Annotated in this window: 56 protein-coding genes (1 of these 56 cut by a window edge); 31 read left to right on the forward strand and 25 right to left on the reverse strand. The window is 66.0% G+C overall.

Annotated elements, in window-relative coordinates:
* A protein-coding gene (locus CXZ10_RS17445) for a cupin domain-containing protein (protein WP_101290646.1) crosses the window boundary here: on the forward strand, positions 1-222 show its 3' portion. 135 nt of this gene lie to the left of the window's left edge; the window shows 222 of its 357 coding nt (coding positions 136-357); the start codon falls outside the window, past its left edge; the stop codon is at positions 220-222.
* Between the two features lie 250 nt (positions 223-472).
* Here the strand turns inward: CXZ10_RS17445 and CXZ10_RS17450 are convergent, their stop codons facing one another.
* The 3 genes from CXZ10_RS17450 to bla form a co-directional block, all read right to left on the reverse strand.
* Positions 473-1918: an EF-hand domain-containing protein gene (locus CXZ10_RS17450; protein WP_101290647.1), complete on the reverse strand. Its 1446-nt coding sequence runs from the start codon at positions 1916-1918 to the stop codon at positions 473-475.
* Positions 1919-2376: 458 nt separating this feature from the next.
* A complete protein-coding gene (locus tag CXZ10_RS17455) occupies positions 2377-2811 on the reverse strand; it encodes a CBS domain-containing protein (protein WP_101290648.1) in 435 nt (144 codons plus the stop codon).
* A 289-nt stretch (positions 2812-3100) separates the two neighbouring features.
* Positions 3101-3979, reverse strand: coding sequence for a class A beta-lactamase (gene bla / locus CXZ10_RS17460; RefSeq protein WP_101290649.1), 879 nt, complete (start codon positions 3977-3979; stop codon positions 3101-3103).
* A gap of 401 nt (positions 3980-4380) precedes the next feature.
* Here bla and CXZ10_RS17465 point away from each other — a divergent pair, with 401 nt between their 5' ends.
* A complete protein-coding gene (locus tag CXZ10_RS17465) occupies positions 4381-4950 on the forward strand; it encodes a putative glycolipid-binding domain-containing protein (protein ID WP_101290650.1) in 570 nt (189 codons plus the stop codon).
* The gene (locus CXZ10_RS17470) at positions 4947-5873 is read left to right on the forward strand and encodes an agmatinase (protein WP_101290651.1); all 927 of its coding nucleotides are present in this window, start codon (positions 4947-4949) and stop codon (positions 5871-5873) included. The genes CXZ10_RS17465 and CXZ10_RS17470 overlap by 4 nt, the downstream gene beginning before the upstream one ends.
* 245 nt (positions 5874-6118) lie before the next feature.
* On the opposite strand, the gene CXZ10_RS17475 is transcribed toward CXZ10_RS17470, so the two are convergent.
* Complete coding sequence (locus CXZ10_RS17475; protein WP_101290652.1) at positions 6119-7885, reverse strand: chloride channel protein; 1767 nt, start codon at positions 7883-7885, stop codon at positions 6119-6121.
* 637 nt (positions 7886-8522) lie between these two features.
* Positions 8523-8957 carry a MerR family transcriptional regulator gene (locus CXZ10_RS17480; RefSeq protein ID WP_101290653.1) on the reverse strand — a complete coding sequence of 145 codons (435 nt, stop codon included), beginning with the start codon at positions 8955-8957 and terminating at the stop codon, positions 8523-8525.
* 71 nt (positions 8958-9028) lie between these two features.
* Between CXZ10_RS17480 and CXZ10_RS17485 the strand changes: the two genes are divergently transcribed.
* The gene (locus CXZ10_RS17485) at positions 9029-10075 is read left to right on the forward strand and encodes an SDR family oxidoreductase (RefSeq protein ID WP_101290654.1); all 1047 of its coding nucleotides are present in this window, start codon (positions 9029-9031) and stop codon (positions 10073-10075) included.
* A gap of 67 nt (positions 10076-10142) precedes the next feature.
* Here the strand turns inward: CXZ10_RS17485 and CXZ10_RS17490 are convergent, their stop codons facing one another.
* Positions 10143-10901 carry a hypothetical protein gene (locus tag CXZ10_RS17490; RefSeq protein WP_143741558.1) on the reverse strand — a complete coding sequence of 253 codons (759 nt, stop codon included), beginning with the start codon at positions 10899-10901 and terminating at the stop codon, positions 10143-10145.
* 219 nt (positions 10902-11120) lie between these two features.
* Positions 11121-11483: a GatB/YqeY domain-containing protein gene (locus CXZ10_RS17495; protein WP_101290656.1), complete on the reverse strand. Its 363-nt coding sequence runs from the start codon at positions 11481-11483 to the stop codon at positions 11121-11123.
* Between the two features lie 63 nt (positions 11484-11546).
* Between CXZ10_RS17495 and CXZ10_RS17500 the strand changes: the two genes are divergently transcribed.
* The 4 genes from CXZ10_RS17500 to CXZ10_RS17515 all read left to right on the forward strand — a co-directional run bounded on the left by CXZ10_RS17500 (position 11547) and on the right by CXZ10_RS17515 (position 15643).
* Positions 11547-11963 (forward strand): helix-turn-helix domain-containing protein, encoded by a 417-nt coding sequence (locus CXZ10_RS17500; protein WP_101290657.1) that lies wholly within the window; start codon positions 11547-11549, stop codon positions 11961-11963.
* Positions 11964-12088: 125 nt separating this feature from the next.
* Complete coding sequence (locus CXZ10_RS17505; protein ID WP_101290658.1) at positions 12089-12379, forward strand: type II toxin-antitoxin system TacA family antitoxin; 291 nt, start codon at positions 12089-12091, stop codon at positions 12377-12379.
* Positions 12372-12881, forward strand: coding sequence for a GNAT family N-acetyltransferase (locus tag CXZ10_RS17510; RefSeq protein ID WP_342212727.1), 510 nt, complete (start codon positions 12372-12374; stop codon positions 12879-12881). The genes CXZ10_RS17505 and CXZ10_RS17510 overlap by 8 nt, the downstream gene beginning before the upstream one ends.
* Positions 12882-13537: 656 nt before the next feature.
* Positions 13538-15643, forward strand: coding sequence for a methyl-accepting chemotaxis protein (locus tag CXZ10_RS17515; RefSeq protein WP_101290659.1), 2106 nt, complete (start codon positions 13538-13540; stop codon positions 15641-15643).
* Between the two features lie 980 nt (positions 15644-16623).
* Here CXZ10_RS17515 and CXZ10_RS17520 read toward each other — a convergent pair.
* Positions 16624-17067: an SRPBCC family protein gene (locus CXZ10_RS17520; RefSeq protein ID WP_101290660.1), complete on the reverse strand. Its 444-nt coding sequence runs from the start codon at positions 17065-17067 to the stop codon at positions 16624-16626.
* Between the two features lie 132 nt (positions 17068-17199).
* Positions 17200-18351: a DJ-1/PfpI family protein gene (locus CXZ10_RS17525; RefSeq protein ID WP_101290661.1), complete on the reverse strand. Its 1152-nt coding sequence runs from the start codon at positions 18349-18351 to the stop codon at positions 17200-17202.
* Positions 18352-18456: 105 nt separating this feature from the next.
* Between CXZ10_RS17525 and CXZ10_RS17530 the strand changes: the two genes are divergently transcribed.
* Complete coding sequence (locus tag CXZ10_RS17530; RefSeq protein WP_101290662.1) at positions 18457-19428, forward strand: GlxA family transcriptional regulator; 972 nt, start codon at positions 18457-18459, stop codon at positions 19426-19428.
* A 73-nt stretch (positions 19429-19501) separates the two neighbouring features.
* Positions 19502-19795, forward strand: coding sequence for a DUF1330 domain-containing protein (locus tag CXZ10_RS17535; protein ID WP_101290663.1), 294 nt, complete (start codon positions 19502-19504; stop codon positions 19793-19795).
* A 6-nt stretch (positions 19796-19801) separates the two neighbouring features.
* Here the strand turns inward: CXZ10_RS17535 and CXZ10_RS17540 are convergent, their stop codons facing one another.
* The 3 genes from CXZ10_RS17540 to CXZ10_RS17550 form a co-directional block, all read right to left on the reverse strand.
* Positions 19802-20386: an RES family NAD+ phosphorylase gene (locus CXZ10_RS17540; RefSeq protein ID WP_101290664.1), complete on the reverse strand. Its 585-nt coding sequence runs from the start codon at positions 20384-20386 to the stop codon at positions 19802-19804.
* Positions 20383-20910: a hypothetical protein gene (locus CXZ10_RS17545; RefSeq protein ID WP_101290665.1), complete on the reverse strand. Its 528-nt coding sequence runs from the start codon at positions 20908-20910 to the stop codon at positions 20383-20385. Before CXZ10_RS17545 ends, CXZ10_RS17540 begins: the two co-directional genes overlap by 4 nt.
* 84 nt (positions 20911-20994) lie before the next feature.
* Complete coding sequence (locus CXZ10_RS17550) at positions 20995-21915, reverse strand: LysR family transcriptional regulator (protein WP_101290666.1); 921 nt, start codon at positions 21913-21915, stop codon at positions 20995-20997.
* A 103-nt stretch (positions 21916-22018) separates the two neighbouring features.
* On the opposite strand from CXZ10_RS17550, the gene CXZ10_RS17555 reads away from it, so the two are divergent.
* From CXZ10_RS17555 to def, 4 genes are all read left to right on the forward strand, one after another.
* Positions 22019-22567, forward strand: a complete 549-nt coding sequence (locus CXZ10_RS17555) for a hypothetical protein (protein ID WP_180336059.1) — start codon at positions 22019-22021, stop codon at positions 22565-22567.
* Complete coding sequence (locus tag CXZ10_RS17560) at positions 22507-22806, forward strand: Atu4866 domain-containing protein (protein WP_342212728.1); 300 nt, start codon at positions 22507-22509, stop codon at positions 22804-22806. The genes CXZ10_RS17555 and CXZ10_RS17560 overlap by 61 nt, the downstream gene beginning before the upstream one ends.
* A gap of 129 nt (positions 22807-22935) precedes the next feature.
* Positions 22936-23475, forward strand: a complete 540-nt coding sequence (locus CXZ10_RS17565) for an AAA family ATPase (protein ID WP_101290668.1) — start codon at positions 22936-22938, stop codon at positions 23473-23475.
* 285 nt (positions 23476-23760) lie between these two features.
* A complete protein-coding gene (gene def / locus CXZ10_RS17570) occupies positions 23761-24366 on the forward strand; it encodes a peptide deformylase (RefSeq protein WP_180336060.1) in 606 nt (201 codons plus the stop codon).
* 79 nt (positions 24367-24445) lie between these two features.
* On the opposite strand, the gene CXZ10_RS17575 is transcribed toward def, so the two are convergent.
* Positions 24446-24844, reverse strand: a complete 399-nt coding sequence (locus tag CXZ10_RS17575) for a VOC family protein (protein WP_101290670.1) — start codon at positions 24842-24844, stop codon at positions 24446-24448.
* A 90-nt stretch (positions 24845-24934) separates the two neighbouring features.
* Here CXZ10_RS17575 and CXZ10_RS17580 point away from each other — a divergent pair, with 90 nt between their 5' ends.
* Positions 24935-25546 carry a TetR/AcrR family transcriptional regulator gene (locus CXZ10_RS17580; RefSeq protein WP_101290671.1) on the forward strand — a complete coding sequence of 204 codons (612 nt, stop codon included), beginning with the start codon at positions 24935-24937 and terminating at the stop codon, positions 25544-25546.
* Positions 25547-25591: 45 nt separating this feature from the next.
* Here the strand turns inward: CXZ10_RS17580 and CXZ10_RS17585 are convergent, their stop codons facing one another.
* A complete protein-coding gene (locus CXZ10_RS17585; RefSeq protein ID WP_101290672.1) occupies positions 25592-26077 on the reverse strand; it encodes a hypothetical protein in 486 nt (161 codons plus the stop codon).
* Between the two features lie 32 nt (positions 26078-26109).
* Positions 26110-26697 (reverse strand): TetR/AcrR family transcriptional regulator, encoded by a 588-nt coding sequence (locus tag CXZ10_RS17590; protein ID WP_101290673.1) that lies wholly within the window; start codon positions 26695-26697, stop codon positions 26110-26112.
* Positions 26698-26859: 162 nt separating this feature from the next.
* Between CXZ10_RS17590 and CXZ10_RS17595 the strand changes: the two genes are divergently transcribed.
* Entirely contained in the window at positions 26860-27102 is a 243-nt protein-coding gene (locus CXZ10_RS17595) for a hypothetical protein (protein WP_101290674.1), read from the forward strand.
* Between the two features lie 25 nt (positions 27103-27127).
* Here CXZ10_RS17595 and CXZ10_RS17600 read toward each other — a convergent pair whose 3' ends face one another.
* From CXZ10_RS17600 to CXZ10_RS17610, 3 genes are all read right to left on the reverse strand, one after another.
* Complete coding sequence (locus CXZ10_RS17600; RefSeq protein WP_101290675.1) at positions 27128-28036, reverse strand: nucleotidyl transferase AbiEii/AbiGii toxin family protein; 909 nt, start codon at positions 28034-28036, stop codon at positions 27128-27130.
* Positions 28023-28808: a type IV toxin-antitoxin system AbiEi family antitoxin domain-containing protein gene (locus CXZ10_RS17605; protein ID WP_101290676.1), complete on the reverse strand. Its 786-nt coding sequence runs from the start codon at positions 28806-28808 to the stop codon at positions 28023-28025. Before CXZ10_RS17605 ends, CXZ10_RS17600 begins: the two co-directional genes overlap by 14 nt.
* Before the next feature lie 99 nt (positions 28809-28907).
* Positions 28908-29804, reverse strand: coding sequence for a LysR family transcriptional regulator (locus tag CXZ10_RS17610; protein WP_101290700.1), 897 nt, complete (start codon positions 29802-29804; stop codon positions 28908-28910).
* Positions 29805-29911: 107 nt separating this feature from the next.
* On the opposite strand from CXZ10_RS17610, the gene CXZ10_RS17615 reads away from it, so the two are divergent.
* Together CXZ10_RS17615 and CXZ10_RS17620 are read left to right on the forward strand one after the other, a co-directional pair.
* Entirely contained in the window at positions 29912-30766 is an 855-nt protein-coding gene (locus CXZ10_RS17615) for a DODA-type extradiol aromatic ring-opening family dioxygenase (protein ID WP_101290701.1), read from the forward strand.
* 19 nt (positions 30767-30785) lie between these two features.
* Positions 30786-31172 (forward strand): DoxX family protein, encoded by a 387-nt coding sequence (locus CXZ10_RS17620; RefSeq protein WP_101290677.1) that lies wholly within the window; start codon positions 30786-30788, stop codon positions 31170-31172.
* 569 nt (positions 31173-31741) lie between these two features.
* On the opposite strand, the gene CXZ10_RS17625 is transcribed toward CXZ10_RS17620, so the two are convergent.
* From CXZ10_RS17625 to CXZ10_RS17635, 3 genes are read right to left on the reverse strand one after another with little or no spacing between them, the layout of a single operon-like run.
* A complete protein-coding gene (locus tag CXZ10_RS17625; protein ID WP_101290678.1) occupies positions 31742-31978 on the reverse strand; it encodes a thioredoxin family protein in 237 nt (78 codons plus the stop codon).
* Between the two features lie 11 nt (positions 31979-31989).
* Positions 31990-32757 carry a pyrroline-5-carboxylate reductase family protein gene (locus CXZ10_RS17630; RefSeq protein WP_101290679.1) on the reverse strand — a complete coding sequence of 256 codons (768 nt, stop codon included), beginning with the start codon at positions 32755-32757 and terminating at the stop codon, positions 31990-31992.
* Positions 32758-32770: 13 nt separating this feature from the next.
* Positions 32771-33904 carry a permease gene (locus tag CXZ10_RS17635; protein ID WP_101290680.1) on the reverse strand — a complete coding sequence of 378 codons (1134 nt, stop codon included), beginning with the start codon at positions 33902-33904 and terminating at the stop codon, positions 32771-32773.
* A gap of 105 nt (positions 33905-34009) precedes the next feature.
* On the opposite strand from CXZ10_RS17635, the gene CXZ10_RS17640 reads away from it, so the two are divergent.
* The 4 genes from CXZ10_RS17640 (at position 34010) to arsN2 (ending at position 37054) form a co-directional block, all read left to right on the forward strand.
* Positions 34010-34387 (forward strand): ArsR/SmtB family transcription factor, encoded by a 378-nt coding sequence (locus CXZ10_RS17640; RefSeq protein WP_101290681.1) that lies wholly within the window; start codon positions 34010-34012, stop codon positions 34385-34387.
* A 60-nt stretch (positions 34388-34447) separates the two neighbouring features.
* On the forward strand, positions 34448-34975 hold the full coding sequence (locus tag CXZ10_RS17645; protein WP_101290682.1) for an arsenate reductase ArsC: 528 nt from the start codon (positions 34448-34450) through the stop codon (positions 34973-34975).
* Positions 34972-36027 carry an ACR3 family arsenite efflux transporter gene (gene arsB / locus CXZ10_RS17650; protein ID WP_101290683.1) on the forward strand — a complete coding sequence of 352 codons (1056 nt, stop codon included), beginning with the start codon at positions 34972-34974 and terminating at the stop codon, positions 36025-36027. Before CXZ10_RS17645 ends, arsB begins: the two co-directional genes overlap by 4 nt.
* Positions 36028-36226: 199 nt before the next feature.
* The gene (gene arsN2 / locus CXZ10_RS17655) at positions 36227-37054 is read left to right on the forward strand and encodes an arsenic resistance N-acetyltransferase ArsN2 (RefSeq protein ID WP_101290684.1); all 828 of its coding nucleotides are present in this window, start codon (positions 36227-36229) and stop codon (positions 37052-37054) included.
* A gap of 290 nt (positions 37055-37344) precedes the next feature.
* On the opposite strand, the gene CXZ10_RS17660 is transcribed toward arsN2, so the two are convergent.
* Positions 37345-37635: a GIY-YIG nuclease family protein gene (locus tag CXZ10_RS17660; protein WP_101290685.1), complete on the reverse strand. Its 291-nt coding sequence runs from the start codon at positions 37633-37635 to the stop codon at positions 37345-37347.
* 220 nt (positions 37636-37855) lie between these two features.
* A complete protein-coding gene (locus tag CXZ10_RS17665; protein WP_101290686.1) occupies positions 37856-38248 on the reverse strand; it encodes a nuclear transport factor 2-like protein in 393 nt (130 codons plus the stop codon).
* Positions 38249-38523: 275 nt separating this feature from the next.
* Here CXZ10_RS17665 and CXZ10_RS17670 point away from each other — a divergent pair, with 275 nt between their 5' ends.
* Together CXZ10_RS17670 and CXZ10_RS17675 are read left to right on the forward strand one after the other, a co-directional pair.
* Positions 38524-39528 carry a FecR domain-containing protein gene (locus CXZ10_RS17670; RefSeq protein WP_180336062.1) on the forward strand — a complete coding sequence of 335 codons (1005 nt, stop codon included), beginning with the start codon at positions 38524-38526 and terminating at the stop codon, positions 39526-39528.
* Positions 39525-42275 (forward strand): EAL domain-containing protein, encoded by a 2751-nt coding sequence (locus tag CXZ10_RS17675; protein WP_101290688.1) that lies wholly within the window; start codon positions 39525-39527, stop codon positions 42273-42275. Before CXZ10_RS17670 ends, CXZ10_RS17675 begins: the two co-directional genes overlap by 4 nt.
* A gap of 247 nt (positions 42276-42522) precedes the next feature.
* Here the strand turns inward: CXZ10_RS17675 and CXZ10_RS17680 are convergent, their stop codons facing one another.
* Positions 42523-42777, reverse strand: coding sequence for a BrnA antitoxin family protein (locus CXZ10_RS17680; protein WP_101290689.1), 255 nt, complete (start codon positions 42775-42777; stop codon positions 42523-42525).
* Positions 42740-43009: a BrnT family toxin gene (locus CXZ10_RS17685; protein WP_101290690.1), complete on the reverse strand. Its 270-nt coding sequence runs from the start codon at positions 43007-43009 to the stop codon at positions 42740-42742. Before CXZ10_RS17685 ends, CXZ10_RS17680 begins: the two co-directional genes overlap by 38 nt.
* A gap of 403 nt (positions 43010-43412) precedes the next feature.
* Between CXZ10_RS17685 and CXZ10_RS17690 the strand changes: the two genes are divergently transcribed.
* The 7 genes from CXZ10_RS17690 to CXZ10_RS17715 all read left to right on the forward strand — a co-directional run.
* The gene (locus tag CXZ10_RS17690; protein ID WP_101290691.1) at positions 43413-44576 is read left to right on the forward strand and encodes a TCR/Tet family MFS transporter; all 1164 of its coding nucleotides are present in this window, start codon (positions 43413-43415) and stop codon (positions 44574-44576) included.
* Between the two features lie 174 nt (positions 44577-44750).
* Positions 44751-45680, forward strand: a complete 930-nt coding sequence (locus CXZ10_RS22015) for a DUF6615 family protein (RefSeq protein WP_425298967.1) — start codon at positions 44751-44753, stop codon at positions 45678-45680.
* Positions 45681-45987: 307 nt separating this feature from the next.
* Complete coding sequence (locus CXZ10_RS17695) at positions 45988-47073, forward strand: helix-turn-helix domain-containing protein (RefSeq protein WP_101290692.1); 1086 nt, start codon at positions 45988-45990, stop codon at positions 47071-47073.
* Positions 47070-47591, forward strand: a complete 522-nt coding sequence (locus CXZ10_RS17700) for a PIN domain-containing protein (protein ID WP_244617280.1) — start codon at positions 47070-47072, stop codon at positions 47589-47591. Before CXZ10_RS17695 ends, CXZ10_RS17700 begins: the two co-directional genes overlap by 4 nt.
* A gap of 629 nt (positions 47592-48220) precedes the next feature.
* Complete coding sequence (locus CXZ10_RS17705) at positions 48221-49243, forward strand: hypothetical protein (RefSeq protein WP_101290693.1); 1023 nt, start codon at positions 48221-48223, stop codon at positions 49241-49243.
* 3 nt (positions 49244-49246) lie between these two features.
* Entirely contained in the window at positions 49247-49645 is a 399-nt protein-coding gene (locus CXZ10_RS17710) for a terminase small subunit (RefSeq protein ID WP_101290694.1), read from the forward strand.
* A 705-nt stretch (positions 49646-50350) separates the two neighbouring features.
* On the forward strand, positions 50351-50933 hold a 583-nt coding region (locus CXZ10_RS17715; protein ID WP_143741559.1), incomplete at its 3' end, for an IS110 family transposase.

Consider the following 50933-nt stretch of genomic DNA (forward strand, 5'->3'; position numbering starts at 1 on the left):
ACGACCGACGACTTCTTCTACGTGCTGGAAGGCGAGATGGAGATGGACATCGAGGGCGAGCCGCCGCGCACCGTCAGGGCCGGCGAGCTCTTCGTGGTGCCGAAGGGCGTGGTGCATCGCCCGCGCGCCAAGAGCGAGGTCAAGGTTCTGCTGATCGAGCCCAAGGGAGAGCCGAACTCCGGCGATTCAGGCCGCGAGCCGGCTCCGAAGAGGCGTATCTGAGGGCGTGGGGTAGATGGTCGGGTATTGGAGCGCGATATCGGCGTCGCGCTTCGTTCTGCCTGAGGTCCTCGCTTTCGCAAGGATGACAGTTTATTGATATGAAACAGTTACTTGCGTGTTCTCAGCTCGCCGCTGCCGAACGATTTCCCGCCTCCATCAAGCTGTCATCCTGGCGAAGGCCGCTTGAATGCGCGTGCGAACTCAAGGTGAACCTCAGGCAGAAGAGAGCGAGAACGGAGACGGCCGTAGGCTATCGGCAGCCCGGCGGAAGCGGTTTGCCTGGTTCTTCCGAATCCCTACAGGACTGCCCCGCTGACCCTTCCGGTCCCGCGACTGTGAGGTTCAAGCCGAACTTGCCAGACCGAGTGCCCGTGGAGCCCGCCGGGAGAGAGGGGAGCGGCCCGCCGATGCCAAGCGTGATTGGCAACACCTTGTATTTAGCCGCCGGCGCGAAGGCTGCCACCTTGCCGGGGTCGATGCTCACGAGACCGGCAGGTGCAAGTTCTGCGGCGGCACGCCAGTCTTCAAGATCAAACCCCGGCGGTGCCGATGGCCGGCTTACGGGCGTGTCCTCGAAGTCCATTGCCGTTACCAACAGCTTGGCAACCGAATAGGTTGCCGCTATCCGGCCGGGCCTCCGGCCGATCGCCGCGGCGACTCTGTCCCCGATCAACCTTCCTTCCCCCGGGGAAACGTCGTGGAACGACGGCACGCAGACGTCCCGCTCGTCGCCGTCCGCCAGCGCCAGCTTGTCCGCCGATATGCCGACGGCTCCGCTGTGCGCCCGCATGAAACCGCTTAGGACAACCCTTTCAACGCGATCGGTCGCGCCCGTGAAGCGCCAGATCATCGGTTCGTCAGTGGAGAGAATGATGTAGAGCGGTTCGCTGCCGGCCTTGATGGCGATCTCGGCCGTGGTGGTTTGCTTCTCGGGCGAGCCGATGTAGACGTCGGAGACGGCGGCGCCGTCATGGACGCCAACGAGGACGATTTCCGCCCCTGACGATGGGCGGGGCATCGCACAATCGAGACTGCCGGGCGGCAGCGTCATATCGGAGGCGTCCCGCAAAAGGTTGATAAGCAGCCTGGTTACGGTGTCGCGCGTCAGTGACGGCTCGTTGGCATCCGCTCCGACATCGCCGAAGACTGATCGATATTCTGAAGCGGAAATCTCCAGGTCACCATTGGCATCGACCTCCCTGAAGGCACGGGTGGCGCGGTCCAGAACCTCCTGAAGGTGGATCTCGTCGCCGTCGACCATCCTGAGATAGGCATGCGCCGCCACAACACGCGGTTCGGTGACGGTATTGAACTCGTGCCGGCTCACGGCTGCATGCTCATTCTTGCCGAACAGGCGGAACAGCTCATCGATCTTGCGGGCTTCTACGCCTGCCTGACCGAGTTCGGATCTATCCAACCGGTCATTGCCATCGATGTCCGCGCGCATGGCCGCGTTGACGGCCCTAACCCACCGGCGCTCCGCCGCGCGCTCGTAAAGGGCGATCTCCGATGCCGGCACGGCCGTGCTCCCCTCGGGAATCCCTCGCTGGAAATAGCGCAGCGGCGACAAGACGTGCCCCACATAGGCTTCAAAAACCACGTTTGGGCGCATGGCATAGACGAAAACGCTGTTGTCCGTCGCGGCTTGGGACGCGGACGCGGCGGTCGCGAGGAGCAAGGCGAGCAGGAGACGCATGGCGAACGGCCAACTCCTCTTGGATTGACGAAAGCGAGCGGCTTCTCGGCCCAGAGGTTGCAGAATACCGCAGTCTCTATCGGGCGTCGATGGCAAGGCGGCAGAAGGCCACCCGAGAAGATGAAGGAAAGAGGCGGACACGAAGCGCGATATCGGCCGATGCGCTCCACCGTCCTGAGGTCCTCCTTGAAATCACGCGTGAATTCAAGCGGCCTTCGCGCAGGATGACAGTTTATTGATATGAAACAGTAGCTTAAGTGTAAGCGCCTCGCCCTGTCGAAGGACCTCCCGCCACCATCATTCCCGAGCAGGCCGCTTGAATTCGCACGCGAACTCAAGGTGTACCTCAGGCAGGAAAGGGCGAGGGGGGAGATAGGCGCCTTATGGCATCGCCCCTCGTCCCTGAAAGAGGCGAGGGGCAAGCATGGTGGCGCCCCTCGCTCCCGTCGCGCTGCCCGTCAGCCGGTCTGGGTGTGCGTTCCGCCGGGGCGGGAGATGTCGGTCAGGGCTTCGCCGGCCATGCCGTCGCGGGTGGCGATCGCCAGGTCGCCGAGCGACAGGATGCCCACCAGTTGCTTTTCGCGGTTGACCACCGGCAGGCGGCGCACCTGGTTGTCGCCCATGTTGCGGCTGACGTCCTCAAGCTGCTGGTCCTCGAAGCAGTATTTGACGTCGTCGGTCATGACGTCGCGCACCGGCGTGTCAGGCCCCTTGCCGCGGGCCACGGCGCGGATGGCGATGTCGCGGTCGGTGATCATGCCGACGAGGCGGCTGTTCTCGCTGACCGGCAGGGCGCCGGCGTCCAGCCCGGCCATCAGCTGGGCGGCCTGTTCGATGGTTTCTTCGGCGTGGGCGACGCGCACGTCGCGCGTCATCGCTTCGCTCACCTGCATGGCGGCCTCCTGTTGTTGCGGACCCGGCGCCGCGCAAGGGGGTGTCCATGGCGACGCCGGTTCGGGGAAACCGCTGGGGTGGGGGATTGTTCCTGCGAGGGGGATGGTGGTGTGGGGAGCGTGATATCGGCGGCGCGCTCTACCGTCCTGAGGTCCTGCGCCTTCGCGCAGGATGACAGGTAATTTATATAACAAAAACAATTATATAGCGTGTCATCTTGCACGAAGGCGCAGGACCTCGGCCAAGAAAGTGGCGAGGGGCATATATCGCCGCCCCTCGCTCTCCTCATCACCCGAAGCGCGCGGCGATGATGGCGGCGGTGTCGGCGATCACCTTGTTGCGGCCGGGCATGTCGAGGTCGGAGCCGGTGAAGTAGATCGAGGCCAGGATGGGCGCCTTTTCGGGCCGGTAGATGATGCCGACGTCGTTGCGCGTGCCGTGGCCGCCGCTGCCCGACTTGTCGGCCACCTGCCAGGTTTTCGGCACGCCGGCCCTGATCAGCGGGCCGGTGACGATGCCGGTCAGCATCCACTCCTCCAGCTTCTTGCGCGAGGTCTCTGACAGCGCGTTGCCGACCATCAGCGCGTCGAGGGTGCCCATCATGGCCTCGGGGGTGGTGGTGTCGCGTTCGTCGCCCTCGTCGGCGGTGTTGAGCGAGGGCTCGGTGCGGTCGAGGCGGGAGGTGGCGTCGCCCAGCGCGCGGACGTAGGCGGTCCAGCCGGCCGGGCCGCCGATCTCCTTGAGGATCAGGTTGGCGGCGGTGTTGTCGCTCATCTCGACGGCGGCGCGGCAGAGCACTTCCAGGCTCAGGGAGCCCTCGGCGACGTGCTCCTTGGCGACGGGGGCGTAGTCCTGGAGGTCGGCCTTGCCGTAGGAGATGGACTTGTCGAGCCTGAGCTTGCCCTGGTCGACGGCGGCGAGCACGGCGGCGGCGGCCACGAACTTGAAGGTCGAGCACATGGCGAAGCGCTCGTCCGCCCGGTGGACGAGGCGGGCACCGGTGGCCTTGTCGAGCGCGGCGACGCCGAGCCGGCCGCCGCTGCGCTTTTCCAGCGCGGCGAGTTCGTCGTCGGCGGCGAGCGCCCTGCCGGCGAGCATCAGGCCGAGACCGGCGGTGGCGGCCGTGCCGAGCAGCGAGCGGCGGGTCGGGAAAAGAAGATCGTGCATCAATGCCTCGCGCAATGTCGTGGTAGCCCCCGGCGGCGATCCTGACCCTCCATGTGGCGGTTGTGGGGCGAGGGGGTGGAAAGGGAGCCTGATATCGGCGGCTCGCTCCACCGTCCTGAGGTCCTCTGCCTACGCAGAGGATGACAGAATTATATATATGGAACAAATGGATGCCTCCTGTTCGCCTGCGGGTTTTCGAGCTGTCTCCCGCTCCCATCAAGCTGTCATTCTCTGCGAAGGCAGAGAACCTCAGGCAGAAAAGGGCGGCCGCGAAATATCGGGCTCCGGCAGCCTGCGCCTTACCTCTCCTACGAGCTTTCGCGCATCCGCTTCGCCGAAAAGTCTGCAACTTTTCGGGCGGATGCTTTAGGATTCCCCCATCCGTTTGCGAGGAGGCGCCGATGACGACAATCGTTTGCTGGCGTGAGTGGGAGGGCGAGGGGCTGGAGCATTGCGCCGCCCGGTTCGCCGATGACGGCCTGACGCTGGAGGGCGTGGTGGCCGGCACGCAGGAAGGGCTCTATGGCGCGCATTACAAGCTGCGCACCGACGCCGCTTTCCGCACCCGCGAGGTGCGCGTCGCCTTCGTCGGCGGCCCCGTGCTGCATCTCGAAGCCGATGGCGAGGGCCACTGGCACGACGCGGCCGAGGGGCGGCAGTTGCCCGAGCTCGATGGCGCGGTCGATATCGACATCCGCGTGACGCCCGCCACCAACACGCTGCCCATCCGGCGGCTGGGCTTCGGCATCGGCGACAGCCATGAGATCGCCGTCGCCTATGTGCCGCTGCCCGATGCGGCGGGCGGTGGGCTCCGGCCGAGGCGCGTCGCCCAGCGCTACACGCGCCTTCCCGGCGAGGGCGTCTACCGCTACGAGGGGCTCGACAGCGGCTTTTCCGCGGACATCGAGGTGGACGCGGCCGGCCTGGTCGTGGATTATCCCGGGGTGTTCCGACGCTTGAGGCGCCCATGACCCGTTCTCCGCTGCTTCTCGGCCCGCCCACCTTTCTCGGCCTGCCGGACCGCCTCGCCGAAGGGGCGCCGCGGGCGATGATCTTCGGCGCCGGCCATGGCAGCGCCTATCGCGGCCGCGACAGCCGCTCGGCCAATGCGGCCGGGGCCATCCGGGCGGCGAGCCAGGAGGACGCGCCGCTGTTGGGTCATTGGGATTTCGATCTGGGCGGGCCGCTGTTCGCCGGCGGGCCGATCTCCGCTGTCGACATCGGCGACGTGGAGACCGCTGCCGACGACAGCGCCGGCAACCGCGCCCGCATCGCCGAGAAGACGGCCGAGGTGCTGGCGGCCGATGCCGTGCCGATCCTGCTCGGCGGCGACGATTCCGTGGTGATCCCCTTCCTCGCCGGCTTCGCCGGGCATGGTCCGGTGTGGGTGCTGCAGATCGACGCCCACATCGACTGGCGCGACGAGCGCTATGGCGAGCGCCACGGCTTTTCCAGCCCGATGCGCCGGGCGAGCGAGATGGGCCACGTTCACGGCATGGTGCAGGTGGGCATGCGCGGCGTCGGCAGCGCGCGGCTCGAGGAGATCGAGGCGGCGCGGCATTACGGCAGCCATCTGGTGACGGCGCGCGAGATCCACGCCGAGGGCGCGGCGGCGGCGCTCCGGCGCATCCCCGAGGGGGCGCGGGTGGTGATCACGCTCGATTGCGACGGGCTCGACCCCGGCATCATGCCCGGCGTGGCGGCGCCCAGCCCCGGCGGCCTCAGCTACACCGAGACGATCGACCTGATCGCCGGCGTCGGCCGGCGGGCCAAGATCGCCGGCTTCGACCTCGTCGAACTCGCCCCCGCCGCCGACCCCACCGGCCTCTCCGCCCTCACCGCCGCCCGCCTGGTGGTCAACGCCATCGGCGCGGTGGTGCGGCAGGGCGGGTGAGGGGAGGCGATACCGGCCGGGAGCTCGACCGTCTGGAGGTCCTGCGCCGATATCATGCTCCCCACCCGAGGGCGCCTGATACCTCCCTCACCACCTTTTCGTCCTGAGGTCCCCGCTTTCGCAGAGATGACAGATTTATATATATATAACAAGCGGATAGCGTGTGCTATGTCCTGCGCCAGCTGAGTTATCTTCCGCTGTCATGATGCTGTCCTTCCGGCCCAGGCAGATATCGGGCGCCCCGCTCACCCCTCGCCGGTCAGGTCCCGTCGCGCCTTGTCGAGCTCCTCGGCGTAGCGGCGGAGGAGGTATTGTTCGGTGAGGAGGCCGACGACCTTGCGGGTGTGGAGGCTTTCGACCACGGCGAGCTCTTCGGCTTTCGCCGTCTCGAACAGCTTGGCCGCCTCGGCCACCGTCATCGAGGGCAGCAGCATGGCCTCGCGGTGGCGGAGAAGCGGGGCGATGTCGGTGCGGCCCTCGGTGCTCTCCGGCGCGTAGGCGTCGGCCACCACCACGACGCCGGCATAGCCGCCGTTGCCGTCGACGGCGATGGCCCGCTGCGTCGAGCCCAGCGGGAACATGGCGCGGAAGCTCGTGAGGCCGAGGCCCGAGGAGACGGTGCGCACGTCGGAGCGCATCATCCTGGAGACGGTCAGCGAGCGCATGCGGCCTATGTCATGGGCGCTGCGGATGGTCTCGCCGCGCAGGTGCAGGCGCCAGGTGGAGAAGGAGTAGCCGAAGGTTTCGCGCACCACCACGGCCGCGACGATGGAGGCCGTGAGCACGGCGCTGGTGATGGCGAGGTCGCCGGTGGTTTCCAGCACCAGGAAGGCCATGGTCATCGGGCCGCCGACGATGCCCACCGCCATCGCCGCCATGCCGATGACCGAGGCGATGAGCGGCGACATGTCGGGCGTGAGGCCGGTGGCGATCAGGATCAGCGCATAGGCCTTGCCCATCAGCGCACCGAGGTAGAGCGAGGCGAAGAACAGGCCGCCGCGAAAGCCCGAGCCGAGCGACAGCGCCGAGGCCAGCGCCTTCAGGACGAACAGGGCGATGAGCATCTGCCAGCTTGTCGAGGCGACGAGATCGACATGCAGCGCGCCGTGGCCGGAGGCGAGCACATGCGGGGTGAGGAGCGCGAGGCCGCCGACCAGCGCGCCGCCGATGGCCGGCCGCGCCCAGGCGGGCACCTTCACCAGGCGGAAGGCGCGCTCGACGCCGGTGACGAGCTGCATGACGGCGACGGCGAGGAGGCCGCCGATGAGGCCCAGCAGCATGAAGGGCGCGAGGTCCGACGCCGTCAGCAAGGGCACGTGGCCGATCTCGATGGTGGTCTGGTAGGCGCCGAGCCAGCCGGCCGTCAGGCTGGCGGCGAGCGAGGCGGCCAGCACCGGCGCGACGAGCGCCACCGAATAGGTGCCGATGATCAGCTCGAAGCCGTAGAAGGCGCCGGTGACCGGCGCGTCGAAGGCAGCGGAGATGGCGCCGGCGGCGGCGCAGCCGACGAGGGTGCGGATGTCGCGGCGGCGCAGGCGCAGGGCGTCGGCGATGCGCGAGGCGAAGCTGGCGCTCGCCTGGGTGTAGCCGGCCTCGAGACCCACCGAGGCGCCGAAGCCGGAGGAAATCATGGTCTGCGCCGCCACCAAGAGGCTTTCGCCCACGGACATACGGCCGCCATGCAGGGCGTTCGCCTCGATGGGGTCGACGGGAGGGCGGGAAAAGCGGCGGCGCGTCAGCAGGGCGAGCAGGGCAAGGAGAATGCCGCCGGCCACCGGGATCAGGGCCAGCGCCGGATGGCCGAGGCTCTCCTGCTCGCTGAGCCGCTCACCCGACGGCAGCATGTAGAGCCACTGGTGGGCGGTGTTGGTGACCCAGCTCATGGTGGCGACGACGATGCCGGCCATGCAACCCACCACTGTCGCAAGCGCCAGGAGGCCGATTTCGCGATAGCGGCGCAGCCGGAGCAGCAGGCGGAAACCGGAAACGGCAAGGGCGGAGAGGCTGGGCATCGGGCGTCGCAAGGGGGTGAGCGGGTCGGCGGGCCGGACCGGCCCATTGACGGACAACGCTTATCGTCCGTTTCGGCTGCACTGGGAAGGGAGGCGACGATGGGGCGCGGGGTGGTGATCCGTCTCCCCGTCCCATCAAGCTGTCCTCCTCCGCGAAGGCGGAGGATCTCGGGCAGGAAGGGGCGGTGCGGGGGATACCGGGCGCCCTTGGTTCATGGCCCCTGATAGTGGCCGCTGCGCGATCTCGTCCTGAGGTCCACCTTGAATTCGCGCGCGAATTCAAGCGGCTTTCGCGAGGATGACAATTAACTGATATATAACAAGTAGATAGGTGTCGTGATTGGGACTTGGAGGTTGCGCCCTCCGCTGGAGGCATGTGATGTGGGGGATGAGCACGCGTGCGGCTTATCCATCTGTTTCCTCTATATAAATCTGTCATCCTTGCGAAAGCGAGGACCTCATGCAGGGAGGGGCGAGCGGTTGATATAGGGCTCCCTTGGTTCATGGAGCCTGATAGTGGCCGCTGCGCGATCTCGGCCCGAGGTCCTCGCCTGCGCAAGGATGACAGATTTATATATAGGACTCAGTGGGATAACCCGATTGCGACCCACCGCAGCCGGTCTCCCGCGCGTCCCCGTCATCGCCGGGGCGGCGGGGGATACTCCGGCGCGGCGGGGCAGGGGGACATGTCGAGGAAGCGGGGTTCAAGGCCGGGTTTGCCGCGCGCCACCCAGTCGCGCTTCTGACGCAGGTAGTCGGTGAGCTCGGCGAGCTCGGCCGCCTTCTGGGCGAGCCGTTCGAGCTGTTCGTCCATCAGCTCGATCTCGCGGGCCGGCGACAGGCCCTGGCGCTGGAGTTCGGCGGCGATCTGGCCGATCTCCCGGAGCGGCATGCCGAGCGACTGCGCGAAGCGGATCATGCGGGCGGTGGAGGCGTCGCGTTCGGAGAAGATCTGGTAGGGGTTGCGGCCGCCCTTCGTTCCGAGTTCCGGCGCGAGAAGGCCCTTGCGGACGTAGAAGCGGATGGTGTCCTGGCTGAGCCCGGTCCGCGCCGCGAATTCGCCGATCAGCATGGATACACCCCTTGACCATGGACCTTGGTCCAGCCTTATGAAGGATACTCCATTACATCTGGAGCCCCTTCATGTCGAGCGATCCTCTATCCATTCCGCCGCGTTCCCTGGCCTTCGTCACCGGGGCGACCGGCCTTCTCGGCAACAATCTGGTGCGCGAGCTGCTCACCGACGGCTGGCGTGTCAGGGCGCTGGTCCGATCGCCCGAGAAGGCGGCGCGGCAGTTCGCCGGGCTCGACGTGGAGATCGTCAAGGGCGACATGCTCAGCGTGCCGGGCTTTGCCGACGCGCTCTCAGGGGTGGATGTCGTGTTCCACACGGCCGCCTATTTCCGCGATTCCTACAAGGGCGGCAGTCATTGGCCGGAGCTGAAGGCGGCCAATGTGGACGGCACGCGGGCGCTGCTCGAGCAGGCCTTCGGCGCCGGGGTGCGGCGCTTCGTTCATGTGAGCTCGGTCGCCGTGCTCTACGGCGCGCCGGGCGCGGTGATCGACGAGACCATGCTGCGAAACGAGCGCGACGCCGACGACTATTATCGCAGCAAGATCCTCTCCGACCGCGAGGTGCTGGGCTTTCTGGACGCCCACCCCGACTTCTGGGCGGCCATGGTGCTGCCCGGCTGGATGCACGGGCCGGGCGACATCGGACCGACCTCGGCCGGGCAGACGGTGCTGGACGTGGCGGCGGGGCGCCTGCCCGGCCTGCCGCCGGGCTCCTTCTCGGTGGTCGACGCGCGCGACGTGGCGCGGGCGATGATCCTCGCCAACGCCAAGGGACGGCGCGGCGAGCGCTATCTCGCCGCCGGACGGCACATGACCATGGCCGACCTGGTGCCGCTGATCGGCGCGGCCACGGGCGTGAAGACGCCGACCCGTCGCATCCCCCAAGGCTTGCTCTATCTGATCGCCGCCGGCTACGAGGCCTACGCCCGGCTGACCGGCCGGCCCGTGCTGCTGAGCTGGGCCATGGCGCGCGCCGTGGCGCGGGAGGCCGACCGCTCGCATTACGACCCCGGCAAGAGCGAGCGGGAACTCGGCCTCGCCTTCCGCCCCGTGGCCGAGACGCTGCGGGACGAGGTGGCGTGGTTCCGGGCGAATGGGGTGCTCGCGGCGGGGTAGCGGCAAAAGCTGCCGGCAACCCTTTCCGGCAGGCATGAACTGCCGCCTCAGCGTGTGCCCGGCGCCGCTACGCCTCTATGTTGACCGCGGCGCGCTGGGCGAGCCAGGGCATGTATGTGTCCACCGAGTAGGTGCCGGCGCTGCCGTTGCGGGCATGGATGACGGAGGCCGAGGTGTCCTGCGTCTTCACCATGTCGCTGACCTGCCGGTAGACGGCGGCAGCGGTCTCGCGGGTGAGCGAGGCGACATTGGGGAAAAAGATGTGGTTCTGTCCGGGTTTGCCCACCGGATCGGTCCAGTTCGGATCGGCGCCGACGACCGGTTCGGTCTGCGTTGGCGTGTGTGAAGCGGGAGTATCAGCGCCGGGTGTGGTCGGTTGCGCCGAGGTGGGCGGTGTGGAGGGGCTCGACTCGCCGTCGATGTAGGCGTTCAAAAGGGACAGGTATTCCTTGAGGGAACTGACCTGCCTGTCTCCATAGTGGCCGAAGATGTTGCCGGCTCCATCGAGGCCCTGTTCTATGTCGACCTCGACAAAGCCCTTCATCTTGATCGCGGATTCGAGACTGAGATTTGTTATGTTTGGAAGGTGGGTATCGTTATTGTTAAGGGTCCTGGCTGCCTCGGCCTCGGCCTTTGTCTTTTCAGCCTCGGCTTGTTGAACTTTCATTCTTTCCCTGTTGGCCTTTATCTCCGCCAGAATCTCTGGGCTAGGCTCCGTGCGCTTGATCAGTTTACTTGCAAGGTTTTCACCAGAGACTCGCCTCGAGTTGAGGTCTAGGCCCAAGCGGACGCCTGTCAAAACAGATGCTGTTGCAGTTGCGGACATAGTTCGCACCCCTTTGCCGCTGTCTCCCTGAGATCGCGTTATCACGGGAAGGCGACGCACATCTTCTGGACTCAACCTAGGGGGATTGGCGATTACCCTGGCTATGCCCCGCAAGCTGCCATCGATTGAACCGGTTGCCATGCTGGCCTCCACTGCTGCTCACAGGTTGTGGTTGCATGCTTCGTGCCAGCCGTGCGTTCAGCCAGAGAGGCGCCTCCCTCACCCCCCGACATAGCGCCGGATCAGTTCCACCTCGGCGGTGAGGGCCTCCGCGCGGGTGTCGACGCCGAGGCGGGCGAACTCGGCGGCGGCCTCGAGGCGGGCGTCGATTTCCCAGCGGAGGAGGGCCTCGATGTCATCGAGGGTGAGATGGCGGCGCTCGGCTTCGGCGGTGCCGGCGCCGAAAAGATGATGGACGGCGGCGGGGCGCGTCTCGGCGAGCGGCACCGCCTCGGCATTGTCGAGCGCCGCGACGAGCTGGCGCAGCAGGGCCATCTCCGCCTTGGCGCCCCGCTTCATGGCGGCGACGAGGTCGCGGCGCAGTTCGGCCTTGATCGCCTCGGCGGGGGTGGGTTCGGTCATATCCTATTGCTCCTCATTGTTACGTGTTATAGGACTATGAGGGAGTGATAAGGAGTCTTTTTGATGGCGAACCCGCTGCTGACGGTGGAGGAGGCCGCCGAGGCGCTGAAGCTGCATCCCAAGACGGTGCTGCGCCACATCCGCGAGGGGCGGCTCGAAGCGACGCGGATCGGCAAGGCCTACCGGATCGACCGCGCAAAGCTCGACGCCTTCGCCGGGGTTGCGAAAGGGAGCGCCCAGCCGGCCGCCGGCGCCCGCGCCACCGTCATCGTCGACGTGCCCGACATGACGGTGGAGGCGGCCGAGCGCCTCGCGACGCTTCTCGGCGCGGCGGCGCTCTCCGGCGACGCCGAGAGCCGGCCGCTCACCATCAACACCGCCTTCGATCCGGCAACCGGCGCCTTCAAGGTGGTGCTGATCGCCGCGCCGGTGGATGCGGCGCGGATGCTGGAGATGATCGAGATGGGATTGTCGAAATGACCGGCGCGGTGTTTCGCAGCGGTTGAGTGGCGGGAAGGGGGCCATCTGGCGGAATATCAGGCGTCCGGTTTCGAGCATCCTTGAGATTGTGTTGACCTTGTCAACACAGCGGGGCATAAGAAGGCATGTCCAAGCCGCAAGCCACCGCCGACGTGAACATCCATCTGCGCGCCCGCCCGCAGGATCGGGTGCTGATCGACAGGGCCGCCGAGCTGGTCGGCGCCAACCGGTCGCAGTTCATGCTGGCTTCCGCCATCAAGGAGGCCAAGGCGGTACTGCTCGACCAGACCTCGGTCTACATGGATGCTCCCGCCTTCCGGAAAACCCTCGACTGGATGGACGCTCCCGTCACGCCCGAGGAAGCGGAGGGGATGAAGCGCCTGATGGCGGCCCGGACCGACTGGTCCCGTGACTGACGGCGGCTTTCCGTTCACGGCGCCCGCGCTGCTCGCCGACGACCACGACACCGGCGCCTTCCAGTCGGGCGAGCCCAGCCTCGACGACTGGCTGCGCGGCCGTGCGCTTGCCAACATGGCGCTCGGCGCCAGCCGCACCTTCGTGTCCTGTCAGACCGGAAGCCGGCGCGTCGTCGGTTTCTACGCCCTCGCCATGGGACAGATCCTCAATCAGGAGGCCATCGGTTCGGTCCGGCGCAACATGCCCCGGTTCATTCCGGCGGTCGTGCTCGGCCGCCTCGCGGTCGACGCGGCGTGGCAAGGCAGGGGGCTCGGCGCCGCGCTGATGAAGGGCGCCGTGCTGCGCTCGCTCCGGGCCGCCGAGGACGTGTCGGCCCGGCTCGTGGTGGTCCATGCCATCTCGCCGGATGCCGAAGCCTTCTACCTGCGGCACGGCTTCAAACGCTTGCCAGTCGATGCGCCGACGCTGGCGCTCGATCTCCTGAAGCTCGCGCGGCTGTAGCCAGCTTTTTTGACGACGCTACTTTGGTCGCAAGGGGATGACGGGTTGGCGACGGCGGGGCAGAGGCTGGCGGGGAGGCGGTGTGGGTGCTGCGCGGCGGCCGGCGACCGCCCCTCATGTAGGGCGATCATGTAACCCGTTACATTTTCCCAATATCGATTTAGTTCGGCTGGGGCGCGGATATCAATAGATCGGCGGAACCCTTGGCAACGTTGCAAATGGTCTTGGGCGGTGGCGAAAGACGATCTGGCCGTTCATCCTGCATCAAGTTGGGAAAAACGACGCCCTGCCGCGAAACGTGTGGCGTTTTCTGGCGTCTGTCAGCAGTGGTTGCAAGAACATCTACCCATCAGGGCGGAGAATCCATGCTCTTCCATTGGTTGAGCCTTCACGAAGACTGCAAGCGAAAGATATGGTATTTTCTATAAATTGGTGATCGGGTCGCCGATGTAAATTAGGAAAACCAATTTCTATTACAGGTCGCTCCAGTTATTACTTAAGAAACTTTTCAATAGTTCAGCCCCACCATTTCCATATGTTGCGCCGGAGCCCCGGGGATCGTCAGGATCGGAAAGGGTTGCGCGGCGAAGATCGCGGGCGTTCGCTTGACGACAGGATCTCCCGGTCCGGCCGGCGGATGCTTTCGGGAGGGCAAATTGAGCAAGTTTCTAAGTCGCTTCAGCCTCGGGACCGTGCTGGGCTTTTTCACGCTCCTCATCTGCGTCACGGTGATCGGCCTCAGCGCCAAGCTGATGCTGTCGAGCTATTCATCCTGGCAGACGGCGCGCTCGGTGACGGCGCTGACCAACCAGAATGTCGCCGTGTTCACCGCCCTGCAGGCGCTGCGCCTCGAGCGGGTGGACACCGACACGGCGCTGCGCCTGCCGGCCGACAAGGCGGCCACCTTCCTCAAGAGCGTCGCGGAGTATCGCGGGAGCGTCGACGGCAACATGGCCAAGGTGGCGGCCGAGCCGCTTGCCGATTTCCCCGGCTGGAAGGAGACGTCCGACACCGTCACCTCCGCCTACGACACCATGAAGGCGCTCAGGGCCAGTGCCGATGCCAATCTCGCCAAGGCGCCGGAAGCGCGCGATGCTGACTTCCTCAAGGGCTACATGAAGGCGAGCGCCGGCATTCTGACCGTCTATGAAACCGCTTCCAAACAGCTCGACGCCGAGATCCGCCGCCGCGATCCGGCGAGCGGCGAGCTGCTGCTGACCAAGCAGATGGCCTGGACCGCCCGCATGGTGTCGGGCACGCCGGCCGTGCTGCTGCAGGGCGCGCTGGCCGCCGGCAAGCCCCTGGCGCCGCCCGAGGCGCGGGCCATCGTCGCCGGCCGGGCGCAGGCGGAGATCGCCTGGGCCAGCATGAAGGAAATGGCCCGCACGCAGGGCCTCGGCCCCGACTTCGACCGCGCGGTGACGGTGGCCGACGAGGCCTATTTCGCCGGTCCCTTCAACGACGCCTATGTCAAGGCGCTGGACGACCTTTCGGCCGGTGGCACACCGACGCTGACCTTCGACGCCTTCAAGGCCGAGATCACCGTGGCGCTCGGCAAGATCGCCACCGTCGCCAACGCCGTGCTCGACGTGGCGCTCGACCGGGCCGACGCGGCGGCAAGCCGCCAGTTCGCCCTGTTCCTCACCTATGCGGCGCTGATGGCGGCGGCGACGGCCCTCTCCGCCGTGAGCTATCTCGTGGTGCGGCGGCATGTCGTCCGCCCGCTCAATGAGATGACCCAGGCGATGTCGGCCCTTGCCGACAACGACCTTTCCATCGCCATTCCCGGCGCCGGCCGGGGCGACGAGATCGGCGCCATGTCCTCGGCCGTGGGCTTCTTCAAGGACAAGCTGGTCCACAACCGGGAGCTTGAGCAGCAAGTGGCGGCCGAGAAGGCCAAGGCGGAGGAAAACCGCCGGGCCGTCATGGCGCAGATGGCCGATGACTTCGAGGCGGCCGTGGGCAGCGTGGTGGGCGCCGTGTCCACCGCCTCGCACCAGCTTCAGGGCGCCGCCCAGACCATGTCGGCGACCGCCGAGGAGACGACGCATCAGTCGACGGCGGTGGCCGCCGCCGCCGAGCAGGCTTCCGCCAACGTGCAGACGGTGGCCTCGGCCGCCGAGGAACTGGCGGCGTCGGTGGGCGAGATCGGCCAGCGGGTGCAGCATTCGGCGCAGATCGCCGGCGAGGCGGCCAAGGAAGCCGACGCCGTGGCCGCCAAGGTGGGGCGGCTTGCCGAGGCGGCCCAGAAGATCGGCGACATCGTCGGCCTGATCACCAACATCGCCGGACAGACCAACCTCCTCGCCCTCAACGCCACCATCGAGGCGGCGCGGGCCGGCGAGATGGGCAAGGGCTTCGCGGTGGTGGCCTCGGAGGTGAAGTCGCTGGCCGATCAGACCGCCAAGGCGACGCAGGAGATCGCCCGGCAGATCGAGGAGATCCAGGGTTCGACCATGGAGTCGGCCTCGGCCATCGGCACCATCACCACCACCATCCGCGAGATGAATGCCATCGCCACCGCCATCGCCGCGGCGGTGGAGGAGCAGGGCGTCTCCACCAACGAGATCGCCCGCAACGTCCAGCAGGCTTCGGCCGGCACCAGCGAGGTGTCCACCAACATCGTCGGCGTGACGCGCGCCGCCTCGGAAAGCTCCGCCGCCTCCACCCAGGTGCTGGCCTCGGCTTCGGAGTTGAGCCGCCAGTCGGCAAGGCTGGGGGAGGAAGTCAGCCGCTTCCTCTCCACCGTCCGGGCGGCCTAGCGGCCTGACCGAAAATTCTACTGGGGCGGGCATCTAGCTTAGAGCGCTGCGCTTCCGGTGCTCACGGGCCTTAAGCCCGCTCCGCTCCGGTTCTCGCGCTCGTCGCCAAGGGCATCCGCCCGAAAAGTTGCAGACTTTTCGGGCCAAGCGGATGCCCAGGGATGCCGCGCCCCAGCGAATTTCGCCTCAGGCCGCAGGAGCCCTACGAAGGAGAGCGTGATATTGGCCGATTACCCCACCGTCCTGAGGTCCTGCGCCTAAAGCGCAGGATGACAGCTTGATAGTGAGGGGCGAGCCGCCAACGAACTGATTCCTCTATATAAATCTGTCATCCTTGCGAAAGCGAGGACCTCGGGCCGAAAAGGGCGAGGGGGATATATAGGGCTCCCCAGTGAAGGGGAGCGTGATATCGGCGGCTCGCCTTCTCGTCCTGAGGTCCTCGCCTTCGCGGGGATGACAATTAATTGATATGAAACAATAAGTTAGTGCGTCTGCTCGCCGCCGGGCGGGCTGTCTCCCGCTTCCATCAAGCTGTCATCCTGGCGAAGGCCAGGACTTCAGGCAGAAGAGGGCGAGGGATATGTATAGGGCTCCCCTCGTTGAAGGGAGTCCGATACTGGCCGCCGCGCCTTCTCGTCCTGAGGTCCCCGCCTTCGGGGAGATGACAGGAAAGTGATATATAACAGGCGGTTAGCACGTCGCGTGATACCCGCTGCCGCTGCGCTGCAAGACGCGGCTCCCGCTTCCATCAGGCTGTCATCCTGGCGAAGGCCGCTTGAATTCGCCTGCGAATTCAAGGTGGAGCTCAGGCCGAAGAGGGCGAGGGGGGACATATAAGGCTTCTCTCGTTGAAGGGAGTCCGATACTAGCCGCCGCGCCTTCTCGTCCTGAGGTCCCCGCTTTCGCGGGGATGACAGGAAAGTGATATAAAACAACAAGCTGGCTTGCCGCTCGATATCGGCCCAACCCCTCTCGCCGCCTCACTCGGTGATCTCGGGTTCCACCAGTTTGGCGAGTTTGCGGAGGGATTCCTGCCAGCCGAGATAGCAGGCTTCGCGGGGGATGATGTCGGGGATGCCCTGCTGGACGATGGTGACGTCGGTGCCGACCGACACGGCGGTGAGGCTCACCGTCACGGTCATTTCGCCGGGCAGGCCGGGGTCGTCGAAGCTGTCGGTGTAGACCAGCCGCTCGCCAGGGACGAGTTCCTGATAGGTGCCGCCGAAGGAATGGCTGGCGCCGGTGGTGAAGTTGCGGAAGGACATGCGGTGCCCGCCGCCGACGGTCGGGTTGAACTCGTGCACGGTGCAGGTGAAGCCGTTGGGCGGCAGCCAGCTCGCCAGCGCGTCGGGCTCGACGAAGGCGCGGTAGATCTTGTCCGGCTTGGCGGTGAAGACGCGGTGGAGTTTCACAGTGCTGGTCATGATCGTTCCTCCCAGAAGATCGATGCTTGGGCGGGCGCCCTTGGCGCTAGGCCATATGTGTTTCCCCTCATGCCGACCTTACCATAGCCGGCGACCGGACGGGACCCGCCGATCGGCCTGTTTCGACCGCCGTCAGGGAGCAGCCCCCGGCCGCGGATACTCGAGCTGCATCGCCACGACGGCCGCCGTCCGCTCGCCGTAGCGCTCGCCGATGGTCCGGAGCACCTCGTCGAGGGCGCGGGCCGGCGGCAGGCCGGGGACGGTCGAGACAGGGTGCCCGGCCGGCCAATCCGCCGCGTCGGGGATGAGGCGCAGGCCGTTGGCGGTCATCACCTCCGGCGCCGGGGCGAAGGAGACCACGCCGGAGCGATAGGTGCGCGACCAGGCATCGGCCGTGAGCGCCAGCGACACCTCGTCCATCCCCGGCGTGAGGCCGATTCCGAAGGTCTCGTGGCGCCAGACGGCGGCCCGGTTGGCCAGCACCGTGGTGGCGAAGGGACGGGTCAGCCCGAAGGCCCCGCTCACGTGCCGGCTGTCCCAGCTCTCAAGGCCGAGCTCGCGGGCGACGCCCTCCGCCTTGGCCGGACCGGCGATCGCCTCGATGAGCGTCAGCATCGTCGGCAGGGAGGCGGTGATGCCGGTGGTGGTGGTGACGCGGCCGTCGGTGACCCAGCGGCGGTCGGCGACATATTGGATGGTCGGGCTCCGGTCGAGCATCTCGCCGAGATAATACCAGTGGGTCGTGGCGCGGCGGCCGTCGAGAAGGCCCGCCGCGCCGACCACCTTGCCGCCGGCGCAGACGCCGATGATCCGCGCGCCCTTCTCGGCCTGCTGGCGCAGCCAGGCCAGCATGGCGGGGTCGTCGTCGCGGCTCATGGCGGGGACGATGACATAGTCGGCCCCGTCGGGGTGGGCGGCGTCGAACCGGTCGATGGTCGCGTCGGGCTCGACCTTCAGCGCCGGGTAGAGCTGCACCGGGCCGGGGCCGGTCGCCAGCATCACCACGTCGGCGATGTCGGCCCGTCTCAGGATGCCGGCGGGCACCAGGTAATCGGTGGTCTCGGTGGCGTCGTTGAGGCCGGCTACGGCGATGAGCGGCCGCGCGCGCCGGCTGGGGCCCAGAGCCTTCGTCGCGGCATCCTGTTCCGCCTCAAGCACCGGCGGCGCCTCGGCCACCGCCGCCCCGGAGGGCAGGCTGGCCACCCAGCCGGCGAAGCCCAAGAGCGCAACGAGCGCGAGCAAGGCAAGGGCGATGCCGCTGCGTATCAAGCTTTTCCTCGACATGCGATCTCTCCCAGGATGAGGGCCGTGGTGAGGGCGACCGTGAGGATCGATGGTTAGCACCGCTCATCTGTGGCGGGAATGACAAAAAGGCGCTAATTTCTGCCAATGCATCAGGTTGGCTTCATCGTCTATCCCGGCTTCGAGCTGCTCGACCTCTCCGGGCCGGCCTCGGTTCTGAGCGGCGCCAACCGCGCCGCCGCAGGGCGCGGGCTTGAGCCCTTCTATGAGGTCGCGGTCGCCTCGGCGACGGGCGGCGCGGTCGCGAGCAGCGGCGGCATCGCCGTGGACACGGTGGCGATCAACCGGCTCATGGCCGAGGCGCCGCGAACCCTGCTGATCGTCGGGGCCGAGCGCGAGCCGCTGCTGGCGGCCGTGGCCGATGCCGCGCTCCGGGCGGCCATCCCCCGCCTCGCGGCGGCGGCGGAGCGCTTCGGCTCGATCTGTTCCGGCGGCTTCCTGCTGGCGGCGCTGGGGCTGTTCGACGGCCGTCGCGTCGCCACCCATTGGGACTCCTGCGCGCCGCTCGCCGCCGCCTTCCCGAAGGTGGAGGTAGATGCCGAGGCGCTCTATGTCGTCGACGGCGCGCTCTGGACCTCGGCCGGCATGACGACCGGCATCGACATGACCTTGGCCATGGTCGCCCGCGATCTCGGGGCGGCCGTGGCCGGCGAGGTCGCCAAGCGCATGGTGCTCTATGCCCGGCGCCCCGGCTACCAGTCGCAGTTCAGCCCGGTTCTGACGGCCCAGGTGAAGGCAGGCAGCCCGTTCGCCGAGCTGATCGGCTGGGTGCAGGCCAACCTCGCGCAGCCGCTCGACGTGTCGTCGCTCGCCGGCCGGGCCGGCATGAGCGAGCGCACCTTCCATCGCCGGTTCGTGGCGGCCACCGGCCTCACGCCGGCGCGCTTCATCGAGACCGCCCGCCTCGACGCGGCGCGCATGCTGCTGTCGCGCGGCCTGCCGCTGAAATCGGTGGCGGCCGAGGTCGGCCTCTCCCCCGCCGCGCGCCTGTCCGACGCCTTCGAGCGGCGGTTCGGCATAGCGCCAAGGCTGTTCCGCGACATGCATGCGGAGCTGTAAGCAACTCCGGCAAATGGATGGATGGCCGGCAGCGCCGCGCCGGTTGGTGTAGAAGGATGCGGGGACAACCGACATGACCGCCTATTTCGTCGCCCAGATCCGCATCGACGACCCGGCCGAATACCAGCGCTATCTCGACGCCTGCGACCCGGTGTTCGCCCGCTTCAACGGCGAGTATCTCGCCGTCGATCCCTCGCCGACCGTGTTGGAGGGCGCGTGGCCCTACACCCGCTCGGTGCTGATCCGCTTCCCCTCCGAAGCCGACCTCCTCGCCTGGTACAACTCGCCCGACTACAGGGAAATCGTCGTCCACCGCCTCGCCGGCGCCAAATGCGACAGCATCCTGCTGCATGGGAGGGATGGGTAGGGGTGGTCAGGCAACACCGAGCTTGTACTTGTCCATCAGTTTCCAGAACCAGTCGACGTCGAGGTTCGGTACCCGGCTGTCTTCGATCACCGCCGAGGATGCCCGGTCGAAGATCGCGTAGCAGATTTCCGCGTCGTCATGACGGCTGCGGTAGGCGATGCCGTCGAAGTTCCATGGATGGGCGTGGATAGCCTTGGACCATGCCTGCGCTGCCGTGTAGGGCAGTCCGGAGTGGGTTACCTCCGCCGTGGCGCCGAGCCGCGACAATCCGGGGCCGTGCAGCTCGACGAGCCTGAGATCGCGCGTTGCCTTGAGGCGGACGTAGGCTCTCGCCTCGATGAAATCGAGGCCGAGGGTCGTCTGGCCCGGCGATCTCAGGAACACCTCGGCGAAGGCCCCATCCACCGTCTCGGCCGCGTAGAATACGCCGTAGCTGCCTTCAGGTGCGTTGAAGCGTCCGGCATCCGTCGGGTCGTAGAAAATGGGATCGAAGGCGGCCTTGTGGAACCGATGGAGGAGCATTCCCGCCGCAAGGTACCGGATGGCCGGCTCGCGCCTGTCGATGTCGGCGGGCGGCAGCGGACCGCTCAAGATCCCATTTCGCCGTAGCGCCTCGCGGCCTCGACGACGAGATCGACGTTGCCCTCCTTCAGCACGTCGATCGGCTTGCGGCCATCGAGCAGCGCGTCCGGCTGGATCATGAAGTTGAACACCGCCCAGGGGCTCCGGGTGGGCAGGGCGTCCTGCACGGCCTTCAGGCCGGGAACGGGCCGGCCGTCGCTCAGGAACTGAGCCGTCGGATAGCGGTGGTCGTCGCCGGGGCCGGGCACCGCCAGCAGGTGGCCGTCCTGAACCTTCTTGTTCACCGCCTGACGCGTGATGCCGTTCAGCAGCATCCGGACTTCGCTGAGCGTGTAGGTGCCGCCATTGGCCTTGAGATCGGCCTGCGCCTGCAGCTTGCCGCGCAGGATGGCCTTCGCCCGCGCGTCGGGTTCGTAGGCTGCGCTGGACTCGTGGAACCCGTCAGCTTGGAGTTCGCCGGTCGCCCTTTCGGCTCCTATCCGGTCGGCTCTCGGCGGTCCGGTTGTGGAAAAGGTACTCAAGCTTTTTTTCATGCCGGGTCTCCCTGGTTCTCAATATGGGTGAGAACGAGATTGTTTGTCAACTTCGACAATGAAGACAACTTAGGCAACCATGCCTCATGTCCGCCGCGTCGCCTGTATCTCCCCTGCCGCGTTGGTGGCTTTCACGTGGTCGATGAGGGCGCGCAGCTTCGGCGGCATGTTGCGGCGGTTGGGGAAGTAGAGGTGGAAGCCCGGGAAGGGGGGCAGGTAGGCGTCGAGCAGGGAGACCAGGGCGCCGCTCTCGATGTGCGGGCGGAAGGTCTCCTCGGTGGCGAAGGTGATGCCGGCGCCGGCCAGCGCCAAGCGCAGCATGAAGCGGAGGTCGTTGGTGGTGATCTCGGGCTCGACGGCCACGCTGAACGGCACGCCGTTCTCCTCGAACTCCCAGCGGTGGGGCGCCACGTCGGGCGCGCGGCGCCAGCCGATGCAGCGGTGGCGCACGAGGTCGCGCGGATGGTCGGGCGCGCCGTGGGCGGCGACATAGGCCGGCGCGGCGACGACGGCCTCGCGCACCGGCCCGCCGAGCGGCACGGCGATCATGTCCTGTTCGATGACCTCGCCGAGGCGGACGCCGGCGTCGAAGCCCTCGGCCACGATGTCGAACTCGTCGTCGGTGACGGTGACATCCACGACCACCTCCGGATGGGCGGCGGCAAAGCTCGCCACCAGCGGGCCGGAGAGAAAGGGCTCGGCGATGGAGGTGACGGCGATCTTCAGCCTGCCGCGCGGAGCGCCCGCGGCGCCGACGCCCTCCAGCGCCTGGGCGATGTCGGACATCGGCCGGCTGAGCGCCTCGTAAAGTTCGGTGCCCGCCTCGGTGAGGCGCACCGAGCGGGTGGTGCGGGTGACGAGGCTCGCCCCGAAGCCGTCTTCGAGCCGCCGCATGCCCTGGCTGACCGCCGAGCGGGTGACGCCGAGGCGATCGGCGGCGGCGCGGAAGTTCCTCTCCTCGGCGACGGCGAGAAACAGCGGCAGGAGGTTGTAGTCGAGTGTCATTGTCCAGCCTTGCTAACCAAAGCGTCCAGCACTCGACAGCTACACGCAACGGCGGTGGCCGTCCATCTTCAAGGCGTCATCAACGCATGAAGGGACCACGCACATGAAAGCCCTGATCATCGCCGCGAGCCTCATGGCGCTCGTCCAGCCGGCCGCCGCCCAAAGCTGCCCGACGGAGGGCGAGGGCGCACCGCTCACGCTCCACAAGGCCTGGATCATGGAGGGATGGGAGCGCCGGGCGGGCGACCCGCCCTTCGTCTTCGCCGAGAAGATGAAGCGCTACTATGACCTTGCCTCGCCGCGCGGCGTCTTCTACGACAACTTCGCCCCCGGCCCGACGCAGCTCTTCGACAATGCCGCCGTCTACGGCGCCAATTGGCAGGACCTGCAGAACAACGCCCGCTCGGTGCGGCACGCGCTGACCGGCGGCGACGACCAGATCGCCGGCGATGACGTGGCCTCCACCACCCTTGGCTTGGTCGGCACGCTCACCCGTCTCAACGGCGAGGTGCTGGCCTTCGACGCGCGCTCGCAGATCGGCTGGGCCTGCACGGCCGAGGGCTGGAAGATCCGCCAGGAGATGAACTATGCCTGGCCGGTGGAGCCTCACACCATCGCCCCTTTCTACCAGACGACGGAGAGCGCCCGATGAGCGAGGCCAGCCATCCCTATGCCGGCCTCTGGGTGACCGACGACGGCCGCATCCGCCATGAACTGCTGCCGAACGGGCGCTATGTCGAGGCTCGCGGCAGCCGCGAGCGGGCCTATGAGGGCCGCTATGAGGTGAGGGGCGATCACATCGACTACTGGGACGACACCGGCTTCACCGCCGACGGCGACTTCATCGACGGCGTGCTCCACCACGCCGGCATGGTGCTCCGCAGGCGGTAGGGAGGGGCGCCAGCCCTTGCCGGCCGTCGCCCGTCAGGTTACCTTGATCCGGTGCCAGGCGATGCTCCCCGCGAATGACGGGCGGCGGCCGGCGCAGCTCCCCCTTCAAAGCTGAAACGAGGATGGCACATGTGTGACCATTTGTTTGTCGTGACCGGCGGCCCCGGCGCGGGCAAGAGCACGTTGATCGAGGCGCTTGCGCGGCGCGGCGTCGGCACCATGCCGGAGGCCGGGCGGGCGATCATCCGCGACCAGGTGGCGATCGGCGGGGCGGCGCTCCCCTGGGGCGACCGGGCGCTCTACACCGAGCTGATGCTGGGCTGGGAATTGAGATCCTATCACGAGGCCGAGGCGATGGCCGGGCCGGTGGTGCTGGATCGCGGCATTCCAGACGTCGCCGGATATCTCACGCTGATCGGGTTTGAGGTGCCCGATCATGTGGAGGCGGCGGCGCGGCGGTTCCGCTACAACCGCAAGGTCTTCCTCGCCCCCTATTGGGAGGCGATCTTCACGGGGGACGCCGAAAGGAAGCAGGACAAGGCCGAGGCCGAAGCGACGGCGCGGACGGTGGCGGCCACCTATGTTCGGCTGGGCTATGAGCTGGTGGAACTGCCGCTCGCCGGTGTGGAGGCGCGGGCGGATTTCGTGATGGGGTGGGTGGGGAGGTAGGGGGCGTCCGGCTATTGGAGCCCTATATCGGCCGTCCGCTTTATTCTGCCTGAGGTCCTCGCCTGCGCGAGGATGACAGTTAATTGATATAGAACAACTAGATAGCGCAGAGCTCTTCGCTCGACGTTCGGTCTCCCATTTCTATCACGCTGTCATCCTCGCGAAGGCGAGGACCTCAGGACGAGAAAGTGCGAGGGTTGTATCAGGCTCCCTTGGCTTGCCTGTGGTGCCCCAGGCCGTTCTTGGTCAGTATGGCGGACGATGAGGGATGAGGGAATCGCTGCAATGGCTGAGAACCAATCTTCTGATGTCGGGCGCGCGTCGATCGTCACCGGCAGCCGGGTGACGTTGCGGATCGAGGCGTCGGTGCTGCGCATGGTGGCGCGGCCGGTGCCGGAGGCGATGTTCGGGACGGAGACGCTGCGCCGGCTCGTCGAGGAAATGTGGATGTGCATGATCGAGGCCGGTGGCGTCGGCATCGCAGCGCCGCAGGTGGGCATATCCTGGCGGCTGTTCATCGCCTCGGCGGCCGGCATCCTGCCGTCGACGGTGTTCGTCAACCCGGAGGTGGAGTATTTCGGCGAACCCACGGTGCTGGGCGAGGAGGGTTGCCTCAGCATTCCCGGCTGGCGGTCGTCACGCGTTCCGCGCCACCCCAAGGTGAGCGTGCGCTACCGCGACATGGATGGCGGGACGCACGAGGCGACCTATGAGGGCCTCGCGGCGCGCATCGTCCAGCACGAGTTCGATCATCTCAATGGCCGCCTGTTCATCGATCTCGACGAGGCGCCGGTGGCCGACAGCGCGCTCAAGCGGCGGGTGGCGCGGGCGATGGCGGAGATGGACGAGCGGCTGCGGGCGGCGGGGGAGGATGAGGATAGCGGAGCGTGATATCGGCCGATCGTTGCATTCTGACTGAGGTCCTGCGCCTGAAGCGCAGGATGACGGCCTGACAGTGAGGCGCGCCGGTTCACCGCCCGCCGAAGCGCTCCGTCGCCGCCTCGCTCACCGGCATGAACAGCGACACCGCCGTGCCCTCGGGATCGCGGAACTGGAAGGTCTTGTTGCCCCAGGGCATGGTTCGCAAGTCGTGGATCAGCGGCACCTTGTCCTTCAGGCGGGCATAGTCGGCGTCGATGTCCTCGACTCGGAATTCCAGGATGGCCGTGCGATTATGCCCCGGCTCGGCAGCGCCCGGTTGCCACAGGGCGACCGTCTCGGCGGCGCCGATGGCCAGCGTGCCCCTGGGCGTGACGATCTCGGCAAACACCGGCGCCAGCCAGTCGGCCGTGAGGCCGGTCACCATTTCGTAGAAGGAAACCATGGCCTTGATGTCCTGGGCGATCAGACGCGTGGAGGCGAATTTCATGGGGGTCTCCTCGGATGGGCGGGGGGCGCGTGCTTGCTTTAATGCTACGATACGGTATCGTAGCATAAATGTCGAGAGCATCTGACAATCATGCGCAAGAAGACCAGTTCGGAGCAAACCGCGGCCCCCGTCGAGGCCGGCCAGGCGGCCCCTGTCACGGATGACAGGGTGCGGCGCTCCAAGGCGGCGGTGCTGGCGGTCACGGCGGACCTGTTGTTCGAGCGCGGCTATTCCGGCGTCAGCGTCGACGAGATCGCCCGGCGCTCGGGCGTGGCGAAAACCACCATCTACCGGCACTGGCCAAACCGGGCCGACCTGTTGCGCGACGCCTGCGCCCACGTCGGCACGCCGCTGACGACGCCCGACCTCGGCAGCCTCCGGGGCGATCTCACCGCGCTGATGGCGGATTTCAGTCAGATGCTGACGACGGCGCGCTGGACCTCCGTCCTGCCGTCGATCATCGACGCCGGCGAGCGGGATGCCGAGATGGCGGAGATGTATCGCCGGCTGCAGCAGGGCTATTCGGCGCCGTTCGAGACGGTGATCCGGCGCGGCATGGCGCGGGGCGAGCTGCCGGCGGAGACGGATGTTCCCGCCTTGGTGGCCGCCCTGACCGGCCCGCTGTTCTACCGCCGCTGGTTCTCGCGTGAGCCGCTGACCGAGGGATTCGTGAGGGAGATCATCCGGATCGCGCTGGGGTAGGGGATGGCTTGCCTGCGCCGCCTCATCACCCTTTCGATCCTCGTTTCACTCCGCTCGGACGATGCCCTGACGGCGGAGGTGGAGCATCTGGGCGGTGAGGCCGAGCAGGAGGGTTGCCAGAAGGCCGGCCTGGGCGCCGATCAGGAGCGGCGAGCCGAGATCGGTGACGAAGGGGTGGCCGTCGGGCACGCGGCGCAGGATCTCGGTGACGGTGGGCAGCATCAGGAGGAAGGCCGTCAGGCTGAGGAAGATGGTTTCGAGATAATGCCCCAGGCGATGAAGGGGCAGGCGGCCGACGCCATAGCCGGCGATCAGCAGCGCCAGCGTCGCCGCGCCGATCACGTAGCTCACCGGCTCGCGCGCCACCAGGAATACCGTGCCGGCGCCCACCAGCATGAAGGCGAAATAGGCGACGCCGGGCGCCGAGCGCGGCACGATCCGCCCATAACGCGCGAACATGTAGACGGCCAGCGGGATGGCGGGCAGGCTGCCGAGGGTGTGAACCCAGCCGATGGGGGAAATGCCGAACATTTCAGTCTCCAGTTCTGGTCAGGCGGGGAAGCTCAGGGGTGGGGCGCGCTCAGCCGCTCGATCAGCGGCTGGGTGACGGCGGCGAAGGCCTGGGGATCGCCATAGGCCCGGGCCGACAGCATGGCGCCGTGGACGGTGGCCATGAACGTCTCGGCCTCGGCCTGGGCGGTGCCGGAGAGGCGGATCGTTCCATCGGCGGCGCCGCGCTCCATGACGGAGGCGAGCCAGGCCGAGAAGCTGCGGAAATAGGCCCTGACCTCCAGCGCCACCTCGGGCGGCAGGGCGGGCATTTCGCTGGCCAGCAACGCGCAGATGCAGAAGGGACGGGTGCCGTCGGCAATGCAGGCCTGCCAATAGGCGGCGTAGCCGCGCAATAGATCGAGCGGCGGCGTCCCGCGCCGCTCCTCTCCGGCGATCGCCGCCTCGACGTCCTCGCGATAGCGGGCGACGAGGGTGCGCACCAGATCGACCTTGCTCGGGAAGTGGTGGTGGATGCTGGCCTTGCGGATGCCGACGACGTCGGCGATGTCGGCATAGCTGAAGCCGTTGTAGCCGCTCGTGACGATCAGCGAACGGGCGCAGGCGAGAATGTGGTCGGAGGTGTTTGAAACTTGGCTCATGGGAGTTGTCTACCTTCTAGTAGGTAGTTTGTCAAGCGGGCGGGGAGGCGAGCGAGTGGTTACCCTCGAAGAGCTCTGGCTAGACGGACGAGAAAGCACTAGAAAGTTGCACGACCGCCGGCATCGGGCGGCGACGTTGCATTTGATCGGGAGATTTCGAGCATGAAAAGGCTTCTGTCCATGGCGCTGCTCGTCGTCGTCGCGCTCGCCGTCACTCTCGGCTGGCGCTGGTACGGCTATGTAAGCAACACGGACAGCCCCTATGACGAGGTGGGCATCGAGCTCAACAGCCGCATGCCGCTGCCGCTGCGCCAGTGGGGCTGCGGCAAGCTGAAAGCGACCTTCGGCGCCGTGCTGCCTCCGTACGGATGCGGCGGCGAGGACGGGAAGACGTGGATCGAGTGAGATAGCCGGGCCGGATTTTCCCGCTTCACTCCAGCGAGGATCGCAGCGAGGCGACCAAGGTCGCGCGCTGATCCGGCCTGAGTTTGTCGAGGTTGCGTTGCCGCCAGCGCACGGCGGGAAGGTCTGCGACATGGTCGATGGTCAGCAAGGACCAGTCGGGTTCGCCTTGCTCGAAGCCGATCAGAAACGCGCGATGATGGTTCGGCATCCTGCCGATCAGCCCGTCCAGCATGGACTGCCGGGCTTCGATGAGGTCATCGAGAGATATCGGCTCCGCGGTCATGCCGTCGAAGCCGTTTCGGTATTCGCCCTCCAGATCCTTGAGGCGGCCCGAAAGCACTTCGCCCATCGGTCGATGGTGGCTGATGAGATAGACGATGAAGGCCTCGCGTAGCTTGTCGGTGAGCCCTTCATTTTCCAGCAGCCCTCGCACATCGAACAGATCACGCGGGTGCTGACGATCCAGTGCCGCAACCAGCTTGCCGGCAAAGAGATCTTCAAAGGAAACGACGCTGGTTTCCGCAAAGCCGAATGTCTCTTCCACCGCCTCGGCGACCGAGACCGTCGAGGGATCGTGGACCACGCCGCGCAACACGGGCGAGACTTCGATCTTCACCTGGGTTCGCTCGGCCGACACAAGAAGGCGGAGGACGGCGCCGTCATGGATGCTTTCGGCCACATGCGCACCGGGGAGGGCAATCACTGCCGCCGCCTTGATGCGCTTCATGGCGGCGTCGATATCGGCCAACGCTTTCGGCCTGTCGTGCATCGGCAGATACATGAGGTCGATGTCGACCGAGAGGCGTGGCAGGTTGCGCAGAAACAGGTTGATGGCCGTGCCGCCCTTGAGGGCGAAGCAAGGTTCATTCGCCACGAGTGGGATGAGCCGCATGAGCAGCCGCACCTGGGCCTGATACTGGTCACGAAACGGCATCGAGATCCCCGGGGACGGTGATCAAATAGACCGGATCGAGCCTGCCGCCGGGGACGAGCGCGCGCTTCCCCTTTCCGAGGTCGATGACGGCCTTGTCGAGGTGCTTGAGCCAGGCATGGCGATGCCGATCGGCGAAGAAGAAGAACAGGCGCTTCACCTTGATGCTGCGGCAGTCGACGAGCAGCTTTTGCAGCCGTCGCGGGCTGAAGTTGGCGGCGCCCTGCATGATCATGTCCGCCTGATGGAAGCTTTCATGACGCGGCAGTTCGTCAAGCATTTCGAGATAGGCGCGCTCGGGCCGGGAAAGGGTCAGGGGCCAGTCCCATTGCCCCCATCTTAAGCTGTCGATGCCGTAAGCGACGGGGTCGTTACGGAACAGGGCAGTGCTGTTGCGGTAGACGAAGCGTTGGGGAAGGTCGAGCTTCTGCAACCACGTGGGCGGCTTTTCGCGACCGTAAAGGTATACAGCTTTCGTCTCTTGCGCGAGGTAATGGGCAAAGCCCTGTAGTTCGAGCGCCGTACGTCCGCCGACGATGAAAGCGGAGCGCAGAAGCAGCGTCTGCAGCGATATGACAACCTGCTGCCATCTCAACTCGCCGCGTGGCTTCTTGTAGACGCCACGCACCGGCTGCTCCAGCCAGCCGGCCCTGACGTAATAGGCGCGCAGATTGCTGGCAATGCCATGCTCGTCCAGCCAGGCGGCATCGACAACCAACCCTTCGGGCAGGTCTTTCGCAAGCTGGTTTAACAAGGACGCGCTTTGCTCAGCCATGTTGAGTATTTTAGATGAGAGTCAAACCAGCCGCAAGTTTGAACAAGCGCCGGAAAACTCAATTGGATTGAGTGAAATGGACGATCCTCAAACCAGATATCACTTTCCCCGCGCGCTCTCCGTCATCAGATCCACGAACGTCCGCACCTTGGCCGAGAGATACTTCCGGCTGGGGTAGACGGCGTAGAGGGTGGCGGCGAAGGTGGCGGTTTGCGGCAGCAGCAGTTCGAGGCGGCCGGCGTCGAGGTCGGCGGCCACCATCCAGGTGGGCAGGAAGACCATGCCCATGCCCGCGAGCGCCGCGAGGTGGAGCACCGTTTCGTTTTCGCTCTGCATCACCGTGCGGACGGGGATCTTGCGCGGCCGGCCGTCCGCGTCGGTGAGCGACAGGCTGTCGGCCGAACCGATGCCGCTGTAGCGCAGGAGGGCGTGGCCGGCGAGCGCGTCGATGTCGGCGGGGCGGCCGGTGCGGTCGAGATAGGCGGGTGCGGCCATCAGGTGGAAGGCGATCTCCATGATGGGGCGGGCGACGAGGCCGGGGTCCAGCCGGTCGGGCACGGTGGCGCGCAGCGCCAGGTCGAAGCCCTCATCGACCAGATTGACGATGCGGCCGGAGAGGTGGAGGTCGAGGCAGACGTCGGGGTAGCGGCGGTTGTAGTCGGCCATGCGCGCGACGAAGGGGGCGCTCGCCACCCACACCGGCGCGCTGAGCTTGAGGGTGCCGCGCGGCGCCAGCGTGGCGTTGCCGATGGCCGCCTCCACCTCGTCGAGCCCCTCCAGCATCTGCCGCGCCTGGGCGAAATAGAGCGCGCCCGCCTCGGTGAGGCTGACGCGCCGGCTGGTGCGGTTGAGAAGGCGGCTGCCGAGCCGCTGTTCGAGCTGGGAGACGTGCTTGCTCGCCATGGCCGGCGAGATGGCGAGGCGGTCGGCGGCGGCGGTGAAGCTCTTGAGTTCGGCCACAGTGCAGAACAGGCGAAGGCTGACCAGCGTGTCCATGATCATCAACCCCTGATCATCAACATTGGGGAAATGGTTCTTCAATAATCGGCAGATTGATCCACGCTGCGGCAAGGATCAAGCTCTGGGTTAACGAAGGAAGGACGATCCCGATGTCTCGCCTGCCCACCTATTTCATCAGCCATGGTGGCGGCCCATGGCCCTACATGACCGGCGCGTTCCGCCGCAACTTCGACGTGCTGGAGCAATCGCTCGTCGACATGCGCCATGAGCTCGTCGACAAGCCCAAGGCCATCCTGGTGATCTCGGGCCATTGGGAGACCGGCGGCTTTGCCATCTCCTCGGGCGTCAAGCCGGGCATGGTCTACGACTATCACGGCTTTCCGGATTACCTCTACCACATCGCCTACAATGCGCCGGGGTCGCCGGAGCTCGCCGGCCGCGTGCGGCAGATCCTCGGCGAGGCCGGCATCGACGCCGCGCTCGACCCGACGCGCGGCTTCGACCACGGCACCTTCTCCATCCTGAAGCCGCTCTATCCGGACGAGGACGTGCCGGTGGTGCAGCTCTCCCTGCATGCGAGCCTCGACCCGGCGCTGCACCTCGCGGTGGGCCGGGCGCTGGCTCCCTTGCGCGATGAGGGCGTGCTGATCGTCGGCAGCGGCCTCAGCTATCACAACCTCCAGGCCATGCGCGGCAGCGGCGGATACGAGCCATCGCGCCGTTTCGACGCCTGGCTCAGGGAAACGCTGGCCGAGGCCGGCAAGGAGCGTTCGGCACGGCTCACCCAGTGGGAGAAGGCGCCGGCCGCCCGCGCCGCCCATCCGCGCGAGGATCACCTGATCCCCCTGATGGTGGTGGTGGGCGCGGCCGAAGGCGAGGCAGGCGCCGTCACCTATCACCAGGAGGATTTCTTTGGCGGTTTGACCGCCTCCAGTTTCAGATTTGGACAAGTTCCCGCCACGGCTGACTCAACGACCGCTGACCGCCTGACCGCCTGACCCAAGAAGGAGATATGACATGGATACCGCCGCCTGGGCCCCGCGTGGGCTCGCCGTTCTGCGCATCATGACCGCGCTTCTGTTCCTCGAGCACGCCACGGTGAAGTTCCTGGGCTTCCCGACGTCGATGGGCGACGGCCCGCTGCCGCCGCTGATCATCGCCGCCGGCGTCATCGAGGTGGTGACGTCGCTGATGATCATCGCCGGCTTCTACACCCGCGCCGCCGCCTTCATCGCCTCCGGCCAGATGGCCGTCGCCTATTTCATGGCCCACGCGCCGCAGAGCTTCTGGCCGCTGCTCAACGGTGGCGAATCCGCCATCCTCTTCTGCTTCGTCTTCCTCTACATCGCCGTCGCCGGCCCCGGAGCGTGGGCGGTGGATACGTCTCGCCGCGTTGTGGTGTGAGGTATAGGGTTTGAAAAAGGAAGGGGCGCTGCCTGCGTGGCGGCGCCCTTTTTGCGTTTGAGTTGGGAGCGTGATATCGGCGGCTTGCTCTACCGTCCTGAGGTCCTGGCCTTCGCCAGGATGACAGGAGAATGATATAAAACAAAGAGATAGCGTAGAGCTCTTCGCTCGACGTCGGGTCTCCCATTTCTATCAAGCTGTCATCCTGCGCTTTAGGCGCAGGACCTCGGGACGAGAAGATGCTGGGGGATGTATCGGGCTCCCAGCGTGTTTGGAGCGCGATATCGGCGGCTTACTCTACCGTCCTGAGGTCCTGGCCTTCGCCAGGATGACAGGAGAATGATATAAAACAAAGAGATAGCGTAGAGCTCTTCGCTCGACGTCGGGTCTCCCATTTCTATCAAGCTGTCATCCTGTGCTTTAGGCGCAGGACCTCGGGACGAGAAGATGCTGGGGGATGTATCAGGCGCCCAGCGTACTTGGAGCGTGATATCGGCGGCGAGTTCCATCCTGCCGGAGGTCCTCGCTTTCGCAAGGATGACAACCTGATAGTAACGCCGCCCAGCCGCTCACCCCCGCAGCCAGCCATCCACATCCGCCGCTTTCGGCAGGCCGCCGGCGTGGACGACTTTGCCGTCGATGACCACGCCGGGCGTGGCGGCGATGCCGTAGCCGGCGATGGCGGCGTAGTCGGTGATCTTTTCGAGGGTGATGGCGACGCCGAGCCGGTCGGCCTCCGCCTTCACGAGGTCGGCGGTTTTCTGGCAGGTGGGGCAGCCGGAGCCGAGAACCTTGATGTCCTTCATGATCTTCCCTTTCAGGCGGTGAGTTTCTGGAACAATGGGATCAGCCGGTCGCGATAGGCGGCGAGGACCACCGGCTCCTCGGCGGAGAGCGGTTTCACCGGCACCAGGTCCATCACGTCGTCGGCGGTGAGCCCTGAGTCGAACAGGGTGGAGACGGCGCCATCCGCCATGGCGGCGATCGCCCGGCGGGCCGCCGCCTGCGTCAGGCCGAACTCCACGGCGAGGCGTTCGAGCTCCTGGAGCTGGAACCAGAGATAGGTCGGCCCCATGGCGGAGATCAGCGCATAGGCCTCGATGGTGGATTCATCGACGACCGGGCAGTCGCCGAGCGGTTCCATCAGGGTCAGCAGCGCCTGGCGGTCGGCATCGGTGAGGCCGGCCGAGAAGGCGATGGGGTTGTAGCCCTGGCCGACGATGCTGGGCGCGTTGGGGTTCTGGCGGGCGAGGCGCGCGAAGCCGCCGAGGAGATTGGCGAGGGCGGCGAACTTGAGCTTGGGTGCCAGCGACAGGACGATGGTGCCGGGCTTGAGGTGGGGTTTGACGGCGGGCAGCACCTCCGCGAGCACCGGCGGATGCAGGCCGATGATGACGAGATCGGCGGCGGCCGCCTCGGCGAGGTTGCCGGCCTTCACCCGAGGCGCGATGGCGGCGAGGCGGGAGGCCCGGTCGGCGCTCAAGTCGTGGACGACGACGGCCTCGGGCAGGGCGCCGGCCCTTTTCCAGCCTTCCAGCATGATGCGGGCAATGCGTCCGGCACCGATGAATCCGATGGTTTTCATGGCGCTTGGCCTTTCACACGAACAGCAGGTTGAAGAGGTAGCCGACGGCGAGGATGCCGAGGCCGACGATGCCGACGAAGACGGCGATCAGCTTCACGGTGAGCACCTTCTTCAGGATGATCATCTCGGGCAGCGACAGGGCGATCACCGCCATCATGAAGGCGAGCACGGTGCCGAGCGCCGCGCCTTTGGCGATGAGCGCCTCGATGATGGGGAGGATGGTGGAGGCGCCGGCGTACATGGGGATGCCGATCACCACGGCGGCCGGCACCGACCACCAGGCGTCCTTGCCCATGATGGCGATGAGCAGTTCGGTGGGGACATAGCCGTGGATCAGCGCGCCGACGCCGATGCCCAAGGCGACCCAGAGCCAGACCTTGGCGACGATCTCCTTCACCGACGACCAGCCGGCTTCCAGACGATCGGCGAGGGTGAGCCGATGGTCGGGCAGGGCGGTGATGCCCATGCGCACGTCGCGCACCCAGGGCTGCAGCCAGCCCTCGAGGCGCAGCTTGCCGAGGATCAGGCCGGAGAGAACCGCGATCGAAAGGCCGAAGGCGAGATAGGTGAGCGCCACCTGCCAGCCGACCAGGGCGAACAGCAGGCCGAGGGCCACCTCGTTGACCATGGGCGCGGCGATCAGGAAGGAGAAGGTGACGCCGAGCGGCACGCCGGCCGACACGAAGCCGAGGAACAGTGGCACCGCCGAGCAGGAGCAGAAGGGCGTGGCGACGCCCAGCGTGGCGGCGGCGACGTTGCCGATCCCCTCGCGCTTGCCGGCGAGGAGGCGGCGGGTGTTCTCCACCGAGAAATAGCTGCGGAGAAAGCCGGTGGCGAAGACGATGGCGACGAGCAGCATCATCACCTTGGGCAGGTCGTAGAGCACGAAGGCGAGGGCATCGCCGAGCTGGCTCTGACGGTCGACCGGCGTGAGCGCGACGAGCCATTCGGCGAAGGGTTCGAGCTGCGGGTAGATGGCGATCCAGAGGGCGGCGCCGAGGGCGGTGGCGATCAGCCAGCGGGCGGGCGAGACGCCGGGGGACGCAGCGTCGGCCGTGCCGCAGCCGCAGGCGACGACGGTCGCCGCCTCGCCGCAGCAGGATGCGGTGATGGCCGGGGCGGCCTCCTTGGAACAACATGTGCTCATCGCGAGCCATCCTTTTCATATTCGACAATTCGACGAATATCGATATATTGAGACGGAGGCTATCCGGATCTTGCCGGATATCGATAGTTCGGGTAATGTCGAACTATGGAAAAGCTCCAAGCCCTCGATGCCCTCTCGGCGCTCTCGCAGCAGACGCGCCTCGACGTGTTCCAGCTCCTCATCCGCCACGAGCCGGAAGGCCTCGCGGCCGGCGACATCGCGGACAAGCTGGGCGTGCCGCAGAACACGCTCTCCACCCATCTCGCCATACTCGTGCGGGCCGGGCTTGCGACATCGGAGCGGCGCAGCCGGCAGATCATCTATCGCGCGGTGGTGCCGACGGTGCGCGGCCTCGTCCGCTATCTCGTCGACGACTGCTGCGCCGGCCACCCGGAGCTCGGCCGCCGCTTCGACTATGGCGAAGGCGCCTGCGCCCCCGGCACCGGCTGCAAAACGCCCGTCACGGAAAACGGGTCATCGTGACAAGGCCGCCGCGACTCGCAGCGGCGAAACCTGTTCCTCCAGCCATGTGAGAACGCTGCCATGCCCGACCGCATCTACAACGTTCTGTTCCTCTGCACCGGCAACTCCGCCCGCTCGATCATCGCCGAGGCCATCCTGAACCACGACGGCGCCGGGCATTTCCGCGCCTTTTCGGCCGGCAGCCGCCCGGCCGGCCAGGTGAACCCGCTGGCGCTGGAAGTGCTGGAAGAGGAGGGCTTCCCGACCGAGGGGTTGCGCTCCAAGAGCTGGGACGAGTTCGCCGTCCCCGGCGCCCCTGAAATGGATTTCGTGTTCACCGTCTGCGACAACGCGGCCGGAGAGGCCTGCCCGGTGTGGCCCGGCCACCCGATGACCGCCCACTGGGGCATCGAGGACCCGGCGCGCGCCGTCGGCACCCATTTCCAGCAGAAGGCGGCCTTCGTCACCGCCTCCCGCTATCTCAAGAACCGCATAACCGCCTTCCTGTCGCTTCCCCTTGCCACCATCGACCGCATGGCACTCACCAGCCATCTGCATGAGATCGGCCGGCTGGACGGTGCGACGGCGAGGGCCGGAGAGACAAAATGACATCCGTTGCCCGCCGGCTGAGCTTCCTCGACCGCTATCTCACCCTCTGGATCTTCGCCGCGATGGCCCTGGGGATTGCCATCGGCTACGCCTTCCCGGCGGTCGAAAGCATCATCAACGCGGGCACGGTGGGCACCACCAACCTGCCGATCGCCGCCGGCCTGATCCTGATGATGTATCCGCCCTTTGCCAAGGTGCGCTACGAGGACCTGCCGCGCGTCTTCGCTGACGGCAAGGTGCTGGCGCTGTCGCTGGTACAGAACTGGCTGATCGGGCCGGTGCTGATGTTTGCGCTCGCCATTATCTTTCTGCCCGACAAGCCCGAGTACATGGTGGGCCTGATCCTGATCGGCCTTGCCCGCTGCATCGCCATGGTGGTGGTGTGGAACGAGCTCGCCAAGGGCTCGACGGAATATGCCGCCGGCCTCGTCGCCTTCAACTCGATCTTCCAGGTGCTGTTCTACAGCGTGTTCGCGTGGTTCTTCGTCACCGTGCTGCCGCCGGTGTTCGGCCTCTCGGGCTCGGAGGTGGACATCTCGATCGGCGAGATCGCCCGGAGCGTGTTCATCTATCTCGGCATTCCCGCCATCGCCGGCGTTCTGACGCGGGTGATCATGCTGCGCTTCGTGTCCAAGGAGTGGTACCACGGCCATTTCGTGCCGAAGATCGGGCCGATCACCCTCATCGCGCTGCTCTTCACCATTGTCGTCATGTTCTCGCTGAAGGGCGAGCTGATCCTGACGATCCCCGGCGACGTGGTGCGCATCGCCATTCCGCTTCTCATCTACTTCGTGGTGATGTTCGCGCTGAGCTTCGTGCTGTCGCTCAAGGCCGGCACCGATTACTCGCGCTGCACCACGCTGTGCTTCACGGCGGCCAGCAACAACTTCGAGCTCGCCATCGCCGTGGCGGTGGCCGTCTATGGCATCAACTCCGGCGCGGCCTTCGCCGCCGTCATCGGGCCCTTGGTGGAGGTGCCGGTGATGATCGCGCTGGTCAACGTGGCGCTGTGGACTAGGGGACGGTATTTCCCTCAAGAAAACGTGGCCTGACCAGAAACTCTACTGGGGCGGGCATCCCGGGCATCCGCTTGGCCCGAAAAGTCTGCAACTTTTCGGGCGGATGCCTGAACTTCGACTTCTGCGCTTCCGGTGCTCACGGACCCTTAAGTCCGCTCCGCTCCGGTTCTCGAACTCATCGCCATCTGCCGCGCCCCAGCGAGTTTCAGATCAGGCTCTCAGGAGGGCTACAATGGACGTCGTGATCTACCACAACCCCGGCTGCGGCACCTCGCGCAACGCGCTGGCGCTGATCCGCCACGCCGGCATCGAGCCGCATGTGATCGACTATCAGACATGCCCGCCGAGCCGGGAGCTGCTGGCGCAGCTGATCGAGCGCATGGGCATGAACGTGCGCGACGTCCTCCGGGTGAAGGGCACGCCCTACGCGGAGCTGGGGCTCGGCGACCCCAAGCTCACCGACGCTGAGTTGCTCGACGCCATGATCGCCCACCCGATCCTGATCAACCGGCCGATCGTGGTGACCGACCGCGGCGTGAAGCTCTGCCGGCCCTCGGACATGGTGCTGGACCTCTTGCCCGAGCTGCCGATGGCCGATTTCGTGAAGGACGACGGCGAGATCTGCCTGAGGGATAGCGAAGCGGCCGACCGCGACGCCGGGATGGTGGCGGCGCTCACCGCCGAGGGCCTGCCGACCGACGACCTCACCGAGCCGGGCCGGCGCTTCTTCGCCTACCGCACGCTCACGGGCGAGGTGGTGGGCTATGCCGGCTGGGAGCTCTATGGGGCGGACGTGTTCCTGCGCTCGCTCGCGGTTCTTCCGGGCTGGCGCGGCAAGGGGGTGGGCAAGGCGATCGTGGCGCGGATCGCGCGCCGGGCCTTCGACGAAGGCGCGCGTTCGGCCTGGCTGATGACGACGTCGGCGACGCCCTTCTTCGAGGCGATCGGCTTCAAGCGAGTGGAGCGGGCGGATGCGCCCGAGGCGATCCTTGAGACGCGTCAGGCCAAGGGGTTGTGTCCCTCGTCGGCGGTGGTGTTGAAGAAGGCGATCCGGCTGTAGGGAGCGCGATATCGGTGGCGAGCCTCATTCTGCCCGAGGTCCTCTGCCTGCGCAGAGGATGACAGTTAATTGATATAAAACAAACTCTTAGTAGCGTGATATCGGCCGCCTCTTCCTGCCCGAGGTCCACCTTGAATTCGCGCGCGAATTCAAGCGGCCTGCGCAGAGGGTGACAGTTAATTGATATAAAACAAACTTTTAGTTTTGCACCTCCTACTATAAGGCTGTCATCCTCTGCGAAGGCAGAGGACCTCAGGACGGTGGGGCGCGCGGCCTGTATCGGGCTCTCCTCACCACATGATGGTTTCAAAGAGGTCGTCCCACTCGGGGTTCATCTCCTCAACGAGTCGGATCTTCCAGTCGCGATTCCAGGTCTTCAGCCGCTTCTCCCGATGGATGGCGTCGGGGATCTCGTCATAGTCCTCGTACCAAACGAGACGTTTGCAATTGTAGCTGTGAGTGAAGCCGCGATAGACGCCGTTGCGATGCTCCCAGATGCGGCCCTCAAGATCGGAAGTAACACCGACATAGAGCACGCCTCGTGGCTTGTTGGTGACGATGTAAACCCAGCCGGGATTCATGCGCGTAAATCGCGAAAGTGAGGCGGCGGCAACTCTAGGCTATGCATCGCTCTATATCAACCCGTCCGCCCTATTCGGCCTGAAGTCCACCTTGAGTTCATACGTGAGTCCAAGCGTCCTGCGCAGAGGTGACGGGTTAGTCGTCCATGGGCAATAAAGAGATAGCCGCCCCGCATACGTCGTCTGGACGACCGAGGCCCTCTTCGATCCACCTCCCCCCTCAATGCGTCGGATCCGGCAGGCCGTCGAAGAACATGTAGATGGCGGTGATGCGGCCGTTCTTGGAGAGCACAATGTCGGTGCCGGCGTAGGCGGGTGGTTCGCCGGGGGCGCCGGAGGTCCAGCGGGCGCGGGCGATCTCGGCGTCGGGCGTTTCGCCCGGCATTGCCTCCACCGGGCCGATCACCTGATAGAGGAAGCTCGGGTGCCGGTCGCGGATGGCGCCGGCGACGCGGACGACCTCGTCGCGGCCGCGATAGCTGCCGTGCGGTTCGACGAACAGGATGTCGTCGGCGTAGATCTCGGCCGCCACGGCCCGGCGTCTGATGTCGTCGGCCTCGCCGAAAATGCCTTGGAGGCTGCGGTCGATCAGCGTTGCGATGTCCTGGGGCATGATAGGTTTCCTCTAGGGTCTCACCCGGCCGAAGCGAAACGAGGGTCGGCTAGGTGATGCCTTACAACGCTGGGAGCGGCGATCCGTTTCATTCGGATCGAACGACCCGCAAGGGTGCGCCGGCCTACGTCTTCACCGATGACGGGCGCTGTCACTCGAAACCCCCGGATATCCCGGGATTATTCCAAGTTGTCTCGCGATTTGATTGTTTCTGTTAACGACCGGGCAACGCATCGGGAGCCATGCTTTTCACAAAGAAAAGAAACGAGGCAACCATGCGTTTGGGCGGAGTAATCGGCGCGTTGGCGCTTTCGGGCTGCTGCCTTCTGAGCTTTTCGGCGCTGGCGGCGGACTGGCAAATTGCGAGTGTGACGGGCAAGGCCTTCCGGCTCGCCGGCGGCGACTGGGTGCGGGTTGAGGCCAATGACGCCTTCGCGCTGGGCGACACGGTGAAGACGACGGGCTCGGGCACGCTGACGCTGACGCGGGCCGGCGTGACGGTGACCATTTCGCCCAACAGCCGGGTGATGATCAAGGAGCGGTTGGACGGCACGTTCACCGACGTGATCCAGACGGCCGGCAGCGCCGAGGTTGAGGTGGACCCGAAAAAGCGCATCCGCCTCGCCGTCGAGACGCCCTACATGGCGGCCGTGGTGAAGGGCACGGTGTTCACCGTCTCCACCTTCGAGGGCTATTCGGAGACGTCGGTCAAGCGCGGCCGCGTCGGCGTGATCGACGTGACCAACCGCATGGAGGCCGACATCACCGCCGGCCAGACGGCGACCTCCGGCGAGGACCGGCCGCTGTCGCTCACCGGCGAGGGCAAGCTCGCCAAGCCCAAGGCCTTCGAGGGCAAGGTGGTGACGCGGGCGGCCGACGGCACCTTCGTGGAGCACACCAACGGCGCCGGCAAGACGGTGTCGAGCCGGGCCGGCGGCAACTCGAACGGCGCCGGCAAGTCGGAAGACAGCAATGCCGGCGGCAACGCGGGCGGCAACGGCAACGGTAGTTCCGGCAAGGGCAGCTCGGAGAGCGGTTCCAACGCGGGTGGCAACAGCGGCGGCTCCAACTCCGGCAATGGCGGCTCCAACAGTGGCGGCAACTCCGGCAGCAATGGCGGATCGAGCGGCAGCAACAACGGCGGCAACGGCGCTTCGAGCGGCAGCAACTCCGGCAGCAATGGCGCTTCGAGCGGCAGCAACTCCGGCAGCAATGGCGGGTCGAGCAGCTCCAACAGCGGCAGCAACGGCAACGGCAACGGGAACGGAAACTCCAAGTGATCCCAGCCTGGATCGAGGTGGCGGTGGTCAAGGGGGTGGCGCTCTGCGGCCCCGTTCTGTTGTCGCGCGCCGTGCAGGTGGCGTTCCGCGCCATGGGCGTGGCGGCGCTGCTCACGATCACCGGCCTTCTCGGCGGGCTCGACCGGCTGGACGGCCGGCTCGCCGACCTGCGCTTCGAGGTGGGCACGCGGGCGCCCAGCCAGAAACTCGTGATGGTGGACATCGACGCCGAGAGCCTTGCCACCATCGGCGTCTGGCCCTGGGACCGGACGATCCATGCCCGGCTCGTCGAGGCGCTGGAAGACCTCGGCGCCCGCCAGATCGCCTTCGACATCGACTTCAGCAACCGCTCCAACCCGGCCTCCGACAAGGCGCTGGCGAAAGCCATCGCCGAGGCCGACGTGCCGGTGTTCCTCGCCGCCTTCCGCCAGACCAAGACGGCGCAGGACGCCGACATCATCCTCAACCGGCCGATCGACATCCTGGCCGACGGCTGGCCGGGGCTCGTCAACGTGCCGGTGGATCCGGACGGCCGCGTGCGGCGCTTCCCCTCCGAGCTCACCGTCAACGGCGAGAAGCTCGACGGGCTGCCGGCGCTGATCGCCGGCGCGAGCACCGCCGGGCCGGTGGTGATCGACTATTCCATCGACCGCAATGCGATCCCGCATGTGTCGGCCTCCGACGTGCTCTACAACAGGGTGAAGGCCGAGGCGGTGGCCGGCCGCACGGCGCTGATCGGCGCGCGGGCGCTGGAGCTGCACGACTTCTTCCTGGTGCCGCGCTGGGGCATGGTGGCCGGGCCGGACATCGTGGCGATGGCCTCGGAGACGCTGATCGCCGGCCGCAGCCTTGTCCGCCTGCCGGCGCTGCCGCTCAGCCTGCCGCTGATCGCCTTGGCCATCGCGCTGGCGCTGTTGCCGACGCGGCGGGCGCTCGTCTCGCTTGCCGCCATCTCGCTTCTCGGCGAGCTCTCGGCGGTGATCGCCCAGGTGTCCTTCGCGCTGGTGGCGGGCACGGCGATGCTGCACGTGGCGGTGATCGGCCTGATGGCGCTGGTTCTCTTCCGCGAATATGACATCCGCCGGGTGCTGCTCACCATGGCGCGGCGCGACACCGTCAACGCCCGCCGCTTCCTGGAGCGGGTGATCGACGACGGCTTCGACGGCATCATCCTGATCGACGGCAAGGACCAGGTGGTGCGGCTCAACGGCGAGGCGGCGTCATTGCTCGCCCTCGGCGACAGACTGCCGGAGACGGCGGCCGATCTGCCCCATTCGCTGCCCGAGGTGGTGGCGGCGGTGCGGCGGACGGGCGGCGAGCGGGCCAATGTCATCGACCGGCTGGAGATCGCCGGCCGGGTGGTGGAATATTCCGTCGTCGCCTTCCAGGTGGAGGTGGGCGGGCTCGGGAGGGGCGCCAATCGCACCTGCGTCTCCGTGGCGCTGCGCGACGTGACCGAGCGGCAGCGCGTCGCCGACCGGCTGCGCCACATGGCGCTGCATGACGAGCTGACCGGCCTTGCCAACCGGGCGGGCCTTGCCGAGGCGGTGACCGGGCCGGGCGGCGCGCTCGTCTATTTCGACCTCGACCATTTCAAGGCCGTCAACGACAGCCTGGGCCACAAGACCGGCGACCTCCTGCTGGTCGAGGTGGCGCGGCGGGCGGCGGCGCGGGTGGGCGCCTCGGGCACGCTGGCCCGCATGGGCGGCGACGAGTTCGCCGTCTATTGCCCCGAGGGGCCGGACGTGGCGGGCGAACTGGCCGCGGCGCTGCTCGCCGATTTCGCGGCGCCCTTCACGGTGGGCGGCCACCGGGTGACCGTCGGCGTCAGCTTCGGCGTCGCCGGCCTCGAGAGCCACAGCCGCGACTTGGGCGTGCTGATGCGCCGGGCCGACCTGGCGCTCAACGCCGCGCAGAAGCAGGGCCGGCGGCGCATCGCCCATTTCGAGGCGTCGATGGAGGCGGCGCTGGTGCGCCGGCTGATGCTGGAGAGCGAGCTCAACGCCGCGCTCGACCGGGGCGAGATCGAGGTGGCCTATCAGCCGCAGGTCGACCTTGCCACCGGCGCGGTGACCGCCGCCGAGGCGCTGATGCGCTGGCGCCACCCGACGCTGGGCGCCGTGCCGCCGGGCGTGTTCATTCCCATCGCCGAGGAAACCGGCCTCATCCACCAGCTCACCGCCTGGGTGATGAAGCGCGCCGCGCTCGACGCCGTGGCCTGGCCGCAGCCAATCCCGGTGGCGGTGAACGTCTCGGCGCTCGACCTGCAATCGGGCGACGTGCCGTCGATGGCGGTGGCGGCGCTGGAGGCGGCCGGCCTCCCGGCCAGCCGCTTCGAGCTGGAGGTGACTGAATCGGCCTTCGTGGGCGCCGACCCGGTGGTGAGCGAGGCCTTCGCCCGGCTGCGCGCCCGCGGCATCGCGCTGGCGCTCGACGACTACGGCACCGGCTACGCCTCGCTCGGCTATCTCCACCGCTTCCCCTTCACCACGCTGAAGATCGACAAGAGCTTCGTCGACGGCGTGCCGGATGACGCCGACGCCATGGCCATCCTGCAATCGGTCGTGGTGCTGGCGCGCGGCCTCGGGCTCAGAACCGTGGCCGAGGGCGTGGAACTCCCCGAACAGCGCGCCGCCCTCGCCGCCCTCGGCTGCGACATCGGCCAGGGGTATCTCTTCGCGGCGCCCGTGGACAACTGCACGCTGCACCGCATGCTGGCCGAGGAGCGGCTGGCGGCGACGGGGTAGGGGAGAGGGGGCCCGATATCAGCCGATCGCTTTACTCGTCCTGAGGTCCTCGCCTGCGCGAGGATGACAGGAGAATGATATAAGGGAACAAGCGGTTAGCGCCTCGCTAGCGCCACGCTCACCGCGCTCTCCCGCTGCTATAACGCTGTCATCCTCGCGCAAGCCGCTTGAGTTCACGCGTGAATTCAAGGTGGACCTCAGGCAGAAAAGGGCAAGGGGCCGATATCGGGCGCGCCGGCATCGCCCCTTACGCCCGCTTCTTCTCCAGCCACTCCCGCAGCGCCGTGTTGATGCGCGACTGCCAGCCTTCACCGCCGGCGCGGAACTCGGCGATCACGTCCGCGTCGAGGCGGATGGTAGTGGAGACCTTGCGGTTCTCCGCTTTCGGCCGGCCGCGCTGCACCTTGGCGGCGGCGAACTTCTCCCGCCACTCGGGCGCGCTGAGGTCGGGCGCATCGTCGGGATCAAAGCCGGGGGGAATAGGCGGCCTGCTCGCGGTCATTGGCTTTCCTCATGGAGATGATGCGGCGGGCCGCGCCGCGCGGTGTCCAGACAATCACCATCATGCGTCCTGCAAGTCGGCCAATGGTGATGAAGCGTTGTTCTCCGTAGTTGAAGCGATCATCCTCGATCGTCAGCGTGTCACCCTCGAACACCTGTTCGGCCTCTGTCAGGTCGATATGGTGCTTTGTCAGATTGGTGGCGCGCTTGATGGGATCGAACTCGATCTGCATAGGATTTTTGTTACTACAGAAATAAGCGCGAGGCAACATTTCCGTAGTAACAAAAATTGGAGTCCTAAGCTGGAGCCCGATATCAGCCTCCCCCGGCGCAAATCGTTCACCAACCCGCGCGGTTCGCTTCGCAACCCACTTGCCCCGCGCCGCGCCTTGGCGTATTTCCCTTTCATCGCGAAAAGCGATCGCTTCCCTTGATCCGCCCGTTGGCGGAGTAAACAGGTGGACGACTTCCCGTCCAGGCGATCAGGCACAAGCGGTCCGTCTCCCTGAAGCGGATCGACCAGCGATTTCCAGAAACCATCCGTCTGCCCGGCGCATCCCCGCGTCTGGCGCCTTGTGCTTGGACTCCGTCCGGTCGCCGTCAACCGCGATCGGCGCATCGCCATGGATTATACCCATGAACAGACCCCTCATCGTCATCTACGCGGCCATCGTGCTCGACGCCGTCGGCATCGGCCTCATCTTCCCCATCCTGCCGGCGCTGCTTTCCGAGGTGACCCACGCCGGCAACGTCGCCACCACCATCGGCATCATGACCGCGCTCTACGCGGCGGTGCAGTTCGTCTTCGCGCCGGTGCTGGGCGCGCTTTCCGACCGGATCGGCCGGCGGCCGGTGCTCTTGATCTCGCTCGCGGGTGCCGCCATCAACTATCTGTTCCTCGCCTTCGCCGGCAATCTCGCGCTGCTGTTCCTCGGGCGGGCGATCGCCGGGCTGACCTCGGCCAACGTGTCGGTGGCCACCGCCTACATCACCGACATCACCCAGGAGGACCAGCGCGCCCGCCGCTTCGGCCTCCTCAACGCCATGTTCGGCATCGGCTTCATCGTGGGCCCGGTGCTGGGCGGCACGCTGGGCGACCACTGGCTGAGATTGCCCTTCATCGCCGCGGCGGTGCTGAACGGCGTGAACCTCCTGATCGCGCTGTTCATATTGCCGGAATCCCGCGAACCCTCGCACCAGAGGCTCGACCTCGCGGCGCTCAACCCGCTGAAGCCGCTCGCCTGGGTGTTCCAGGTGAAAAGCCTCTGGCCGCTGATCGTCATCTTCTTCCTGCTGTCGGCCACCGGCGAGGCCTATGGTACCAGCTGGGCGCTGTGGGGCGGCGACGCCTTCGGCTGGAACGGCATGATGATCGGCCTGTCGCTCGGCGCCTTCGGCGTCTGCCAGACGCTGGCGCAAGCCTTCCTGCCGGGGCCGGCGGTGAAGCTGATGGGCGAGCGCGCGGCGATCCTCACCGGCCTCTCCGGCGCCATGGCGGCGCTGGCGATCATGGCCTTCGCCACGGAAGGCTGGATCGTCTTTGCCATCATGCCCCTCTTCGCCCTCGGCGGCCTCGGCGTGCCGGCCCTGCAAGCCATGGCGACGCGTCAGGTGAGCGAGAGCCAGCAAGGCCAGTTCCAGGGCGTGCTGGCGTCGGCGCTGAGCCTGGCGTCGATCGTCGCGCCGCTGGGGTTCTCCAGCTTCTACGCGGTTGTGAGGGAGGAATGGCCGGGTGCGGTGTGGCTGAGCGTGGTGGCGGTGTATGCGGTGGCGATGGTGCTGGTGGGGAGGAGGAGGTGAGGGGGAGGGTCAGAATAAAGGCTATAGGTCAGCTGGCGTTCTATCGTAAGGGTTGTAAAATCTAGTCTGGTGTGCTTGTCCTTTATGTAAGTCCTTGGATGCGACTTTTGTTGAGATTTATCAATATATAAACTAGCGACGGCGACGTTTTCGAACGTTAGTGAGGGGCAGCGCATGTTATGTGATTTTGCTCTCGGGTTTCCCGCGTTTGTTGAGTGTGTACTCGATAAGGACAGGACGCTAAGACGAAGCTTCCGCGAAGAGACCGTGACCGACCTTCTTATGGGAGGCCTTGTCATGGCGGGAGGCCGACAGCTTATTGTGGACTTTCCGGACGAGCCAATTACTGGCGCTGACATGGAGTGGAATTTCGTCGACGTGCACACGTCTACTTTTTTCCGCCTTATGCTTCAGGCTAAGCGCATCTATGGCAGTGGCTCTATTTGGACGCGCCACTGTTATCGTGAGCTCTTGTACAAACCCGGCCGACCACCCGAGTTTCAAGCCACGACTTTATGTAACGCTGCAACGGCCTCATCAGTCGCGACGTATCCTTTTTATATATTCTACAACTCGAGATATACGTGTGATTTAGCTAGAAAAATGGGGAATAAAACTATCTCTGGGGTCAACATTGCTGATGGTTATGCTATAGAAAATCTGGTCGTTTCTGCGAATACTCGTGCTCTGCGCACCAGCAACAAGAGTCTGAAAAAGGTGGAATCAAAACTATATCCGTTGTCGGCACTATTATGCCCGCCTCGGATAGGAAGGCTACCACCATTCGCGTTCACGTCAGGAACACGTCCTGCGGGGATTTATTTGTCTGTAGGGCAAAAGACTGTGGGTGTGCAGATGCCGCCTAGTCCGGAAGATATTAGGGGACGCATAATTGCACTGAGAAGTGGCTCGGTATCTGAGGGGGTTGGGCCGGAGCAAAAGTTCGACGGTCTTGCTCCAGCCGTTCCCGCCGTATCTAGAGACATACCTGCCGATGTACAGGCTGTATTGAGCCGACGGTGGGACGGAGGTTATCGCGCGCGTGAACTAGACCGCTGGCGACTAACGTTTATAACCGACAGCTCGAAGTTCGAGGAGGGTTAGCAGGCCGCGCCATATGCCTATTGCCTCGTTGTGCCGAGGAAGTGATGGGAGCGGCGCCCAACACGAGAAAAGCCCGCCGGAGGCGAGCTTTTCCCTTGAGTCCTGTGACGATGAGGGTGGTGTTACCCCGCAACCTCACGCGCCTTTCGATCATGTTTAGGGCATCCGAACGGGCATCTCAACCAGTCCGCTCTGTGGCCGGCTGGTCGACCCATCACGCTATTCTGCTGGGCTTGAAAATCAACTTCATGTTGATATATGTAACATTTGGTGACGTTTATCAACCAATCGAAACGAGGAGGCTCGCATGTTCGGGGACAGGCTTCGTCTAGCCAGGAAGAAGGCCGGGCTGTCGCTGCAGGCCTTGTCCGAGCGGGTGTCGCCGGCGGTCTCCGCCCAGGCCATCAGCAAGTATGAGAGCGGCAAGATGATGCCGTCCTCCTCGGTGCTCGTGGGCCTCGGCAAGGCTCTCGGCGTGTCCCTCGATTTTCTGATGAGCGGACAGGTCGCGGAGCTGCATGGCGTCGAGTTTCGCAAGCATTCCGAGACTTCGGCACAGGATCGAGCCCATGCCGAAGCGCTGGTGATCGAAAGGCTTGAGGATTATCTCGCCATCGAGGATATCCTCGGTTTGGAAGAACCCGCCGACCCTCTTGCCGGTTTGCGGTGCGAGGCCGTGGCTTCATGGGGCGAGATCGAGCAGAAAGCCCGTGCCCTGCGCGATGCGTGGGAACTTGGCATCGACCCCATTCCCAGCATGATCGATCTTCTTGAGAAGAAGGGGATAAAGGTCGTTGTGGCGGATTTGCCGGTGCGGTTCGATGGGTTGGCCTGCACCGTGAAGCGGACCGGCAATAGGCCCGATACCGAGGTGGTCGTCATCTCCAGTAGGGCCAACGTTGAGCGCAAACGCTTCAGCCTTGCGCATGAACTGGCGCATCGTGTCATTCGGAGCGTGGCGGACCCTGCCGCCATGAAGCTTGAGAAGGCGATGCATCGGTTCGCGGGCGCTTTTCTCGCGCCGGCCGATCATCTTCGCAAGGAAGTCGGCGAGAATCGACGTGGCGTCACCTATCATGAGTTGATAAGGTTGAAGCGGTCTTATGGAATGTCGGCGGCTGCCATGTTGATCCGGTTGAAGGATGTCGGGCTCTTGCCGGAAACCACTGTCGATTACGCCTTCCGGACTTATGCTCGGGCATGGCGCACCGAGGAGCCCGCTCCGATTGAAGACGGGCAGGGCCTTGGCGCTTTCGAGAAGCCTGTTCGCTTTGAACGCTTGGTTTATCAGGCCCTTGCCGAGGATATGATATCGCCTGTGCGAGCGGCGCAGTTTCTCAAGGTACCGCTCGCCAAGCTGGAAGAAGAGATGCGGGGGCCGCGCGAACCGTGACCCAGAATGCCGCGCTGACCGTCGTCGTCAATGATGCCTCCTGTCTCATCGACCTCAGAAAGGCGCGTCTTCTGCATCTTCTGGTGAGACTGCCCTATCGGCTCATCATTCCGTTGCCGGTGAGAGAATCCGAACTGATCTCCTTTACGGAGCAAGAGTGGGCAGTGCTCGATGCGGGGCTTGAGGTTTTCGACCTGCCTCCGGATCGGGTCGGGGAAGCTTTTCTCGTTAAAGCAGTTCATCCGAAACTGTCCGCCAACGACTGCTTCTGTCTGGTGACGACGCGGTGTCATCAAGACGCGGTTCTTCTAACCGGAGATGCGTTGCTGCGCGGCGTGGCGATAGAAGACGGACGCCGCGTTCATGGGGTGCTCTGGGTCATTGATGAACTCAAGCGATTGTCGCTGTGCGGCGACAGCGTCTTGGCGATGGCGCTTCAACTCTGGCAGGATGATCCGACCGTACGGTTGCCTGCCCAAGAGGTCGCGCAGCGCTTGCGGACGCTTGGAGGGATTTAGGCCGTTCAAGCAATGTCGGAAATGTACCCCGCTTCGGCGGGGTTTTGTTTGTGTCCGTCTTCCTCGACCTCCACCTTCCTTCACCTCCCGCTTTCCCCTTCATTCCGTCCGCCTCGTTTCCTTGGGTGTGAGAGGCGCGCGATCGGGGAGGAGGATTTGTGGTGCTGCTTCCTTCTCCTTGAGACTCTGTGTGTTTTGACGTGCCGACGAGGGAGAATTCGTTCCGTCTCGTCTATTTGCTTCTATGTGCCGGATTATGGAATCCGAGTCATATTGTTGCGAGGCGTGGAAATGAATCTCCGTCCCAACAGCCCTTTGCCTATATTCGCGTGAAAGGCAGACGGTGAGGGTGGGGAAGACGGTCGCCTGATAGGGGCCGATTGCCACTTTCGGCCTGAGGTCCACCTTGAATTCGCGCGCGAATTCAAGCGGCCTTCGCCAGGATGACAGCCTTATGGGGGCCTCGCCTTCGCCACCTCCGTTAACGCCTTGGCGGCGCTGGCGTCTTCGCAGTGGCGGTGAAGCCCCGGAATCCCGCCCTTTCCCGCTCGCTTCCCCCGTTAACTTTTAGCCGTCATCCTCTCCCTTGCCCCACGACGCGCCTGTCGGCTCCATTCAGGAGAGCCGGCATGGCAGATGACATGATGATGAGGCGCGCCGGTGGGCGTGCGGAGGAGCGTGAGCGGGACGGCGGTGGGTCGTCCGGCGGCGGGCGGGGCGTGGAGCATGTCCGACTGCCTTTGAAGCGGGCGCTTGCGGCCCATGGCCTGCTGGGTGTGCTCGAGGCGGGCCCCGTGACGCGCACCTCCGGCCCCGGCGTGACGGTGGCGACGCAGGCGGCCGCCGCGCGCAAGCGCCGGGCCGGGCCGGCCAATGCGGTGGAGGGGCGGCAGACGGAGGACGGGGTGCCCAACACCTGGTTCTCGGCCGTGCAGATGAGCCGCGAGGCGGCGCGTGAGCTGTTCGACTATCGGCCCGACGGCCGGCTCTACTGGCGCGACCCCGTGGGTCGGCGGCGGCCGGAGGCGGGGGGCGAACTTTATCGCAAGACTATCGACGACGGGCCGATCTGGACCATCCAGGGCGGCAGCCGGGCCAACGTGATCCGCTACATGCGCCGCTATCTGGTGTGGAACTGGCACTTCGGCGGCACCGACCGCGTGCTGCTCACCAAGAACGGCGACACACTGGACGACCGCATCGAGAACATCCGCCTGGGGGCGCGGCTGCCGGGGTTTGGCGCGGATGCGCCGGCGGTTGGGGCGGCGGCGTCTGTGCCCCGGGCGGAGACGGGCGTCACCTGCCCCTGCTGCGGCGGGGTGGCGCCGGTTCTCACGCCCAACCTGATCGCCCGCGCCTACGAGCTGCCGCCGCAGCAGGAGGCGATCCTCGCCCGCGTCTGGGCGGGCAAGGGCAAGCCGGTGACCGGCGAGGCGATCATCGGCGAGATGTATGCCGACGATTTCGACGGCGGGCCGGAATACGAGACGGCGCGCAAGTATTTCAAGACGCAGCTCTGTCTTTTGAGGAAGCGCATCGAGGGCTCGGGCGTCAGGATCGAGGCGGCCGGCTATCAGCGCGGCTTCAAGCTGGTGCTGGGGGAAGGCGGCAAACCCGACGCGGGTAGGGTGGCCGGAGAAAACGAGGAGTGATCCGTGCCGCGCAAGAGGGTTAAGGCCGAGGGTGAGGGCGAGAAGGTGGATGCCGGCTGGCTGCTGGGCCGGCTCATCGACGAGGCGACCGCCGACATCGCCGACCTCTATGACGGCGAGGGGAAGCTGAAGCCGGTGGACGAGTGGCCGGAGGTGTGGCGGCAGGGCCTGGTGCAGGGCGTGGAGATCGAGGAGCGCTTCGAGGGCCGCGGCAACGCGCGCGAGCAGGTGGGATTCGTCAAGAAGGTGCGGCTCAGCGACCGGCTGAAGCGGCTGGAGCTGATCGGCAAGCACATCGGGGTGAAGGCCTTCGAGGAGACGGTGCGGGTGAAGGGGCTGGAGGGCTTGGGGGAGAGGTTGACCAGGGCAAGGAAGCGGCTGGCGGAGGAGGGGGATGGGTAGGTTCATGGAGCCCTATATCGGCCGCTCGCTTCGTTCTGCCCGAGGTCCTCGCCTGCGCAAGGATGACAGCATTATATATAGGGAAGACAAGCGGTTAGGTGGCTGTTCCGTCCCATTCCGCTGTGATCGGGCAGTGCTGCTGCGTCGTTCCGCTTCGAGAGGCCATCCCGCGCACTCCAGCTATCTCCCGCTCCTATCACGCTGTCATCCTTGCGAAAGCGAGGACCTCGGGAAGGTAGGGCGAGGGGGTGATATCAGTCTCCCTCGGTTCATGGAGCGCTATATCGGCGGCGCGTTCCGTTCTGCCCGACGTCCTCGCCTTCGCAAGGATTGTTCGTTTGCGCCGGGGTAAGTTGAGGCGGCCTCTCCGGCTGGTTTGATACTCGTTCCGCTTGATCTGGACTCATCCAGCTCAAGCGGGTTTCGGCCTGACCGGCCGGCGCCCGGTCGGGCGCTTCCGCGTCCGTCGGGTTCCGCCCGGAAGGTCGAAACCCGACGGAAGCGGTATGACGACCCCGGAGAGGCCGTTGGCAGGCGACCGTGCAAGGATCGGGCTTTCACCCGGTGTCATCAAGGATCCCTGCCATCTCCATCATTCGCTTGGAGAGTTGATGGGGTCTCTGGGGCCTGACCCTAGCCGATCAGACCCACGCCCGAGAACAATCCGAAGCTCATGGTGGCCCAACTTGGGAAGGATAGCACATCATGGCCGTCTTGCAGCAGGCTCCCGACATCGTTCTGGGCTTCGACGTCTCCAAGGACACGCTGACCGTCTTCGAGGCTCGCTCCTCATCGCCTTCGTCGAAGCCCTGCGTCATCGACAATAGCGCCGCCGCCATCCGCCGCTTTCTCAAAAGTCTCGATCGGGTCGACCTCGCGATCTGCGAGCCGACCGGCGGCCACGAGCATGTGCTCCTGGCCGAGCTGCTGGCCGCCGGCATTGCCTGTCATCGGGTGGATGCCTTGAAGGTCAAGGCTTTTATCCGCTCCTTCGGCACGCTTGCCAAGACCGACGCGCTCGATGCCGAGGCGCTCGCCCGCTATGGCAAGGACCGCTGGGAACGGCTGTCCCTGTTCCTGCCGCCGGAAGCTGATCGGAAGATGCTGGCCGCTCTGGTGGCCCGGCGAGAGGACCTCGTGGCCATCAAGGTGGCCGAGCAGAACCGGGCAAAAGGCCCGGCCGGCAAGGTGATCAAGACATCCCTTGCGGCCATGTTGAAAGCCGTCATCGGCCAGATCGAGGCCATCGAGGCGGAGATCAAGGCGCTGATCGACAGGAGCCCGCAGC

The organism is Pleomorphomonas diazotrophica (genome assembly GCF_002844595.1).
Lineage (GTDB): Bacteria > Pseudomonadota > Alphaproteobacteria > Rhizobiales > Pleomorphomonadaceae > Pleomorphomonas > Pleomorphomonas diazotrophica.

Bases quoted from the DNA above. Each gene is read 5' to 3' on its own strand.
- CXZ10_RS17500 (WP_101290657.1), top strand. From the start codon at position 11,547: ATGGCGAACCCGCTGCTGACGGTGGAGGAGGCCGCCGAGGCGCTGAAG.
- CXZ10_RS17585 (WP_101290672.1), bottom strand. From the start codon at position 26,077: ATGTTCGGCATTTCCCCCATCGGCTGGGTTCACACCCTCGGCAGCCTG.
- CXZ10_RS17665 (WP_101290686.1), bottom strand. From the start codon at position 38,248: ATGCCCCAGGACATCGCAACGCTGATCGACCGCAGCCTCCAAGGCATT.
- CXZ10_RS17580 (WP_101290671.1), top strand. From the start codon at position 24,935: ATGCGCAAGAAGACCAGTTCGGAGCAAACCGCGGCCCCCGTCGAGGCC.
- CXZ10_RS17535 (WP_101290663.1), top strand. From the start codon at position 19,502: ATGACCGCCTATTTCGTCGCCCAGATCCGCATCGACGACCCGGCCGAA.
- CXZ10_RS17680 (WP_101290689.1), bottom strand. From the start codon at position 42,777: ATGACCGCGAGCAGGCCGCCTATTCCCCCCGGCTTTGATCCCGACGAT.
- CXZ10_RS17630 (WP_101290679.1), bottom strand. From the start codon at position 32,757: ATGAAAACCATCGGATTCATCGGTGCCGGACGCATTGCCCGCATCATG.
- CXZ10_RS17610 (WP_101290700.1), bottom strand. From the start codon at position 29,804: ATGGACACGCTGGTCAGCCTTCGCCTGTTCTGCACTGTGGCCGAACTC.
- CXZ10_RS22015 (WP_425298967.1), top strand. From the start codon at position 44,751: ATGTTATGTGATTTTGCTCTCGGGTTTCCCGCGTTTGTTGAGTGTGTA.
- CXZ10_RS17590 (WP_101290673.1), bottom strand. From the start codon at position 26,697: ATGAGCCAAGTTTCAAACACCTCCGACCACATTCTCGCCTGCGCCCGT.
- CXZ10_RS17475 (WP_101290652.1), bottom strand. From the start codon at position 7,885: ATGCCCAGCCTCTCCGCCCTTGCCGTTTCCGGTTTCCGCCTGCTGCTC.
- CXZ10_RS17640 (WP_101290681.1), top strand. From the start codon at position 34,010: ATGGAAAAGCTCCAAGCCCTCGATGCCCTCTCGGCGCTCTCGCAGCAG.
- CXZ10_RS17670 (WP_180336062.1), top strand. From the start codon at position 38,524: ATGCGTTTGGGCGGAGTAATCGGCGCGTTGGCGCTTTCGGGCTGCTGC.
- arsB (WP_101290683.1), top strand. From the start codon at position 34,972: ATGACATCCGTTGCCCGCCGGCTGAGCTTCCTCGACCGCTATCTCACC.
- CXZ10_RS17465 (WP_101290650.1), top strand. From the start codon at position 4,381: ATGACGACAATCGTTTGCTGGCGTGAGTGGGAGGGCGAGGGGCTGGAG.
- CXZ10_RS17470 (WP_101290651.1), top strand. From the start codon at position 4,947: ATGACCCGTTCTCCGCTGCTTCTCGGCCCGCCCACCTTTCTCGGCCTG.
- CXZ10_RS17605 (WP_101290676.1), bottom strand. From the start codon at position 28,808: ATGGCTGAGCAAAGCGCGTCCTTGTTAAACCAGCTTGCGAAAGACCTG.
- CXZ10_RS17565 (WP_101290668.1), top strand. From the start codon at position 22,936: ATGTGTGACCATTTGTTTGTCGTGACCGGCGGCCCCGGCGCGGGCAAG.
- CXZ10_RS17555 (WP_180336059.1), top strand. From the start codon at position 22,019: ATGAAAGCCCTGATCATCGCCGCGAGCCTCATGGCGCTCGTCCAGCCG.
- CXZ10_RS17520 (WP_101290660.1), bottom strand. From the start codon at position 17,067: ATGACCAGCACTGTGAAACTCCACCGCGTCTTCACCGCCAAGCCGGAC.
- CXZ10_RS17480 (WP_101290653.1), bottom strand. From the start codon at position 8,957: ATGCTGATCGGCGAATTCGCGGCGCGGACCGGGCTCAGCCAGGACACC.
- CXZ10_RS17495 (WP_101290656.1), bottom strand. From the start codon at position 11,483: ATGACCGAACCCACCCCCGCCGAGGCGATCAAGGCCGAACTGCGCCGC.
- def (WP_180336060.1), top strand. From the start codon at position 23,761: ATGGCTGAGAACCAATCTTCTGATGTCGGGCGCGCGTCGATCGTCACC.
- CXZ10_RS17575 (WP_101290670.1), bottom strand. From the start codon at position 24,844: ATGAAATTCGCCTCCACGCGTCTGATCGCCCAGGACATCAAGGCCATG.
- CXZ10_RS17455 (WP_101290648.1), bottom strand. From the start codon at position 2,811: ATGCAGGTGAGCGAAGCGATGACGCGCGACGTGCGCGTCGCCCACGCC.
- CXZ10_RS17660 (WP_101290685.1), bottom strand. From the start codon at position 37,635: ATGAATCCCGGCTGGGTTTACATCGTCACCAACAAGCCACGAGGCGTG.
- CXZ10_RS17485 (WP_101290654.1), top strand. From the start codon at position 9,029: ATGTCGAGCGATCCTCTATCCATTCCGCCGCGTTCCCTGGCCTTCGTC.
- bla (WP_101290649.1), bottom strand. From the start codon at position 3,979: ATGCACGATCTTCTTTTCCCGACCCGCCGCTCGCTGCTCGGCACGGCC.
- CXZ10_RS17550 (WP_101290666.1), bottom strand. From the start codon at position 21,915: ATGACACTCGACTACAACCTCCTGCCGCTGTTTCTCGCCGTCGCCGAG.
- CXZ10_RS17525 (WP_101290661.1), bottom strand. From the start codon at position 18,351: ATGTCGAGGAAAAGCTTGATACGCAGCGGCATCGCCCTTGCCTTGCTC.
- CXZ10_RS17635 (WP_101290680.1), bottom strand. From the start codon at position 33,904: ATGAGCACATGTTGTTCCAAGGAGGCCGCCCCGGCCATCACCGCATCC.
- CXZ10_RS17705 (WP_101290693.1), top strand. From the start codon at position 48,221: ATGGCAGATGACATGATGATGAGGCGCGCCGGTGGGCGTGCGGAGGAG.
- CXZ10_RS17505 (WP_101290658.1), top strand. From the start codon at position 12,089: ATGTCCAAGCCGCAAGCCACCGCCGACGTGAACATCCATCTGCGCGCC.
- CXZ10_RS17600 (WP_101290675.1), bottom strand. From the start codon at position 28,036: ATGCCGTTTCGTGACCAGTATCAGGCCCAGGTGCGGCTGCTCATGCGG.
- CXZ10_RS17645 (WP_101290682.1), top strand. From the start codon at position 34,448: ATGCCCGACCGCATCTACAACGTTCTGTTCCTCTGCACCGGCAACTCC.
- CXZ10_RS17685 (WP_101290690.1), bottom strand. From the start codon at position 43,009: ATGCAGATCGAGTTCGATCCCATCAAGCGCGCCACCAATCTGACAAAG.
- CXZ10_RS17595 (WP_101290674.1), top strand. From the start codon at position 26,860: ATGAAAAGGCTTCTGTCCATGGCGCTGCTCGTCGTCGTCGCGCTCGCC.
- CXZ10_RS17530 (WP_101290662.1), top strand. From the start codon at position 18,457: ATGCATCAGGTTGGCTTCATCGTCTATCCCGGCTTCGAGCTGCTCGAC.
- CXZ10_RS17625 (WP_101290678.1), bottom strand. From the start codon at position 31,978: ATGAAGGACATCAAGGTTCTCGGCTCCGGCTGCCCCACCTGCCAGAAA.
- CXZ10_RS17450 (WP_101290647.1), bottom strand. From the start codon at position 1,918: ATGCGTCTCCTGCTCGCCTTGCTCCTCGCGACCGCCGCGTCCGCGTCC.
- arsN2 (WP_101290684.1), top strand. From the start codon at position 36,227: ATGGACGTCGTGATCTACCACAACCCCGGCTGCGGCACCTCGCGCAAC.
- CXZ10_RS17490 (WP_143741558.1), bottom strand. From the start codon at position 10,901: ATGTCCGCAACTGCAACAGCATCTGTTTTGACAGGCGTCCGCTTGGGC.
- CXZ10_RS17545 (WP_101290665.1), bottom strand. From the start codon at position 20,910: ATGAAAAAAAGCTTGAGTACCTTTTCCACAACCGGACCGCCGAGAGCC.
- CXZ10_RS17695 (WP_101290692.1), top strand. From the start codon at position 45,988: ATGTTCGGGGACAGGCTTCGTCTAGCCAGGAAGAAGGCCGGGCTGTCG.
- CXZ10_RS17620 (WP_101290677.1), top strand. From the start codon at position 30,786: ATGGATACCGCCGCCTGGGCCCCGCGTGGGCTCGCCGTTCTGCGCATC.
- CXZ10_RS17690 (WP_101290691.1), top strand. From the start codon at position 43,413: ATGAACAGACCCCTCATCGTCATCTACGCGGCCATCGTGCTCGACGCC.